This window comes from Clostridium beijerinckii (assembly GCF_036699995.1).
Classification (GTDB): domain Bacteria; phylum Bacillota; class Clostridia; order Clostridiales; family Clostridiaceae; genus Clostridium; species Clostridium helianthi.
In genome coordinates this window covers 841,200-898,870 of the sequence record NZ_CP144906.1, presented here as the reverse complement: position 1 = coordinate 898,870, position 57,671 = coordinate 841,200, and the positions used below count along the sequence as shown (strand labels likewise).

45 protein-coding genes (2 of these 45 cut by a window edge) are annotated in these 57,671 nt (G+C 29.9%); 10 read left to right on the top strand and 35 right to left on the bottom strand.

All coding sequences use genetic code 11. The features are described 5' to 3' along the window. Nucleotides 1-482: the 3' portion of a deoxyribose-phosphate aldolase gene (gene deoC / locus PZA12_RS04365; protein WP_103698451.1), read on the top strand. It extends 223 nt beyond the left edge of the window; the window shows 482 of its 705 coding nt (coding positions 224-705); its start codon lies beyond the left edge, outside the window; the stop codon is at nucleotides 480-482. A gap of 245 nt (nucleotides 483-727) precedes the next feature. On the opposite strand, the gene PZA12_RS04360 is transcribed toward deoC, so the two are convergent. From PZA12_RS04360 to PZA12_RS04335, 6 genes are all read right to left on the bottom strand, one after another. Then, nucleotides 728-2,422 carry a WD40/YVTN/BNR-like repeat-containing protein gene (locus PZA12_RS04360; protein ID WP_103698450.1) on the bottom strand — a complete coding sequence of 565 codons (1,695 nt, stop codon included), beginning with the start codon at nucleotides 2,420-2,422 and terminating at the stop codon, nucleotides 728-730. Nucleotides 2,423-2,647: 225 nt separating this feature from the next. Next, complete coding sequence (locus tag PZA12_RS04355) at nucleotides 2,648-5,083, bottom strand: histidine kinase N-terminal 7TM domain-containing diguanylate cyclase (protein WP_103698449.1); 2,436 nt, start codon at nucleotides 5,081-5,083, stop codon at nucleotides 2,648-2,650. A gap of 328 nt (nucleotides 5,084-5,411) precedes the next feature. Then, on the bottom strand, nucleotides 5,412-6,545 hold the full coding sequence (gene fliB / locus PZA12_RS04350) for a flagellin lysine-N-methylase (RefSeq protein ID WP_103698448.1): 1,134 nt from the start codon (nucleotides 6,543-6,545) through the stop codon (nucleotides 5,412-5,414). 289 nt (nucleotides 6,546-6,834) lie between these two features. Next, nucleotides 6,835-8,046, bottom strand: a complete 1,212-nt coding sequence (locus PZA12_RS04345) for a hypothetical protein (RefSeq protein WP_103698447.1) — start codon at nucleotides 8,044-8,046, stop codon at nucleotides 6,835-6,837. A gap of 525 nt (nucleotides 8,047-8,571) precedes the next feature. After that, entirely contained in the window at nucleotides 8,572-9,081 is a 510-nt protein-coding gene (locus tag PZA12_RS04340) for a QueT transporter family protein (protein ID WP_077840041.1), read from the bottom strand. Between the two features lie 511 nt (nucleotides 9,082-9,592). Next, nucleotides 9,593-10,171, bottom strand: a complete 579-nt coding sequence (locus tag PZA12_RS04335; RefSeq protein ID WP_011968085.1) for a TetR/AcrR family transcriptional regulator — start codon at nucleotides 10,169-10,171, stop codon at nucleotides 9,593-9,595. Nucleotides 10,172-10,557: 386 nt separating this feature from the next. Between PZA12_RS04335 and PZA12_RS04330 the strand changes: the two genes are divergently transcribed. Together PZA12_RS04330 and PZA12_RS04325 are read left to right on the top strand one after the other, a co-directional pair. Continuing rightward, nucleotides 10,558-11,193 carry a flavodoxin family protein gene (locus PZA12_RS04330; RefSeq protein WP_011968084.1) on the top strand — a complete coding sequence of 212 codons (636 nt, stop codon included), beginning with the start codon at nucleotides 10,558-10,560 and terminating at the stop codon, nucleotides 11,191-11,193. Between the two features lie 124 nt (nucleotides 11,194-11,317). After that, nucleotides 11,318-12,535: an MFS transporter gene (locus PZA12_RS04325; protein WP_103698446.1), complete on the top strand. Its 1,218-nt coding sequence runs from the start codon at nucleotides 11,318-11,320 to the stop codon at nucleotides 12,533-12,535. A 239-nt stretch (nucleotides 12,536-12,774) separates the two neighbouring features. Here the strand turns inward: PZA12_RS04325 and PZA12_RS04320 are convergent, their stop codons facing one another. The 7 genes from PZA12_RS04320 to PZA12_RS04290 form a co-directional block, all read right to left on the bottom strand. Then, nucleotides 12,775-13,809 carry a U32 family peptidase gene (locus PZA12_RS04320; protein ID WP_103698445.1) on the bottom strand — a complete coding sequence of 345 codons (1,035 nt, stop codon included), beginning with the start codon at nucleotides 13,807-13,809 and terminating at the stop codon, nucleotides 12,775-12,777. Between the two features lie 99 nt (nucleotides 13,810-13,908). Continuing rightward, entirely contained in the window at nucleotides 13,909-15,249 is a 1,341-nt protein-coding gene (locus PZA12_RS04315; protein WP_103698444.1) for a hypothetical protein, read from the bottom strand. Nucleotides 15,250-15,686: 437 nt separating this feature from the next. Further along, a complete protein-coding gene (locus tag PZA12_RS04310; protein WP_103698443.1) occupies nucleotides 15,687-17,327 on the bottom strand; it encodes a glycoside hydrolase family 13 protein in 1,641 nt (546 codons plus the stop codon). A gap of 53 nt (nucleotides 17,328-17,380) precedes the next feature. Further along, nucleotides 17,381-18,205, bottom strand: coding sequence for a carbohydrate ABC transporter permease (locus PZA12_RS04305; RefSeq protein WP_023976566.1), 825 nt, complete (start codon nucleotides 18,203-18,205; stop codon nucleotides 17,381-17,383). Next, nucleotides 18,202-19,065: a carbohydrate ABC transporter permease gene (locus PZA12_RS04300; protein ID WP_015395047.1), complete on the bottom strand. Its 864-nt coding sequence runs from the start codon at nucleotides 19,063-19,065 to the stop codon at nucleotides 18,202-18,204. Before PZA12_RS04300 ends, PZA12_RS04305 begins: the two co-directional genes overlap by 4 nt. Before the next feature lie 173 nt (nucleotides 19,066-19,238). After that, nucleotides 19,239-20,489 carry an ABC transporter substrate-binding protein gene (locus PZA12_RS04295; protein WP_103698442.1) on the bottom strand — a complete coding sequence of 417 codons (1,251 nt, stop codon included), beginning with the start codon at nucleotides 20,487-20,489 and terminating at the stop codon, nucleotides 19,239-19,241. A 477-nt stretch (nucleotides 20,490-20,966) separates the two neighbouring features. Next, the gene (locus tag PZA12_RS04290; protein WP_103698441.1) at nucleotides 20,967-21,992 is read right to left on the bottom strand and encodes a LacI family DNA-binding transcriptional regulator; all 1,026 of its coding nucleotides are present in this window, start codon (nucleotides 21,990-21,992) and stop codon (nucleotides 20,967-20,969) included. Between the two features lie 450 nt (nucleotides 21,993-22,442). Here PZA12_RS04290 and PZA12_RS04285 point away from each other — a divergent pair, with 450 nt between their 5' ends. Continuing rightward, nucleotides 22,443-23,885, top strand: coding sequence for a DUF4317 domain-containing protein (locus tag PZA12_RS04285; RefSeq protein ID WP_103698440.1), 1,443 nt, complete (start codon nucleotides 22,443-22,445; stop codon nucleotides 23,883-23,885). A 187-nt stretch (nucleotides 23,886-24,072) separates the two neighbouring features. On the opposite strand, the gene PZA12_RS04280 is transcribed toward PZA12_RS04285, so the two are convergent. The 3 genes from PZA12_RS04280 to PZA12_RS04270 form a co-directional block, all read right to left on the bottom strand. Next, the gene (locus PZA12_RS04280; protein ID WP_103698460.1) at nucleotides 24,073-25,554 is read right to left on the bottom strand and encodes an aldehyde dehydrogenase family protein; all 1,482 of its coding nucleotides are present in this window, start codon (nucleotides 25,552-25,554) and stop codon (nucleotides 24,073-24,075) included. A gap of 297 nt (nucleotides 25,555-25,851) precedes the next feature. Next, on the bottom strand, nucleotides 25,852-26,628 hold the full coding sequence (locus PZA12_RS04275; protein WP_103698459.1) for a class I SAM-dependent methyltransferase: 777 nt from the start codon (nucleotides 26,626-26,628) through the stop codon (nucleotides 25,852-25,854). Nucleotides 26,629-26,899: 271 nt separating this feature from the next. Beyond that, on the bottom strand, nucleotides 26,900-28,351 hold the full coding sequence (locus tag PZA12_RS04270) for an aldehyde dehydrogenase family protein (protein WP_103698439.1): 1,452 nt from the start codon (nucleotides 28,349-28,351) through the stop codon (nucleotides 26,900-26,902). 97 nt (nucleotides 28,352-28,448) lie between these two features. On the opposite strand from PZA12_RS04270, the gene PZA12_RS04265 reads away from it, so the two are divergent. After that, nucleotides 28,449-28,853: a MerR family transcriptional regulator gene (locus tag PZA12_RS04265; RefSeq protein ID WP_011968071.1), complete on the top strand. Its 405-nt coding sequence runs from the start codon at nucleotides 28,449-28,451 to the stop codon at nucleotides 28,851-28,853. A 116-nt stretch (nucleotides 28,854-28,969) separates the two neighbouring features. Here PZA12_RS04265 and PZA12_RS04260 read toward each other — a convergent pair whose 3' ends face one another. Both PZA12_RS04260 and PZA12_RS04255 read right to left on the bottom strand, forming a co-directional pair. Then, entirely contained in the window at nucleotides 28,970-29,554 is a 585-nt protein-coding gene (locus tag PZA12_RS04260; RefSeq protein ID WP_103698438.1) for a nitroreductase family protein, read from the bottom strand. A 153-nt stretch (nucleotides 29,555-29,707) separates the two neighbouring features. Continuing rightward, nucleotides 29,708-31,159 (bottom strand): MFS transporter, encoded by a 1,452-nt coding sequence (locus PZA12_RS04255; protein WP_103698437.1) that lies wholly within the window; start codon nucleotides 31,157-31,159, stop codon nucleotides 29,708-29,710. Between the two features lie 184 nt (nucleotides 31,160-31,343). Here PZA12_RS04255 and PZA12_RS04250 point away from each other — a divergent pair, with 184 nt between their 5' ends. Next, entirely contained in the window at nucleotides 31,344-32,216 is an 873-nt protein-coding gene (locus tag PZA12_RS04250; protein WP_103698436.1) for a LysR family transcriptional regulator, read from the top strand. A gap of 105 nt (nucleotides 32,217-32,321) precedes the next feature. Here the strand turns inward: PZA12_RS04250 and PZA12_RS04245 are convergent, their stop codons facing one another. From PZA12_RS04245 to PZA12_RS04235, 3 genes are all read right to left on the bottom strand, one after another. After that, a complete protein-coding gene (locus PZA12_RS04245) occupies nucleotides 32,322-33,101 on the bottom strand; it encodes a phage replisome organizer N-terminal domain-containing protein (protein ID WP_103698435.1) in 780 nt (259 codons plus the stop codon). 303 nt (nucleotides 33,102-33,404) lie between these two features. Then, nucleotides 33,405-34,292 carry a bifunctional helix-turn-helix transcriptional regulator/GNAT family N-acetyltransferase gene (locus tag PZA12_RS04240; RefSeq protein ID WP_078116044.1) on the bottom strand — a complete coding sequence of 296 codons (888 nt, stop codon included), beginning with the start codon at nucleotides 34,290-34,292 and terminating at the stop codon, nucleotides 33,405-33,407. Nucleotides 34,293-34,503: 211 nt separating this feature from the next. Next, on the bottom strand, nucleotides 34,504-35,322 hold the full coding sequence (locus tag PZA12_RS04235) for a helix-turn-helix domain-containing protein (RefSeq protein WP_103698434.1): 819 nt from the start codon (nucleotides 35,320-35,322) through the stop codon (nucleotides 34,504-34,506). Nucleotides 35,323-35,544: 222 nt separating this feature from the next. Between PZA12_RS04235 and PZA12_RS04230 the strand changes: the two genes are divergently transcribed. Beyond that, a complete protein-coding gene (locus PZA12_RS04230) occupies nucleotides 35,545-36,786 on the top strand; it encodes an MFS transporter (RefSeq protein ID WP_103698433.1) in 1,242 nt (413 codons plus the stop codon). 340 nt (nucleotides 36,787-37,126) lie between these two features. Further along, nucleotides 37,127-37,921 (top strand): nitroreductase family protein, encoded by a 795-nt coding sequence (locus tag PZA12_RS04225; RefSeq protein ID WP_103698432.1) that lies wholly within the window; start codon nucleotides 37,127-37,129, stop codon nucleotides 37,919-37,921. A 234-nt stretch (nucleotides 37,922-38,155) separates the two neighbouring features. On the opposite strand, the gene PZA12_RS04220 is transcribed toward PZA12_RS04225, so the two are convergent. The 11 genes from PZA12_RS04220 to PZA12_RS04170 form a co-directional block, all read right to left on the bottom strand. Beyond that, complete coding sequence (locus PZA12_RS04220) at nucleotides 38,156-38,968, bottom strand: hypothetical protein (RefSeq protein ID WP_103698431.1); 813 nt, start codon at nucleotides 38,966-38,968, stop codon at nucleotides 38,156-38,158. A gap of 217 nt (nucleotides 38,969-39,185) precedes the next feature. Beyond that, nucleotides 39,186-40,436 carry a hypothetical protein gene (locus tag PZA12_RS04215; RefSeq protein ID WP_103698430.1) on the bottom strand — a complete coding sequence of 417 codons (1,251 nt, stop codon included), beginning with the start codon at nucleotides 40,434-40,436 and terminating at the stop codon, nucleotides 39,186-39,188. Then, on the bottom strand, nucleotides 40,430-41,893 hold the full coding sequence (locus PZA12_RS04210; RefSeq protein WP_103698429.1) for a sensor histidine kinase: 1,464 nt from the start codon (nucleotides 41,891-41,893) through the stop codon (nucleotides 40,430-40,432). Before PZA12_RS04210 ends, PZA12_RS04215 begins: the two co-directional genes overlap by 7 nt. Nucleotides 41,894-41,903: 10 nt before the next feature. Then, nucleotides 41,904-42,602 (bottom strand): response regulator transcription factor, encoded by a 699-nt coding sequence (locus tag PZA12_RS04205; RefSeq protein ID WP_103698428.1) that lies wholly within the window; start codon nucleotides 42,600-42,602, stop codon nucleotides 41,904-41,906. A gap of 264 nt (nucleotides 42,603-42,866) precedes the next feature. Then, nucleotides 42,867-43,241 carry a DUF956 family protein gene (locus PZA12_RS04200; RefSeq protein ID WP_103698427.1) on the bottom strand — a complete coding sequence of 125 codons (375 nt, stop codon included), beginning with the start codon at nucleotides 43,239-43,241 and terminating at the stop codon, nucleotides 42,867-42,869. A 153-nt stretch (nucleotides 43,242-43,394) separates the two neighbouring features. After that, nucleotides 43,395-44,306 carry a PTS system mannose/fructose/sorbose family transporter subunit IID gene (locus PZA12_RS04195; RefSeq protein ID WP_078116039.1) on the bottom strand — a complete coding sequence of 304 codons (912 nt, stop codon included), beginning with the start codon at nucleotides 44,304-44,306 and terminating at the stop codon, nucleotides 43,395-43,397. Nucleotides 44,307-44,325: 19 nt separating this feature from the next. Further along, nucleotides 44,326-45,132, bottom strand: a complete 807-nt coding sequence (locus PZA12_RS04190; RefSeq protein WP_077837865.1) for a PTS mannose/fructose/sorbose transporter subunit IIC — start codon at nucleotides 45,130-45,132, stop codon at nucleotides 44,326-44,328. Nucleotides 45,133-45,167: 35 nt separating this feature from the next. Next, on the bottom strand, nucleotides 45,168-46,145 hold the full coding sequence (locus PZA12_RS04185) for a mannose/fructose/sorbose PTS transporter subunit IIA (protein ID WP_077837864.1): 978 nt from the start codon (nucleotides 46,143-46,145) through the stop codon (nucleotides 45,168-45,170). 928 nt (nucleotides 46,146-47,073) lie between these two features. Next, nucleotides 47,074-49,419: an ATP-binding protein gene (locus PZA12_RS04180; RefSeq protein ID WP_103698426.1), complete on the bottom strand. Its 2,346-nt coding sequence runs from the start codon at nucleotides 49,417-49,419 to the stop codon at nucleotides 47,074-47,076. Between the two features lie 4 nt (nucleotides 49,420-49,423). Beyond that, on the bottom strand, nucleotides 49,424-50,467 hold the full coding sequence (locus PZA12_RS04175) for a uroporphyrinogen decarboxylase family protein (RefSeq protein WP_103698425.1): 1,044 nt from the start codon (nucleotides 50,465-50,467) through the stop codon (nucleotides 49,424-49,426). After that, the gene (locus tag PZA12_RS04170) at nucleotides 50,467-51,099 is read right to left on the bottom strand and encodes a cobalamin B12-binding domain-containing protein (protein ID WP_103698424.1); all 633 of its coding nucleotides are present in this window, start codon (nucleotides 51,097-51,099) and stop codon (nucleotides 50,467-50,469) included. Before PZA12_RS04170 ends, PZA12_RS04175 begins: the two co-directional genes overlap by 1 nt. A 410-nt stretch (nucleotides 51,100-51,509) precedes the next feature. Here PZA12_RS04170 and PZA12_RS04165 point away from each other — a divergent pair, with 410 nt between their 5' ends. Beyond that, entirely contained in the window at nucleotides 51,510-52,688 is a 1,179-nt protein-coding gene (locus PZA12_RS04165) for an MFS transporter (protein ID WP_023975745.1), read from the top strand. A gap of 386 nt (nucleotides 52,689-53,074) precedes the next feature. Next, on the top strand, nucleotides 53,075-53,518 hold the full coding sequence (locus PZA12_RS04160) for a MarR family winged helix-turn-helix transcriptional regulator (protein WP_077868108.1): 444 nt from the start codon (nucleotides 53,075-53,077) through the stop codon (nucleotides 53,516-53,518). Between the two features lie 155 nt (nucleotides 53,519-53,673). Here the strand turns inward: PZA12_RS04160 and PZA12_RS04155 are convergent, their stop codons facing one another. The 3 genes from PZA12_RS04155 to PZA12_RS04145 all read right to left on the bottom strand — a co-directional run. Further along, the gene (locus tag PZA12_RS04155; protein ID WP_103698423.1) at nucleotides 53,674-56,079 is read right to left on the bottom strand and encodes a glycyl radical protein; all 2,406 of its coding nucleotides are present in this window, start codon (nucleotides 56,077-56,079) and stop codon (nucleotides 53,674-53,676) included. Nucleotides 56,080-56,369: 290 nt separating this feature from the next. Next, nucleotides 56,370-57,122, bottom strand: a complete 753-nt coding sequence (locus PZA12_RS04150; protein WP_103698422.1) for a DeoR/GlpR family DNA-binding transcription regulator — start codon at nucleotides 57,120-57,122, stop codon at nucleotides 56,370-56,372. Nucleotides 57,123-57,650: 528 nt separating this feature from the next. Beyond that, on the bottom strand, nucleotides 57,651-57,671 hold the final stretch of the coding sequence (locus PZA12_RS04145) for a DDE-type integrase/transposase/recombinase (RefSeq protein ID WP_168983577.1). 1,413 nt of this gene lie beyond the right edge of the window; only the last 21 of its 1,434 coding nucleotides appear in the window; the start codon falls outside the window, past its right edge; its stop codon occupies nucleotides 57,651-57,653.

Below are 57,671 nucleotides of genomic sequence, written 5' to 3'. Positions count from 1 at the left end.
TTCCTTTTGGTACATCAGCAACATCCTCAAAAATTTTACAAGCAGAAGAATGCTGCAAGCAAGGAATTGATGAGCTTGATATAGTTGCAAATTGTGGCTGGACACGAAGTAATTTGTGGCACTCAGTTGAGGCTGATATAAAAGCTGTCGTTGATGTGTGTCATGATTATGATATTCTTGTAAATGCAATTTTTGAAACTGATGCTCTAACATTAGATCAAATAAAAAAATCTACAGAAGTCGCTATTTCAGCTGGTGTTGATTTTATTAAGACATCAACTAATTTCCTAACAGGATTTGCTAGCAAAGGTGCTACCCCTGAAACCATAAAAATAATAATGGATACTGCGAAGGATCGCTGTAAAATTAAGGCCTCAGGTGCCATAAAGACAAGAGAGCACTTTCTAAAATTGATTGATATGGGAATTGATAGAATTGGGATAGGATATAAATCTACTCCTGTTGTCTTAGGTCTTTCATAATGAAAATAATAAATAGCTCAGTTATCATTGAAACTAAAGCCATAACTCATTATAGAAATATATATAAAATAGGAATGTAATGAATAATTTATATACATATTAATCCATCACATTCCTATTTTATATCTTAAAACCAAATTATCTGGATTTCTAGTTGTCATTAATTATAGGGATTTTTACATTTATTTTTACCAAACTCACTATGCTAAAATTTGGATTACCATATTGGAAAGAAAAACTAAAAATCATTTACTATCAACTTCTTTTACATATTCCCATGTTAACCCTTCATCTTTTGATTCATACAAAGCCTTGCATCCTCCATTATAATCTCCATCAGATCCTTGACCTATTAAAACATTAAGGATTCCATCTTGCTCATAAGGCATATCTGGCAAATCAAAAGGATTATATTTTTCCCCATTATCTAGTGTTACTTTTCTCTCTGGAAAACTTACTTTTTTATAAGATACACCGCCATCCTCGGTACGATACAATTCTCCATTACTGCCACCACTATGAGACAAACATAAAAAACCAAGTTTATCATTCAAAAAACTTATTCCAGCTGCCACTCCTGTTTTCCCTGCAAAAGGATCTTCATTTACAATTTTCCATGTATTTCCCCCATTAATTGTGCTCTTCAAAGAATACGATCTGCTTCCAGCTGCAGCCCCAGTCACTTCTAACCTATAACCAACTTGATCAGACATATAAAATTCATCCTGATTATTTGATTTTTGAGAACTACTTTTATCTTTGTCTTCTTTTAAAGGCGTATGCGCCTTAATGTTATTTAAATCTTCTGTTAGAATATATCTAGCTGGAGTATATATTTTTTCTTTACTAGGTACGAATACTGAAACAGCATAGCCTATTATCTCTGAAGATGCATTTGAAGCTGCTTTTGTGCCCCCTTCTGGATTAATATAAGTAATTCCATCAGTATTATATCCAAAACTTCGATTACCGTAATAAAGAATCCCATATTTATTTTCATTCCATTTGCTCACTGTATCCTTAAGTGGGATAGCTTTCATTGTACTTAGCAATGGCTCTAACAATTTATCTTCATTATAATCAGCATTTACATGTCCATTTAAATATATTGTTATTTTATCTGATTTGTCGCTATTATAACTTATTAAATAACTTTCTAACTTACCCTTATTATCTTTTCCATAAAGATATGTATCAAACAACGTAATTGTTCCATCCGAATTAAAATTTAGATTAAAGTTACTTGAAACATACAATTTATCTGGCATATGAATTTCTTTATTAATGTCTGTGAAAATACCTTCTATTCCATTTTCATATATATTGTTATGTTCGAACTTCACTTTCTTTTTGTTTTTCAAATCACTTAAAAACCATGAAAGTTTTCCATTATAGCTTATTGTATCATTATATATTTTTGCTCCGTAAAATAATGTTGCAGCAGCTATAACTATCATAGCTATATAGATCCATATAGTTTTATAATTTGATTTAAAAATCTTTCCATCATTCAAGCTCTTCTTTATTATGCCTATTTCTTCATCTGTTCTATCTATCATACTTAAAACTAATATGTCTCTATTTCTAAGTGTTATAACAGCATATTTTCTATTTATTCTGAATGACTTTATATCTTGAAAATCTACCTCTAGTTCGTCTTCTTGTAAAACTTTTATATTACTTTCATTAAATTTATATTTTTCTATAATCTGTTGTGGCACACTTATAGGGTTTCTTATACTTCTTATTATTACATATATAAGCCACGCTAAAAGTAATGTTATACATCCAAGAAATATAATAGTGTTATTATGAAATCTTCCAAACCTAGAAATCGTATATAACTCATAAAGCGAAACACAATATATAAATACAAATATTGGGTTAGATATCATTGATAAAAATATTCTTCTTCTTATAATCTGCCTGTATTTTTTCATTTTAACCTCCTTGCTTTTTTATTAGTATATATAAATTATACAGCAAATTCCCAATTATTTGTATTGTTCTACTTTTTATATCTAATTTACAACTTAAATGATCAATATAAAATCTAATTATTATTTAGATTTTTATGAGCGCTATCACTCATTCCCATATTAATCAAAATATAAAAAATTAAAAATGACCAATGATTCACATTTAAAAATCATTGATCATTTTTATTATACACCTATTAATAATGCTCTTTTACTTTTTAGTTTGCGCTTATACTCATACATACGTCTATCAGCGCTCTTTATTAATTCATTAAATTCCATTCCTTCTCTTGGGAAGTTAGCAATACCATAGCTATAACTACAAACAATTTTGTTTCCTTCAAATACTAGTGGACAGTCTCTAAACTTTCTAATCAGTTCTTCCAGCTTATTAGTTAAACTTACTAAATCTGAATTCAAAAAGATTCCTACAAATTCATCTCCACCAAATCTTCCTATAATATCTCCCTCTCCAGCCAAAGCATTTAAGCCTTTTGAAAATTCCTTAATTAATTCGTCCCCAGCCAAGTGGCCATAGTTATCATTAACAAGCTTTAAATCATTTAAGTCAAAAACTACAAGGAAAAATTCTTCTATATTCTTATCTTCATTATAAATTTCACTGTGAATTAATTGTTCAAACCACGTTCTGTTACATACATTAGTTAATTTATCATATCTAGATAAATATAAAGTTCTCTCATGAAGTTTATGATTAGTAATTGCAACAGAAACTTGATTTCTCATGTATTCCATTAATTCCAAATCTCCTTCATTAAAACAATTATTGTAAATACTATCAATATTCAAAAATCCATATAATTCACCATCTATAATAATAGGTGAACTGATAATAGATTTTATTTTTATTCCCTCTGCCGTATCTAGCATTTTTATATTTTCTATTTTATGAATATCATTGAAAATAGTTGTTTTATCTATATTATTTCTCTCATTAGCCCATGCAAAGTGCTCTTCATACTTTAATTCGAATGCTTTAATATCCTCCAAGCTATAGCCTTTAGCCACAGCTATTTTTAAACTTTTATCTTTATCTAGAAGCAATACTGACCCACAACTTCTGCTGTCTATGCAATTAATAACTTCATTCAATATTAATTGTAGTAAATTATTAATATTTGATATCTCGTTAATTGAGTACCCTATTTTCAGCATAGACTCTTTTAATTTTAATAATTTACTTATCTTTTCCTTGCTCTTTTTTTGTTCAGTAGTGTCTATTATAACACCAACTAATCCTTTAACTTTATCATCTTCATTTACAACAACTGATTTATTAAAGATTACATCATGATATGTGCCATCTTTATGTGTAAGTCGTTCTTCATAAGCTTGAGATTGCTTTTCACTCATTATATTCTTATCTGAATTACTATAAACTTCAGCTAGTTCCTTTTCGAAAATATTATAAACGGTACTTCCCAAGAATTCTTCTTTACTCATTCCCAAAAATTCTGTAAATGCTACATTACAATGATTATATACTCCAAATTCATCCTTAGAATATATGGGATTAGGAATAGCATCAATAAGTGTTTGAAGAAATTTTGCATTATCATATACTTTTTTTCTTTGCACTTCAATCTCAGTAATATCAGTTAAAATTAGTATTTTACCAATTATCTTACCATTATTTTCAGATATATTATTAATATTTATCTTATAATATTTTAGCTGTTCTTCATAACTTATGCTCATCAATCTTTCATTACTGAAACCATTCTTTATAACATTTAATAATGTTTCGTGTTTCCTAAATACTTCATCAATCTTGTGTTCTCCTTGACCTATTTCTCTTAACTCTAGAATAATATTTTTGGCTGAATCATTAAAATTTACTATATTATTTTCAGAATCCAATATTATAACACCTTCTAGCATACTGGAAAATACTTTGTTTAACGCTATTGGTGTAAGCTCTAAAAATTTAAATCTTAATATGGCAAAACTATAAATTATTCCTGAAAAAGCAAGCGTAAATGGAGATAAATCAAGAGTAAATGGTAAAAGCTTCGATATATAAATGATATCCGATCCCCACGGAATTACCCATGCAACTATTATAAGCAAAATTTGTTTTCTAATAATTGATGCTGATTTTAAATATGCTGATACAAAAAATATTAACCCTGCAATCATTAGAATGTATGTATAAGCAATATGTATCCAATACCATGGCCCTTCTATTATGCCTACTATTGGAAAAACTCCAGTATCATTCATATATAGTTCTTTATAGAATAGATGATGAAAATCATTCGTACAATTCAGAATAAATGTAATTGAAGGTATTATATATAGTAATGATAGAGTATTCCTTTTAAACTTCTCTTTATACCCTGTAAAGTTAAGTGCAAGCATTAACCAACATACAGCTATAAATGGAATACCTAAGTATTCTATTTTAATCCAGAATTTCACTCCTTCGATGCTTGTACATAATATTTCAAATCCATATCCTAGTGCATAAATTGATACAGGAATCAAAGACATTGAAACATATAATTTATCTTTTTTCCATGAAAAATATCCTATATAAATTAATGTTAACGCAGATAATAATAGTATCAAGCAAAAAAAAATGTTTAACTTCAAAAACATCACCTCATACACTCCATTATACTAAATATATCTTGCAATATTCTACAGTTTTATATTTAAAATAAAACATAATGCCACCTAATTCTAAAATTATGGCATATATATCATTATAAACGTGTTACCAAATTGACACTGGATTATTATGTCTCCTAAAATAATCCAGTGTCAGAATTTCACAAATTCAGTAAAGACTTTGAATCTTATACTAATTTAGACTTTTTGTGATTATAAGTTTAATTATAAAGCATATTAAAGATAAATCCAATGTTCTATATAAATAAGAATGATATCAGTATAAGAAATACTTATTTTTATATTTTTTGTAATATTAAACTAAAGTTATAAAACACAAATATCCAATCTCTAAAATATCATCTCCAAAACCATCCCTAATGAATTCTATCATAGCATCAGTATTATTACCTATTATTCTTGAAAAAGCTACAGTGTAATTCTTTATGTCTTCCTCATCTATTTTATTGCCCATGCAATATTTTAAGAATAAGGAATACCTTAACAATAAATACTCTAATATAATCATTTGGAATGAAATAATCATCTCTTCTATATCATCACTGATACAATTGCTAAAAATTTTAGATATAATGCAATTTTCAATAAAGCTGCTATATCGCTCGAATAAACTTTTATAATCATTCCATTTAGATGAAAGTTTTTTAATTTTAGCATTTTCCGCGAAATTAGCAATATCTTTTAAAAGAATATTGAAAACAGAAACGTCTTTATAATTCTCTATGATATCTAAAAATAGATTATTGACTTCCTCAACGGAGTCATTTGTGTTTATCTTTATTTCCTTATACATGTCAATAATCTCTTTTACATAATTCCTATCCTTATACTTTTCTAATTCTTTTAATAAAACATCTTCTCCAAGATTCTCATTTTCTAAAATAGTCGATAGCATTTGAAAGCTAATAATAAGCTTATCTTCTAGTAAGAATTTTTCTTGCTGTATTATGTTTATGACGGTTTCTCTAACTTTAATTTCTAACGCATTACTTTCTAAATTATTATGACTTTCTGAAGTCATATTTATTTTGCCAGTCTCACTACCTATAAGCTCTAATACTTCTGGACATGAACACGATAATGAAAACTCTCTTCTATCCTTAAAAACATTTTCTATTCTAGGAAACATTTGGCATGTTAAAGATAAATAATTTTCCCCATGATCTTTTACTATATTGCATAATCCATGGCTGTCTAAAAGTGGGCATGCTTCATTTGTTTTCTTATTTATAAAATACTCATCTTTACCTTCACATCTTTTTGCTTTTACATTGCTTAAAATATTATTAGCTTTATCATTTTTCCAATTATTATATGTATTGTCATCTACACTAATATCCCATCCTTCACAACATGTGAATTTACACTTATCAGCTGTGCACCTAAACTTATCGTAGTTTGAAATTTTTAAGGTATCTATTTTATTCATATATATCTCCAATTTTTTATAATATTAACTTAACATTAACCATTATAGTTTAATTCTTTATTCTTAGTATACTATTTATATAAAATATTCACATTTATTTCTCACTTTAAACTATTTCTCTTAAATATAACGCTTTTATAAATAAGATGATCTTACTTTACCATGATATAAAACTCTAAAAATATAATATAAAAAATCCCCTTCACTATTATATCCTCATGTATAATAGTGAAGAGGTTAATTTTTTAATGATTGCTGTTATATTACTTCTGACAAAGTACATTTCACACTAATTTCCTGAATTTGCAGTTGTCCCACCTGCCGATGACTTTGTATCCACATTTTTAGTAGTTCCATCTGTAGATGTTTTCTGATCTGTATTACCATTTGCTCCACTTGTTGATGCTTTTGCATCTGTATTTTCACTTGATGTGCCTGATGGAGGCTTTAAGTTTGTGCTTCCATTTGTTCCACCACTTGTTGATACTTTTGTATCTGTATTACTTTGACTATTTGCATCTGTTGATGTTTTCATATCTGAATTTCCCGATGCTCCACCTGCTTGTGTCTTTGTATCTGGAGTTCCAGTATCTCCATTTTGTGGTGTCTTTGCGCCTGAATCTTTATTTGCTTCATTACCTGAAACTTTTACTGGAGAATTTTTATTTTTTCCACTTGTCGGCGTTTTTTCATTTGCATTTTTAGTCTGTTCACCTTCTGACTGCGATTCACTCGTTGATTCCTTCTGAACTTCAGTTTTTTCATCTGAAGTTTTTGCATTAGTAGACATCTCTTGAAAATATAATGCTCCTAATGCTCCAATGCTTATAATTAAAATGATTGATATAATAGCTATTAGGGCTTTTCTATTGTTATATGAATTTTTATCTCTACCAAATCTCTTACTATTTTCTTTACCAGATATTTTCTTAGCAGTTTGTCCCTTATTTACTGTAGATCTGCGCCCTCTATTAGAAGTTAAAGCATCATCCTTCGTTATATTACAAAGTAAATTTTTTATATTTTTAGGCATGTTAAGTAACGAGGATATTATTCCTCCTTGCTCAATTGATTGTATCTCTTTAAAATTTTCAGGTGATCTAATTGTAACCACAGGCTTTTTATATTCTCCATATTTACTTTCCACATATAATGTAGCTGAAAATTCATCATCTTTACTTAAGAAAGGTATATATACATCTAAAATATTATCTTCTATTGAAGAATCAAATTTCAAACCTTTCGTTATTTGAGCGTCCCCAATTTTCAAATCATTTTGTAACCCTTGTATATTTAAGGTTAACTTATGAATTGTTTTATTTGATATGTTTCTCACAGTAAGAACATATGCACATAATTTTTTGTTGTTTAATTCTAGTGGTACACCCTCTCCTATATTGCATAATATTTTAGGAGCCAGATTTTTATAATACTCTAACAGTAATCCAGATATAAATGATATTATTATAGTTATAATTGCAGTTTCGATAACACTTATCATAGTAATTTTCGCTTCCTTGTTTTTTAAAAATTGTGTAATTAAATTATAGAGTAGGGGGATATTCATGTCAAACTTGAAAATTAATTATAATTTCTCCAATAATTCATATATAGCAGTAAAGATTAATCTATAAATCCATTTAAATTACTATTCATAAATATTCTACATATGCTATATTTATGTTTATTATTGACTCTTTGTTATTAATAAAGTGCTTTTACTTTCAATAATAGATCTATTTTAACAATTGTAATGCACTTTTTTCTAATATAATAATTAAAAGTCCAATAATATGAGCTGCTCCATTTATAGATACAGTTCTTTTATTTTAACTGCTTACTATCATGAAAACACATCATATTACTGGATCTATTTATCCTAAATATTTATTTATCTTCTCTAATATCTATGCTATTTGTTTTAGTAGTCCGTTTTCAAAATTACTGTTTGTAAAAAAAGATATTGCAATAAAAACTCTACTGCAATATCTTTTGATATATACTATTTTGTAAAAAATATTCATTCTTAATTCTTACAAAATAAAGGAAAACTGCTATATTTATTTTGTAAAAGCCTAACAATTGGTACACCAACTATTGTAACAACAACAAACTCACCAATTGCAACTTCTCCGATTGATAATACAAGTGGAAGTTGATAAATATAGTTAAGCATCCATCCAATTATTACTCCATTAAAAATGGTAGGCCAAAGCGATGCTATTACTAATGATGTTTTCTTATTCTTTACAAACCTTTCTGTAATTGAGACAGCATAAACACTAATAAATGTTGCTAAAGTACCAAATATTATATCTGCTAAACCATTAGGTCCAAGAATATTTGCTATAAAACATCCAAGAGTAAGACCTACAATATAAAACGGATCAAAAAATGCCAGTAATACCATTATCTCTGAGACTCTAAATTGTATAGGACCATAGCTTATTGGTGCCAGAACAAGCGTTATAACTGCGTAAAGTGCGGCTATGATAGCTGTTTTAACTAGCCTTTTCACTGTATTATTATTATTCATATAAACTCCTCCATTTTACTAATAATATTTTTAAAGGTAACCTGCTTAATCAACCTTTCCCATAATTTCCGTACCCTCAAAGAACAAAATCTCCACAAATTTTGCTTCAATATATATTCCTAGAAAATAAAAAAATCGCAGGAAAAATCCTACGATAAATATACTCAACAAAAATAAAAGATTCCATTAACACAAATTAATTTAATCTTTACTATTATCAATTATTTAACCGTAGTTTTATTTTAAGTCAGGAGGCTTTCGAACTGACTATATGTTATTTTTTACTCTTATGATTATATCAAATAGATGAACTCACCACAAGCTATGCATTAGCTTTACACTATATATTCTATATTAATTTATTAGATTTATTCTAAGTAAATTAATATAAACTTTCAATAAAATCTATATTTTATATTTCTATGATTTTAATAAAAAACATAATATGTCCGACTAAAGTATCAATAATTTCTGTATTATTAGAATTTTCTTAATCAAATTACCGTCAATGTTAACTTTTAGTTATACCATTAAAGGCGCAAGTGACCATATTCCTTATAAAATTCTCATCTACTATATCACCTGTTATTAATAATCTGTAAAATAATGGACCAAAAACTAAATCCATAACTAATTCTATATCTAAATCCTCTTTTAGTTCTCCCCTTGAAATACCACGTTCTAGAATATATCTTGAATCAAGTCTACGAGGCTTAAAGTATACTGTTCGGTATGTTTCAGCTAATTTTTGATCAGATTGTCCTTCTGCTATTATCTCATTAATTACCTTCCCCTCACGACTAGTTAGAAAATTTGCTAAGTTATTTACTTGAATTATTATATCATCCATAGTTGATCCTGTATCCGGAACTGGGAGTCTCACAACAGCTGCGTCAAAAAAAGCATCCATAACAACAGCCGCCTTATTGGACCACCATTTATAAATAGTAGCTTTACTAACTCCAGCTTTTTCAGCAATCTTTTCAATTGTAACAGATCCAAAACCACTTTCAAGCAATAAATCATAGGCAGCGGAAAGAATTGCATTTTTAGTTTTCTCGCTACGAGGACGTCCTAACTTTTTCTCCATATGTAGTTACCTCCATTGTAATTAACTTATAGCCTATACTTAGTAAACTATACGTCTATTATACTATATATATTATACTTATCAATTCTAACTTATCTCTTTTAAACATTTGACTTAATTGTTAGTGATATTATTCCTCTTGTACCCTTTTAATAGACTTAAAAATAAAATTTTTATTTTAAAAAAAACTATTTACAATACTGAACGTTTAGTATAATATATATTTATAAACTAAACGTTCAGTTTTATCAACCATCTTATTATATTATTAAGAATTTTTAAGATATATGTCGGGAATTATATTTATTAATATTCAATTAAAAACAAATAAGTAATAGATCTTATAAATTTCATCAAATTATATGTATTATGAGGAGGAAAAATAAATGAAAGTTGTAGCATTTAACGGAAGTCCAAATAAAGAAGGTAATACTTATCATGGAATAAAATTGGTTACTGACGAACTAGAAAAGGAAGGAATCGAAACAGAAATAATTCATGTGGGCAACAAGTCTATAAGAGGTTGTATTGCTTGCGGATATTGCACCAAAAATAAAAATGGTAAATGTGCCATTGCTACTGATCCAGTTAACGAGTGGATTGAAAAAATGAAAGATGCTGATGGCATAATCTTAGGGTCACCAGTACACTATTCAGCAATTGCCGGAACAATGAAATCATTTTTAGATAGGGCTTTTCGTGTAGCCGAAGCTACTGATAGTATGTTGAGACTTAAAGTAGGCATTGCAGTAGTCGCAGTAAGACGTGCAGGTGGAATTCCAACCTTCGATCAATTGAACAATTATATTAATCATTCTGAAATGATTATTCCTACTTCAAACTATTGGAATGTAATTAACGGAAGAGCCCCAGGTGAAGTAATGCAAGATGAAGAAGGACAACAAATTATGAGAATCCTAGGCAAGAACATGGCCTGGCTTATGAAGCTTATCGAAAACGGTCAAGGAGTTATAAAAACTCCTGAAAGAGAAGAAAAGATTTTTACTAATTTTATTCGATAAACTTTTATCAAATCTAACCCTCATATAATTGTAGCATTAATATTTATAAGAAATTTTTATTACTTGTAAATTAAACCTTTGCTCAATTATATGTATTATATAATTTTAAGGAAGTGATTTATAAATGTATCAATCAACTAATGCTGTATTAACAACAAATTCATCAATAGATAATACCAATACTAGACCTATATTAACTAAATTACTAATCTTAGTCATGTCAATAGCTTGTGGACTTACAGTCGCAAATCTATATTACATTCAACCTCTTTTAGGAGACATAGCAAAAACTTTTCATGTTGACCAATTAAGTATAGGTTTTGCAGCTATGCTCACACAAATAGGTTATGCAATCGGAATGATATTTATATTGCCTTTAGGAGATATAAAAGAGAAGAGAAACCTAATAGTAATAATGCTTTTATTCTCAGTAATTTCACTTATGAGCATGTTTTTCTCTTCAAATATATATATTCTTACGATCTCTTCTTTTGCCGTTGGGTTTACTTCTATAATCCCTCAACTTATTATTCCTTTGGCAGCACAGCTCTCAAATCCGCAACAAAGAGGACAAACTATTGGCACAATAATGAGCGGTTTATTAATTGGAATATTACTTTCTCGTACAGTTAGTGGCATCTTAGGAAGCTACCTTGGCTGGAGAATAGTTTATCTTATCGCAGCAATTATGATGTTTGCTCTCATGCTTATTCTTAGAAAATTGATACCATTATGCAACCCTATTTCCGACATTAAATATTCTGAGTTATTAAAATCGATGATACACTTAATAAAAACAGAACCAATCTTAAGAGAATCCTCTCTCAATGGTGCATTAATGTTTTCAGCTTTCAGTGCCTTTTGGACATCCCTTATATTTTTACTTGAAAGTTCTCATTACAATATGGGAGCTGAAGCAGCTGGCTTACTTGGATTAGTAGGTGTTAGCGGTGCTCTTGCTGCTCCACTGGTTGGAAAAGTAGCTGATAAAAGAGGTTCAAGATTTGCTATAGGTATATGTATAGTGGTGGTTATAGTTTCCTATTTATTATTTTTCCTATTCGGATTCAAAATTTGGGGATTAGTTTTAGGGATAATCCTTCTAGATTTAGGAGTACAATCTTGTAATGTATCTAATCAGGCAAGAGTACATTCTTTAAATGAAGAAACACGTAATAGACTTAATACTATTTATATGGTTAGCTTTTTTCTTGGCGGGGCGTTTGGATCGTTTTTAGGTTCCTATAGCTATTCTCACTTTGGATGGTATGGGGTATGTACTTTTGGTATAATAACTCAAATACTTGCGCTTATTATACACAAGATTAGCAAAAAAGCATAAAGTTCTATTTTGCATATTTAAATTTTATTGATTAGACTTTTCCTTTTATTCACCTGAGAAATAATCCTGCATTAATATATATGTTGCAATTCACAATGCACATTTCTCAATTCACAATTACGGATAAAATTATTGCAATGCTTTTAGAATTATTATGAAGAATTATTTATCAAATATATATATTAATATTATGTGATAACTTATAAAAGGACTTACCTTTATATGGTGAGTCCTACTTTTTAATAATAACATTGTCCGCTGCATTTGCCATCAAGTAACTTATTTTTTATATATTCTTCATAAGTTTCACTTATTTCAGTATTATCTAATATAGCTATGGCCTTTTTTAGGCTTTTTATATTCTTTTCCATATTCTCAATAGAATTTCCTCTTCCGACTACCTTTAAATGAGTAATGCCAGCTTTCTTTAACTTTTTTAACGAACATAATCCACATCCAGTTTCTCCAATAAAATATGAAACTTCCATTCCATCTTCGCTTTCACTTCCATATTCATTTTCTGGATCAGATTGATTTTCTATATAGAATTCTTCCTTATCCTTGTCATCTATCTCTTTGTAATAAGACTCAATTCTCTTATCAACTTCGCAAAAACTACTCTCATTTTTATCTATTCTTAATAGTTCATATGGGACTTTACACAAATGTATCATTTCATCACAATGTAGGGAGCTGCAAAAAGCACCAGTATAATGGCATCTTTCATTTAAAATAAATGCTTCATATTCAAGATTTTCTACTTCGTTGCTTCTTATACATGATTTCATATCTTCGATTGTATTTTTCCTATGAAATATGTATCGTGATATATTTAGTTTATTGAAAAATCCCATAGAAAGCCGGTTTAGCTCAGCGCATTCTCCACTTAAATGTATTGAGCACTTTATATTCCTTTCCTTTAAATATAATATAAGCGCAATATCTGCTACAATAAAATCATTAAAGCCAATATTTATCAAATCTTTTATTATGTTAGCTATCATTTCATATTGTTCTTCAAGATAGTATAAATAATTAAAAGTTATATTTACTTGTACTTTATAAAAATCAACCATTTTCTTTAGTATTTTCATGTCCTCAAGTGAACTTATTTGAATGTTATAATAAAGTACTTCTCTCCTATTTAAAGGAAATAAACTTCCATATTTTTTGTTCCATTCATAAGGAACATATCCACAGAACACTTCATCTGCTCCAGCCTTTACTAGTTTTATATAATCATCAATACATCCCATTCCTGCTACTATCTTCATTATGTTTTCCTCCTTTCATAGATAGACCTTATATACGTATGTGAAATAGTTACCTATCACCGTTAAACTCTACATAAGTATAAGCTCATATTTCGATATCTATAGAAAATTTAAAACAATTCTATCGATTCCGCTATTTATGTAATACTCTAATTCTTTTGGATTTTTAAGCAAAGTATCATCAAATGTGAATAGCGAATTATATCTTCCAACCATTTTTAAATGCTTTGGATAAGAAAATACATAATCGCTACAATACTTTGGGCAGTCAGTAACAAGTTTCTGATTTCCTCTATCCATAGTTGTACACATTGCATGTAGTGGACAATATTGAGATGTATTTGTTTGATAGAAAGGAATATGCATACTATGGTGCCCATCTGCAACAGAAATTTTATAACCACAATTTTCATATTCATATCGTTCTATTTTACATTCTTTCAAAAACTTCGTAAAAATTGAACTATTAAGACTGTTTGTTGCTATAAGATCTTTATTTTCTAAGTATCCTTTCTTGTAAATATATCTTGGATCTTTTTTTCTCTTATTTAATAAAACGCCTAGTGACAACTTGAAAATATCTATCTTATCTTTAAGTAATTTTAGCATTCCAAAATCATTTACAACAATTTCTATCTTAGTATTATTTTCATTACACCAATTATATACTGCCTCTATTATATCTTTTGTTTTTTCTATATAACACTCTCTCATATATGTAAAACATAATGTTATCTCGAGGCTCTCTTCTTTTGCTTTCTGCATCATACCTTTTAACAATTTCATTTCTGGAAATAAGTTATGACAAAATTCATTTCCAATATAAATCCTGTTAATATCTTTCTTAAATAGCTCATGACTCCCCATAAAATTTTCATTTAAGTAATCCATCTTAAATGTTTGGATATCATTATCCATAAACTTTTTATATAATATATCGTTATCTAAAGAAACAGCTATCTCCACTGAATCAATAATATCTTCATCCCAATCCCCATAATTTACGTTTAACAGCCACTCTTCTTTCTGTTCTAAATAGTCCTTATAAAACTCCTCATCTAGCTTTGCCGGATAATTAACCATTTCCTTTGAAAATTCATTGCCATCACCAAAAGCTTTTAACATAATATAATTTGAATACTTTTTAAAAGCACTTCTTACATTATGTGAGTATTTTTGTGTTTCAATGCTGAAAATATATATTAAACTAAAATCTTCTTTTCTTTTTTCCACTATATTATAATCTTGTATTATAACTTCTTCATATCTGTTTTCATCAAACTTATGAAATGCAACTTTTATACTGCTTATCTTTCCTATTTCGTCAGCCACACGCACTGTCAATTTTTTAGGAGATATTTTTATTATACGTACTTCTCTGTCATCTAATAAACATGTTATGAGTCCTGCTGGCAATAATTCAACTTCTTCTTTTTCCAAAATGATACCTCCTAAACTTTTTCATATACATCTTTAAAAACACTTCATATACCTTATTTTATCTGATCCCACTTAATTCATCAATTTAACTATATGTATTTCAATTGAGTTTCTAGATTCTAATCTTAATTGGACATTAGCTTTCTAGAGTTCTAGATTTAGATTTATTACTGGAATATAGATTCTTAACATTATATCTTTAATGTTATCATAATTGTAATTATTTCAACACAAACAATAACCCCTCGACTATTTAATTAACCGAGGGGTAAATTCCTATTTAATTTAAATTAACTTTCAAAATTTCATAGCTATACGCTCTATAGATCTAAAAACTAAAATTTAGTACTTTCAGCGAAATTTTCATATTCTTGCGGAACAACAATATTTCTACTTTCGATTGATTATCCCATAGCTCTAAATTTAATGTTGTTCATCTATAATACAAACTTATAAATTCTAGATTCATATGGCTTAAGCTCTATACTATCAATCCAATCATCTTCATTAACATTATAATTTGAAATTAAAAGTTCTTTAGATTTAAATTCAAATTTTCTTTCAAGTACAAACTCTGTCTCATTTCCTGTAAAGTTACATATAACTAGTAACATTTCATTTTCTAAAGTTCTTGTATATGCAAATATTTCTTTGTTTTCTTCTAACATCAATTCATATTTTCCGTATACAACTACTGGATTTGATTTTCTTATTTTTATTAGTTTTTTATAATAATTGAATATAGAATTTTCATCTTTTAATTGCGATTCAGCATTTATTTCTTTGTAATTAGGATTTACTTTTAGCCAAGGCTGTCCACTTGTGAACCCTGCATTTTGACTATCATCCCATTGCATTGGAGTACGGGCATTATCTCTACCTTTTGTATATATAGATAACATTATCTCCTCATGAGTATAACCTTGTTTTTTTCTTTCATTATACATGTTTAAAGTTTCTATGTCCTTATAATCCTCTAATGATTCAAATCTTACATTTGTCATACCAAGCTCTTCACCTTGATATATATATGGAGTCCCCTTCATTCCATGTAATAATGTAGCAAGCATTTTCGCACTTTCTACCCTATATTCTTTATCATTCCCCCACCTTGAAACTATTCTTGGCACGTCATGATTATTCCAGAATAAACTATTCCAGCCTGTGCCTTCTAGCTCTACTTGCCATCTAGATAATGCCTTCTTTAAATCTAATAATTCTAACGGCTTTAAATCCCATTTTTCTTTACCTGGCTGTTGATCTAATAAAATGTGCTCAAATTGAAATATCATGCTAAGTTCACTATCATCTGGATTTGAATATTTCTTAGCTATTTCTGTAGTACATCCCCAAGTCTCTCCAACTGTTAGTAAATCTTTGCCGCCGAATGTCTTCTTATTCATTTCTCTAATATATTCATGGAGTTTTGGACCATTATGCGTAACTTTTTTATCTGGAATCTTTCCTATAAGTTCAATTACATCCATTCTAAATCCGCCAATACCTTTATCAATCCAGAAGTTCATCATTTTATAAATTCTATTGCGCACCTCTTCATTTTCCCAGTTCAAATCTGGCTGTTTTTTACTAAATAAATGTAAGTAATACTGCCCTGTAGTTTCATCATATTGCCATGCACTACCACTAAATGTTGATCTTAAATCATTTGGTTCTTCTCCATTTACTGGATCTCTCCATATATAATAATCTCTATAAGGATTATCTTTTGATTTCTTAGCTTCGATGAACCATTTATGTTCGTCTGAAGTATGGTTTACAACTAAATCCATAAGAATTTTTATTCCTCTTTTATTTCCTTCCTTAATAAGATCATCCATATCTTCCATTGTTCCAAATTCATCCATTATGTCTTCATAATCGCTTATATCATATCCATTATCATCGTTTGGTGATTTATATACTGGAGATAACCATATTACATCTATCCCCAATTCTTTCAAGTAATCTAACTTCTCTATTATTCCTCTTAAATCTCCAATTCCATCTCCATTAGAATCATTAAAACTCCTAGGATATACCTGATAAACGACACTTTCTTTCCACCATTTTTTATCCATGACTTATTCTCCTTTTAATATTACTTATTTTATTTCGTTTAAATGCATTTTTATTATTTAACAGCTCCAGTTACAATGCCATTTCTTATCCATTTTTGCGCAAAGATGTATACTATAAACATTGGTAATAATGCTAGCAAGTATGACGCAAAAGCCAGATTATAATTTGTAGTAAATTGAGACTGGAATACGTATTGAACTAAAGGCAATGTAGCCATCTCTGGCTTACCTAAGATGATAAGTGGCAACATGAAATCATTCCATGTCCACAAACAAGTAGTAATTGCAACCGTAGCATTAATAGGTTTTAGTAAAGGGAAAATTATTCTCCAAAATACTTGGAATGTAGAAGCACCATCTATTGTTGCTGCTTCTTCAAGTGAAACTGGAATTGATTTAATATAACCTGAATATAAAAATATATTAAAAGGTAATCCAAATACAACGTATAAGCATATTATTCCAATTATATTATCCATATTTAGCATATTTACTTGCTTTACAAGAGGAAGCATAATTATTGGAAATGGTACAAACATAGCACTCAAAAAGTAATAGTATAATGCATTAAAAAACTTTTTCTTTCTATTTCTAGCTATGGCATATGAAACCAAAGAATTTGAAAGTATTGTAAGAATTAATACCGAAATTGTTATTGTTAAACTGTTTTTTAGAGCATCAAAGAAATTTGTCATTTCAATGGCTTCAGTAAAATTTTCAAAACGTAATGACTTTGGAAATGATAAAGCACTTGGTACCATATCTTGTGGAGATTTTACAGCTATTAATATGGTTAGATACAATGGAAATATTATAGCCACCAAAGCTCCTGCTATCATAAGCGTAGTTACTATCCAATTGGTTTTGTTTCTCCTCATAGTACTTTTTCCTCCCTCTTTTCAAGGACTCTAAGCTGAAATAATGATATTGCTACAATTACGATGAAGTAAATAACAGCATTTGCAGATTGATAAGCAAAACTTCCTTGGTTAAATCCTCCGTTATAAATTACATAAGATATTGACTGAGTAACAGTTCCAGGTCCTCCTCCTGTCATAGCTACAACCTGATCAAATACCATTAAAAATCCTTTCATACATAAAACCATGTTAATTGTGAAAAAGGGTGCTATTAATGGAAATGTTATGCTTTTAAATCTTTGCCATGAACTAGCGCCATCAATATCACAGGCTTCGTAAACATCAGTATCAATTGTCTGAAGTCCAGATAAATATATTATTGTATTAAAGGCTATTGATTGCCATGCTGCTACAAACACTATTCCAAGCCATGCAAGCTTTTCATCACCTAATATGTTTTTACTAAGCATAGAAATGTTCATAGTCTCTCCAATGTTTGGTATAACATGAGCAAATACAAAATTAAATATAAATGCCACTATTAAAGTTCCTAATATATTAGGAATAAAATATATTGACTTTAAAGTATTTTGAAATTTGATTTTTGAGTTTAAACCTACAGCAATTAAAAGACTTAATATGTTTACTATAATTGTAGTTATAATTGCAAATTTGAAAGTAAAAATGTACGCATGCATAACATTACTATCTTGAAATACTGCAATATAGTTTTTTAATCCAACAAAACTCCAGTCACCATATCCTTTTGAATTGGTAAAACTATAAAATACACCTTCTAAAAGAGATAATGTATGAAATATAAAGAATAACAAAACTGCTGGTATAGTCATAATATAAAAAGCTTTTTTCTTTTTCAAAACCTTCAGCCCCCTATTATTTTTTCATTTGACAAATAAATATTATTAACATATAACATAGGTTGTCCTAAAATTAGTCTATTTTCCTAAAAATATTATTTTTCATGTTTATCAATAAATATCAAGCTACAGCCATCTTTTAGGACATCCTTATGCCTTTTATTTTGTCTTATTTATTGCTTGCTATTAGCTTTATCATATTCAGTATCAAGTTGTTTTAAAAATTCTGCCTTATCTTTTTTACTATAGAACCCTTGAACTAAACTTGCTGCATCAAATGAGCTTGGATAGTAGTGATCAGGGAAAACGCCAATTTTTCCATTTTTAAAGCTTTCTTGTACATCTGTTACACTTTGATCATCTTGTGTCACATCTTTAACTGCAGAAAATGCAAATTGATCTTTTATATATTTTTGAGCATTCTCCTTTTGAGTCATAAATTCTATGAATTTTTTTGCTTCATCAGAGTGTTTTGACTTACTTGTTATTCCAAAAAACACATCTATACCAGATATTATATTATTTTTAGATGGATCATTACTTGCAGGTAATGGGAACATTCCTATATTTATATTAGGATTTGCTTTTTTTATTTCACTAATAGCCCAGTTTCCTTGTAAATACATTGCTGATTTACCTTGTGCAAAGGCTGCATTACCATCATTGTATGATACTCCTAAAATATCTTCTTGCCCAAGAGTTCCTATAGTCTCCATTTTGTCCACTATTTCTCCATGTGTAGCTTCAAAAGTTGTTTTTCCTGCTTTTTTATCAGCTAAGAAATTACTAGGCTCCAAGTCACTAGCTATAACATTCCAGAAACACATTCCAGTCCACGCATCTTTAAGTGTCAAATAAAGTGGTAATTGGCCTGCATCTTTAATCTTTTTCGATACAGCCATAAATTCATCCCATGTTTTAGGAATTTGCAATCCTAGCTTTGAAAATATATCTTTATTGTATAGAACGCCATCAGCATTAGTAGCATATGGAACTCCATATATTTTTCCATTATCATTACTTGCTATGCCATGAAGCATATCTAAATATGGTTTTTGTATGTTTTCAAGAATGCCATCATTAGTAAGATCAACAAGGGCATTTGCATCTACTAGTGCACCATAGTTTACATCTGCACCTAACGATACTAGATCAGGCATATCATTTTTAGCAAGTCTTGTTTTTAAAACAGTACCAGCATTTGCAGGTGAATTAATTGAAATTTCAATATTAGGATTCTTTTCTTGAAATTCATTTGCTAATGATTGTAATATTGTTTTATTTTCTGCCTTAGTCGAAAATAACTCTAATTTTACTTTTCCATTTTCTGTGCTGCCTCCCTTAGAACCACATCCTGCTAATAATGAAGTTCCAATTACTGCACTAATAGTAATTGACATTAGTAATTTTAATTTTTTATTCATTTCTCTTCCCCCTACTTTATAATTTCAGTATACGATTACATAGATTTAATATTATATTAACTATACTATTTTAGGTGTATCAGCCTTAAAAAGTACATTTTAATATCTTTTTTTACTTACTAATACTTAATCGTTTACGTAAACTATAAAAATTTACGTAATATTTTTCTCAACTCTTATATGAAATTATATTACAAAGCTTTGAACTTATAATGTATATAGAAACTTGTAATATAGCTTCATATTATTTTATAAATAATCACTAAAATCTTATATTCCTATAATAATTTATATATATTACAATTCACAATGTACATTTCACAATTCACAATTACGGCTAAAATTCTTGCAATATTTTTAGAATTATGATGAAGAATTATTTTTTGCAATATATATATTACTATTAATTTCCTACATTTCAGTCACAATTGAGCACTTAGTATACTAGAACTTTAAATAAACATTTATTAATGCAACTTATATATTTTTAATTTTTTTAACTGTTTCTCTTTCTATAATTTCAAATGGCATTATTATGCTTTCAACTTTTTCGTTGTTAGATATTCTTTTTATTAACATTTCAACAGACTTTTTCCCCATATCGTATAAAGGTTGTGCTACTGTTGTTAAAGGTGGGTATGACATCTCAGCTATATTTGTGTTATCATAACCTACTATAGATAGATCATCTGGTACTTTTAAACCATTCTTATGTGCTACTGATAATGCTCCAACAGCACAATCATCAGATGCCGCAAAAACAGCTGTAAATTTCTCACCTGTCTTTAGAAGTTCATTCATCCCTTCAACCCCATCTATAAAGCCAAACCCTTTTTCTTTAATAAGATTTTTCTTTATGGATATGTTATTATCTCTTAATGCTTGTAAAAATCCATTTAAACGTGGCACTCCTGCTATAGGGTCTTCAGTCGGTCCAGATATAATTGCTATCTCTTTATGGCCATTTTCAATTAAATATGATGTTGCTGAATAAGCAGCTTGATAATCATCAACCTTAACATAAGGCAATGAATACTTGTACGATAATCCTGAAACAAGAACTGTTGGAATATGTGAGTCTATTATTCTTTTGCATAAAGTATCATCTGGAGGTATGCTGCAAACAATTAATCCATCTACCTGTCTTTCAGATAATACCTGAAGATATTCTGACATTCTCTCCCACTTATCTCCACCATTACAGATTATAACGCTGTAATTATTGCGTTGCGCAAAATCTTCTATTCCATTTAAAATTTCTACATAATATGTAGTGCTTATCTTAGGACGTAACACTCCAATAGTTCGTGTTTCTTTAACCTTGAGATTTCTTGCAATAGCATTTCTTTGATAACCAAGTTCATCCATAGCTTCAATTACTTTTTTTCTAGTCTCTTCTGAATAACCATCTAGATTATTTATTATCCTAGAAACTGTGGCAACAGAAACATTGGATTTCTTAGCGACATCTTTAATTGTGGGTCTTTTAATATTACTAATCATAACATATTCCTCTTTTTCAGTAAACGTTTAAGTAATTAAATCTTATCATAATTGGTTTTAATTGTCTATATATTCGTATAATATTTTTTATATTTTTAATTCCTATATAAAATTAGCTATGTTTATATTATACGTTTACTCAAATATAAACGCTTAAATCTTCTTACAAAATATGGCTTTAAACTTCACTTAATATCTTGCAGAGCTATCCATTCAACACTATACTATATTATGTGAAGTATTTTTGGCATGTGCTAAAGCGTATTCAAAATAGCAGTCAATAGCCAGTCTATTTTATATAGAGTCCAGACTCTTAAAATACAAAATCTATAAGAAATTACGAGTTTCTAAAGAGAATGTTTTAGAGTCCAAGTATAAAATATTCACAGCAAATTTGGACATGTTATTTCATGTATCTAATAAAAACTCGGCGAAATGAGAGGGAGATTTATGAACAAAAAAGATATATTAGAATTAAAAAGACGTTTAAAAAAAGATGACTGTACTTTTACTAAAATGTGTGGTTGTTATGTAGATGGTCAAAAAGATATTGTATTAAAATTTAAAGAAACTTTTTTAAATCTAAGAGAGGAAGAATTCTTTAAATATTTAGAAATTGCCAAGAAAACACTATCTGGAACAGTTGGAAATAACATTCTTGAACTTAACTTTCCTCTTGATGAAGAAGGCATAGGTGGCAGACAGCTTTCCTTAATGGAGCTAAAAAAAAGTAAATTAAAAGATGATTCTATGCTCGATAGCTTTTATAAAATGATTATAAATAGTTATGAATATACTGGTAACTTTCTAATACTCGTTTTTCACGATGCCTATGATGTTATGACAAAAACTACGGATAACTCAAAATTAGATGAATCTGAAGAGGTATATGAATATATATTATGTGCAATCTGTCCAGTATCACTTTCAAAACCAGCTCTTGGATATCTTGAAGATGAAAATCGAATTGGAGCTCGTATTAGAGATTGGGTAGTTGGTCCACCAGACCTTGGATTTGTATTTCCAGCATTTATAGATCGTAGTACTGATATTCATTCTATTATGTATTACACAAAAGATGCAAAAGATCCTCATCCTGAATTTATGGAGGAAGCTTTAGGTTGTAGTTCAAAACAAACAGCTACAGAGCAAAAAGAAACATTCCAAAATATAATTCGTAAAGCTGTTGGAAGTGATGATGAAAAATCAGAGCATTTATTTATGGAAATTCAAGAAACTCTCAATACTATAGTAGATGATCATACTACTGTTAACGGCAAAAATGCTGAACCTATAGTTTTGAGTAATGATAATATTCAAGATATTTTAATCGAAAGTGGAGTTCCTGAAGAGATCACTGCAAAGATTGAAAAATCATATACAGAAGCATTTGGAGATACTCCGCCTGTAGCAGAAAATTTAATTGATAAAAAAGCACTTGCAGCAAATGAACAAAGAAAAAAGGAAGAAAAACTTGAAAAGAAAGTACGAATATTAGAAGAAAGACTTGAAAAGACAAAACTGGATGCTTTAGCAGATTCAGAGAAAGAAGCTGCTTTAGAATCAGAAACTGAATCAGCTTTGAATAAGATCTTAGATTCAGAGCCTAATTCTGCTTTAAAGACAGAATCTGATACCATCTTAGAAGTGGCTTCTGACTCTAATTTAGATGAAAATCTTGATTCAGAAACAGCATCTGATGCAAATAATACTGAAAACTCTGAAATAGAAACTGAGGTTAGTGATGCTCCAAATTATGATATTGTACTTAATGTAAAACCTCAAAAAGTATCTCAAATAAAATCACAAATAATAGACGGAAAGAAATGTATTATAATTCCTATAGATGATGATGAACAAGCTAAAGTAAATGGCGTTAATGCTTTGCTTTAACTGACTGTAAATAATACTTTTCTCATTTAAATAGCCATAAAGATCCTGATTAAGGGTCTTTATGGCTATTATAATCTGTATATAATTCAATAATGAGTTCACATTTAAAATTCAGAAAGTTATATACCTTATTAAACCTAAAATATAGGGGCTTGATTCTAATACATATAATATGATTCAATATTCATTACTTTATATACATTCCACCAGGAGTTTCTGATAAATTAACTATGATATTTTTCTTTTGAGTATACGCTTCTAGTATAACTTTGTGAGTTTCCCTGCCTATACCAGATTCTTTGTATCCACCAAATGTTGCACCTGCTGGGAAAGTATTATAAGTGTTAACCCATATACGTCCAGTCCTTATTCCTTTAGCAACTCTTATAGCACGATTTAAGTTAGTAGTAAATACTCCACCACCTAAACCATATTCACTATCATTTGCCATAGCAATGACTTCTTCTTCTGTCTTAAATTTAATTACAACTCCAACTGGCCCAAATATTTCTTCTCTAGCTACTCTCATATCATTAGTGACATCTGTAAGTAAAGTAGGTTTCATAAAGTATCCATTCTTAGCATCACCCTCGATGAATCTTTCCCCTCCTGTCGCTACTTTTGCTCCTTCTTGTTTACCTATTTCTATATATTTAAGAATTTTTTTAAGTTGAGATTCACTAACTTGCGCTCCCATTTGAGTATTAGGATCTAATGGGTTTCCAACTTTAACTTTTTCAAAAGCAGCAATTGCTTTTTCCATAAATTCATCATAAAAATCTTCTTGTACAAATATTCTAGAACCTGCAGAGCAAACTTGTCCTTGGTTAAATAAAATTCCCAATTGAATACCTTCTAATGCAATGTCCATATTTGCATCACTAAAGAAAATATTAGCTGACTTTCCTCCAAGCTCTAAAGTTGCAGGAATAATACGTTTAGCCGCAGCAAGTCCAATTTGTCTTCCAACTTCTGTAGATCCTGTAAATGCTAATTTATCAAGACATTCATGATTTTGTAAATATTCACCACTCTTTGATCCTTTTCCTGTAATAATGTTAATTACACCACTAGGAACAATACTTTGTATTAGTTTCATAAGCTCTAATACGCTCAATGAAGTAGTACTTGATGGCTTAAATACTGAAACATCTCCAGCTGCTAACACTGGGGCTAACTTCCAAGCCGCCATTAAGAATGGAAAATTCCAAGGGACTATTTGCCCTACAACACCAATTGGCTCACTTAATATTAAATTTAAAGTATTTTCATCTATCATTGTTGCAGAACCCTCATCAGCACGAATAACACCTGCAAAATATCTAAAGTGATCTGCTGCTAATGGAATATCTGCTCCTGTTGTCTCTCTAATTGGTTTTCCATTATCTAAAGTTTCTACTGTAGCTAAGTATTCTGCATTTTCTTTAATAATATCAGCAATTTTATTTAATATATTTGCTCTTTCTACAACAGTAGTTTTGCTCCATGTAACAAAGGCTTGTCTTGCAGAATTAACAGCATCATCTACATCTTTTTCTGTAGCATCTGCAATCTCAGCTAAAAATTCCCCATTAGCTGGATTATAAGTCTTTATTGTAGCTCCATCTGAAGCATCTCTCCATTCTCCATTGATAAATAATCTATATCTATTTTCTAATTTAACATTCATAATAAACACCTTTTTTCCTCATATAATCGATCTTTTATAATTTTATTATAGCACTAAATTAATTGTATTCAATATAAAATAATTATTTAACAATAATAATTATCCATATAATTATTGGTAAATATTTAAATTACATGGTGTTCCTGTATAATATTATAAAATTTTTTTATTTAAAGACAAAAAAGTATAATATAAAACAAACACTTTGTTAAGAATTTATTTTATATTATACCTTTCATATTTGAAAAAGGTGCTATATTTATTTCTTATTAATAATTAAAATTTAACTCTCTTTTCCTATTCCTTTATTAAAATGTCTAATGTATGTGCACTTGCTCCAAGCAACTCTGGTCTTTCACATGTAGAAAAATGATAGTTAATAAAAAGCTTAAATGTCTCTTCATCCATAGCATTTAAAACAGATCTCATGTAATTCGCTGGCCCATCTGCTGAAATTAATTTTATCCTTTTTAGTCTTACTTCTTCATTTAACTTATTGATATCTTCAATCCTTACATAATCATATAAATCTTTTGGTTCAGATATAACATGAAAATCATCAGTAAGCTTTCCATTTTTAATAGATGAACGAATATTATTTTCCTTAAAACCATATGTTATTACGCTATATTCATTCATACAATAAGCTACTAAGATAACTCCTCCAACCTTTGTTACTCTCTTCGCCTCTTGTAAGGCTTTTGCTTTATCCTGAAAATTGTATAAGTGATACATCGGTCCAAATACCAATGTCATATCAAATGTATTTTCTTCAAATCTTGATAAATCTAATGCTGTCCCTTGATATGCTTTTACTGAACTTCCTTTTGATTTTAAAATACCCAGATTATGCTTTACAAGCTCAATTGCTGTGACATCATACCCCTCATTTGCTAGCTCCACAGAGTATCTTCCTGTTCCAGCACCAACATCTAAAATTTTGGAACCATTATTCTTTTCTAGATACTCATGAATATATTTCATAGAAGTTAAGAACTCAACTTGTGCATATTTTCTAGTTAATCTTTTATCCTCACAAAATTTATTATAGTATTTCTCTAATTCCATTGTCATCTCTTTACGTTCCTCACCTATCATTTATTAGAAATTATTAAATATAAATATTAATTTCTTTCCTGATTTCTAACAACTATTATACTATATATTGCAACTATTAAAAATATAGATTTATTCTTTAAACATCTATGAATAAAGGTAATCCCACAAGAATCTAATTTCGAGATTCTTGTGGGGTTATAATGAAATAGAAACACTCTTTTTACAAATACACAACTATTATAAATCTAATTAGTAGTGAAATTACTAATTATGCCATATAAATTCTTTATTTAATATTCTCATTAGAAACTATTATGGTTTTAGGTTCTAGATGTTCTTGAAGTCCGTATATGCCGCATTCTCTACCAATTCCAGATTGTTTAAATCCACCAAATGGTGCTTTCATCTCAAGCATAACATCATTTATATAAATTGTTCCTGCAGCGATTTGAGAAGCAATTTGATTTGCCTTTTCTATGTTAGAAGAACTTATATATGCCCCTAAACCATATACTGTGTCATTTGCAATTTCTACGGCTTCTTCTTCGGTTCTATAAGTCAAAATAGATAAAACTGGGCCAAATATTTCTTCTCTAGCAATAGTCATATCTCTAGTTACATTTGCAAAAACTGTTGGCTTTACAAAATTGCCATTCTCCAATCCTTCAGGATGCCCTTCTCCTCCAACTATCAGTTCAGCACCTTCTTCTATACCAATCTTAATGTAACGTTGAACATTATTATAGTGATTTTCATTTATCATAGGCCCTATAAACGTATCCTCTTCCCATGGATATCCTACCTTGGTATTTTCAACAGCTTTTTTAATAAGCTCTTTAACTTCACTAAGACGATGTTCTGGAACCAATAGTCGGCTTCCAGCAATACACATTTGTCCATTATTTCCAAAGCAACTCATAATTGCACGTGGAATAGCTTTTGTAAAATCAGCGTCATCAAGAATTATATTAGGTGATTTCCCTCCCAATTCAAGAATGACTCTTTTCATGGTATCAACAGCACCATGATGAATAATTTTAGCAGTTTTAGTAGAACCAGTAAAAGAAATCATTGCAACATCTGGATTACGAGTTAATTCAGCACCGACCGAACCTCCTAGGCCATTAACTATATTAATTACACCTGATGGTATTCCTGCTTCATGGAAACATTCAGCCAAAATTTGAGTTTGGATAGCGCAAAATTCACTAGGTTTTATAACTACTGTGCATCCTGTTGAAATAGCTGTAGCTACTTTTATAGCTATCTGGGAATTGTTTGCGTTCCAAGGGGTAATCAAAGCAATTACTCCTACAGGTTCAAGGACAACCTTGGCTTTACCAATATACTTAGTGAACTCAAACTCTTCCATCACTTCCTTAGCCCAAAGAAAACTATTAGCAGTAAGTTGAGTTCTGCCTGCTGCTGCCTTAACTGCCGCACCATATTCTTCTACGCATGCTTGAGTTAACTCATCAGCCCTCGAGATTACAGCATCATATAACCTTTTAAGCATATCACTTCGCTCTTCTAATGTAGTTTTTGAGAATGTTTTAAATGCTTCTTTAGCAGCTGCAATAGCCTTTTGTGTATCAACCTCATTTCCTAAGATTACACGTCCAATTATTTCTTTTGTTGAAGGATTTATAATATCCATTGATTCTGTTCCATTAGGTTTTATAAATTCTCCATTAATGTAAATTTTGTCAATTACTTTAATATTTTCATTATTATTCATTCCCTTGCCTCCAAATTGAATTTCATATTTCTATATGCTATAATCACTTTAATACATTCAAGTAACTTTAAGTCAAGAAATTTTAGGAGATTTTTTTATGGAAAATTTTATTTATGGATCCGACCCCAAATATACAATCAATGAAGTTTCTAAAATAACTAAACTATCCAAGCCTACTATCCGTTATTATGAAGATATCGGATTACTCCAAGGAATAGCTCGAGATAAGAATAATATTCGTTTATTTTCTGATGATCAAATTATGAGATTACGAATGATTCAATGTATGCGAAGTACAGGAATGGGAATTGATCTAATTCGCCATTATATTGATCTATCTAATGAAGATAAAATGGGACTTAAAGAACGTTATTCCATTGTTTTAGAACAAGAGGAAATACTTTTAGCAAAAAAGGAAGAGATTGAAAGACAATTAGCTTTCATTGAACATAAAAAACATACTCTAAAGGAAAAGCATAATAATAAAAAAATCACCCACTAAAATCTAAACTTTAGATTTTAGTGGATGGTATGAAGTTAATGTAAAGTTCAAATTACTAAACCAACTATTAATTGATTTGATGATATTTTATAAGTCAATATAAATATAATTCCCTATTATCTTATAATTGTCACTGTATTTTCCTTCAATATTTTTTTCTCTGGCTTAATACCATCTATATAACCAATACAAATAGACCCACAAACCTTATGTTTTTCTGAAATTCCTAAGCGTGTAAGTAACTTTCTTACATTTTCATCATTGTCAAACCATGTTAATTGATTTATCCAACATGCTCCAAGTTCCAAGTAATTTGCGGCTAAAAGCATATTTTCTATAGCACAAGCACTATCTGCCATTGCATTACTATAGTTAGACTCATTCGATACTATAATCAATGTTGGAGCGTTGTAATAAAAATTGTAGTCATCTTTCTTCGATGCAACTTTACCTGCTTTTTTACTTTTATAGGTATTTTCATCAACTTCAAGCTTTTCAAAAGCTTCTTTAATATATCCATTTAACTCTAAAAGAATTTCTTTATTTTGAACTACAGTAAATTGCCATGTTTGAGAGTTACCTCCACTTGGTGCATGTTTTGCTGAATCTAAGATTGTAAATAGTTCCTCATCTTTTATTTGTTCCTTTTTGTATTTTCTTATACTTCTTCTTGATTTTATATTTTCAATTACATTTTCCATATTAATCCTCCCTTTTAATAATTATATTCTAAGTCTAATTCAAATAAAATGCTAATCTTGGATATTAGAAAAGTGATTAAAACCTTGCAATCAATTTTCTTTGCCTATTTAATGATATCTAAAGATATAAATTAATAAATAACGTACCATAACCTATGCCATATCAACTCTTTCTTTAATATTCTCTCCTCTTTTAGAATATAAAAGAAATAAACTTAACCCTAGTGCAACTACAAAGAAAATTGTAAAAAATCTGAAACCGGAATCTATAGACTTAACTAAATTTCCACTTATATTTACATTAGCAAAGCTTCCCATACCTATAATTGCCTTAGAGACTACATCCGCAGGTATAATAACTTCTATTGTTAATATGGCTAATGTCTGACTTAATGCTTTACCAACATTCATTATAGTATAATGCATCCCTGATGCTGAACCAGATTGTTCTTTAGGCACTGCTGACAATACAGTTTTCGCTAACGACGGCCAAGCTAGGCCATTTGCTATTGATAATAATATTAGTGGTGTAACTATAGCTTTAACTGATAGCTCTCCCCCAAGATTTCCAAGAAAGAATATTCCTATAATAAGAAACACAATTCCAAATGTAAGAGTCTTTAATGATCCGATATTATCTACAAGTTTACCTGCAAACGGACCCAATATAAGCTGTGGTACAGATAGTGAAATCATCAATAGCCCTGACATAGTTGGACTTAAATGTAATGCACTTTGCAAATATATACTCAACAATAAAGGTAATGAAAAATATGCAATACAATAAAATAATGTAATTACAAGTCCAATTGAATAATTTCTGTACAGGAGCAGCTTGAAATTAAATAATGGATTTTCTACGCGTAATTCTGTGATTATAAATGCAACCCATAATAAAATTGTAACTATACATAGCCCTAAAGTTTTATATGATACCCATCCTAATGATTGTCCTTCTGAAAGTACTATCATCGTTAATATTAAACCTAAGCTAAATGTTAATATCCCAATCCAGTCATTTTTTTGATTAATATTAGGTTTAGTCTCTTCCATTACTAAAAATGCTCCAATTATGCAAAGAAGTACAAAAGGTACTGTAATAAAGAATATTGATCTCCAACCAAAGCTGCTAATTAGAGCACCACCAGCTACTGGTCCAATTATTGCTCCAATAACCCATGAAGTAGCATTAATACTCAAGGCTAGCCCAAGCTCATTACTATGAAAAGTCTTAATTATAGTTGGAGTTGCAGTTGCCATTGCTAATGCTGCTCCACCTCCTTGAATTAGCCTATATAAATTTAAAGTCAATCCTGAGTCTGCAATTCCACAAAGTATTGTACCAACTGCAAAAATTATAAGTCCTAACACGAAAATACGCTTTGTTCCAACTGTATCTGCCCATTTTCCAGCAGGCAATATTAAAACTGTACTTGCAATAATGTAACCAGTAATTATCCACAATCCAGTAGTTACTGAAATATTTAATCCTTCCATCATATTAGGCAAACCTATTATTACAATAGTAGAATCTAAATTTGTAATAAATGAAACTAATGTAACAACAAGTAGAATGCTCCATTTGTGTGATTTAGAATTTGTCATATAATCTCCTTATTTATAAATGGAATAAATTTTCGAGTGTAGATAACCCCTTATATGATTAATCCCATCGAAGCCATTTAATTTTGTTTTCTATACATAGTTTACAAGAGATTATATATCATGTAAAATGATTATATAAGATATCAAGATTCACTTTTAGTGATTTATATATTGGAGTGATAAAATGGAAAGTAGTGAATTAAGAATTTTCAGAGCTGTTGCTCAAGCAGGCAGCATAACAAAGGCTGCGCAGGCTCTGGGATATGTTCAATCTAATGTTACAGCTAGAATTCAACAATTAGAGTCTGATTTAAATACACAACTCTTTTATAGACAGCGGGGTATGATTTTAACTCCTACAGGTGAGAAATTACTAGCTTATGCCGAAAAAATCATTTATTTATTGGATGAAGCTGATAAAGCCTTAAATGATTGTTGCGATCCTTCAGGAAGTTTATCAATTGGTGCTGTTCACACAGTATCTGCAATACGTCTTCCTGAAATCTTATCTCAGTATCATAAAGCTTACCCTAAAGTCGATCTATCTCTTATAACAAGTCAATCAGATGAACTTATTTATAAAATAAAACATTTCCAGTTAGATGGTGCTTTTGTCAAAGCTCAATCCTTTAGCGATGAAAATATCGTAAGTGAACTTGTAGTCGAAGAAACCTTAGTACTAATATCAAATCCTAAATATGATAATATAGAAGATCTATATTCAAAACCATTTTTGATGAGTACAGCAGGATGCCCTAATAGAACACAACTTGAAAACTGGCTTAAATCTAAAGGCGTTCATAATATTCGATATATGGAATTTAATAATTTAACTTCTATTATTGAAGGCGTTATTGCTGATCTTGGTGCATCATTTGTACCAAAGTCCACTATTGAAGATTATGAAAAGAAAGGACTTCTAAAATCATTCTCAGTGCCCGATAAATATAACACTACAAAAACATTTTTTATAAGGCGGAAAGATTCTTTAATGACTAACTCACTTTCAAAATTCATTGAAATGACCGAGCTAAATACACCATATAAAAGAACTTAAAATATTAGCTGAATTCCTCATGAAAAATCAAAATTTCGTGGGGAATAGTTATGACTCCAACCCTTGCACGTAAATCAAATATTAAGTCGTATTTTTCTTTTTAAGCTAAAAAGAAAACTCACTAAATACACTTTCGCCTTTACCTAAAGGCTTCCTATCCCCTTCATAAAAACCGAATTCATCATCCTCCTCGTCGGTAACCTGAATATCAGTATTTTTCCTTACATCTTTCTTTGACTTCTTATTTTTATTCATTATTAAAGGTACAGGGATATGGTCTTTCAGTCCGCTATTAATTTTTCCCGTGCTTATTATGTTCTTATTATCGCTGATTCCTGCATTTTTAATTTCTATGTTATTCTTAGTCTCACCGGTATTCTCTATATCACCCGCATTGTTATCTTTCCGCTGTTGCTTTTCAATAATTTCATTGCCAATCTCTTCTTCACCATCATGTTTTTCATCATAGATATTTTCAACACTTTTAGTCTCTTCGCTTTTTAACTTACTATCCTTTTTACTCATTTTTTCTTTATCCTCAGTGATATCTTTTACCTTTGTTTTGATATTTTGATGCTTTGCAAAATTCTTTACTTTATAAATATTTTCTTCAACAACTTCGACCATTTCTAAATCTATAAATGTATCTAATGCCAATTTTACTTGATTTTCATCTCTATTAAATTCTATAGCTAAAGTCTTTAATGTATATGGAATGTTCTTTGACATATATAAGTTGCCATCTAGATTAACTCTCCCAGCTAAAATTACAATTCTAGTCCAAATATAATAAATAACATCTCTTTCTGGCATTCTATCTATTATTTTAAATTTTGTATCCTCATACATATCAACTCTGAATCTTACATATCTTCTCTCTTTCATCTTAATTGCTCCTCCTAAAAATTTTTATTTTTCTATTCTTTTCAATTAAGATATATGTCCCAATTCATAAAATAACATAATATTTATAAATTTTTTTCTATAACTTTAAAAAAACTAAAATAACTCACGAAAATCAAAATGTTAGATTTTCATGAGTTTCACTGCTGAGTTAATCGCTAACTAAGTTTGCCTCATAAATTATGTTCAAACTAGTTTCATATAAAAAGGATAATTTTTATGATTTAGTTAGTAATATTGCCTTTAAAATAATCTTTTGCTACTAAATTAAATTGATGCTTTTCTTTAATTACATCTCTTAATAAAATTATTTTTACTTAATATTATTGGAGTTACAGGTTCACCATAAAAATCTTCTGCCTCTCCAATTACTTTGCATTCAAATTTCATTAACATATTTAGAGTTGCATCTCTTGCTTCAATGTAAATTTCGTCAGTATAAGAATTAAAAATTTCTTTTAATGAAGCTATAGCAAGCTTTTGACCTATTCCTATGCCTCTCAATCTTTTATCAACGGCAAATCTTCCCCAATGCCATTTGTCTTTTTCTTTCCATGCTGATACTACGCCAATAATATCTTCTCCCACTCTTGCGCACCACCAAATTGGTTTTAAATTTTCACTCACTGGAACCAATTCTGCTGGAATACTTTGCTCATTAGTAAATACTTCTGTTGCTAATTTAATTGCTTCTTTTATATAATTTTCAGAAATTCTTTCTATTAATATTCTAGAATCATTCTTCTTGAGATTGTTTTTTAATGCAAGAACGCGAAATAATCTAAATGCTCCTACAATATTTTCTGTATCCTCACTATCACCTAAATTTAAAATATCATTAATAAATTTATTTGCTTCATGGTCTCCACTATTTATAGCCTCAATACCTAATGGAAGAATACAAATATCTTTCATTCTTTTATCAGCTTCAGATTTCTTCAGCTCCAAATAATTTTTAGCCTCCAGATTATTAAGTATCCTGCTTAATGAAGCCTTATCAATACCCAAATTTATTAGCAATTCATTAAAAGGAGTTTTTCCATTTTGTTTTATGTAATTTAATATATGAGCTTGAGCTAGTGTCAATTCAGAATTTAAGCAATTGTGATTAAGCAGCCCTAATTCTCTCACAATTAATCTTACCTCTTTTCTAATTATCTCTTCGTTTCTCATATTCGCCTCCAAATTAATTGATATTATCAACAATTATAACTCACTTCCGTTTTTGTTACAAGTTAACTTTATAAATCAATTTATAATTTACAGAGCTTTTATGACTATTACTGGAAAGAAATAACGTGATACATTATTCTGAATTCTTGTGCTAAAAATATGGCATAATTATGATTCCATTAAGAGCAATAAGCTTAATGATAAATATTATTTATTCTAAGATAAGCTGTTTTAATTTATTTTTCGTGTCATCATCTATAGGCATTTGAATGGTGATACTTGCTCCCTCTATTTCTGTGGACCTAAATGAAATATAACTTAAGTATAAATCCCCTACTAAAGGATGATGCAAAAGTTTTTGACCTTCTGGTGTTCCCATAATACCTTGATTATTCCACCATTTATTAAATAGAGGATCTTTTTCATTTAATTCATTTATAATTGCATTTATTGTATTATCATTCTCATAATAGCCGTAATTTGCTCTCAATTGTTCAACACGCAATTTAGAATGCCCTTCCCAATTATCTAACAGTTCTTTTAGATAATCATCATTAAAAGCTCTCCAAACCGAGTTTCTTTCTTTTTCATTCATTTCTTCATAATTACCATAAACTTTTAGTGCCGCCATATTCCATCCAATCATTGTTAATTTACTATCAGTAACATAAGCTATACTTGGATTTTGATTGTCTAAGAATTTTTGTAATGTATTAGAAATAGTAACAGCTGCAAAGTCTTCTACAGGTAATTTCTTATCTGATAAATTAAATAAATATATTTTTTCTTCATTATTTAATTGCAAAACTCTACTCAAGGAAAGTAACACATCTATTGATGGATTAACATCTTGTCCTTGTTCAATACGCACATACCAGTCAATACTTACTCCAGCTAAATCAGCGACTTCCTCTCTCTTTAATCCTTTCACCCTTCTTTTTTTATCAAATTTGAGTCCAAATTGTTCTGGTCTTAATGTGGATCTTTTCTTTTTTAAAAATAATCCAAGTTCTTTGTTTTTAGATATCATTATTACCGCCCCATCTCTATTCATATAAACTTTATTATTATATATGTTGTAATTCACAATGCACATTTCACAATTGCGGCTAAAATTCTTGCAATATTTTTAGAATTATGATTAAGGTCTGCTAAACATAGTATTATTAATCATATGATAACTTAGGTTCTATTTAAAATAATACTTTCATTATACACTATCTTCATAAGCTATAGAGAGGAAGATGTGAAAATGAATAAAGCTTTAGAAAACAAAAATTTTTCAAACAAATTATTATTAATTTTATCAATTATTTGTGCAATTATAGTAGCTAATTTGTACTACGATCAAGTTTTATTGACCAATATTTCCAATGATTTTTTTATGCCTGCTTCATCATCTGGTAAGCTTGTAACAGCTATACAGATGGGCTATACAATGGGATTGTTGTTCATTGTTCCACTAGGAGACAGGTATAGTAGAAAACTATTAGTCATTTTAAGTATTATTTGTTCAGCTATATTATTATATTTAATGACTTTAGTCTCTACCTTTAATTTAATAGTAATTGTAGGCTTTTTTATGGGGATTTCAAGTGTTTCGGCACAGCTTATAATCCCATTTGTTTCGTCAAATATTTCGTCAGAAAAACGAGGTATAATAGTTGGTCACTTATTAACCGGAGTATTTCTTGGAGTTTTACTCGGTAGAGTTCTAGGTGGAGTTCTAGGCCAATTAATTGGCTGGAGAGGAGTACATGAATTTGCAGCAATAGTTCTATTAATTTTTGCAGTATACTTATTTTATTCTCTCCCAAAGGATAATGTAGAAAAGGAAAGTTCATATAAAAATATCATACTATCTTTACCTCCATTATTAAAAAAAGAAAAAGTATTAAGAGAAACAATAGTTTTTGGTGCTGCTGCCTTTTGTGCCTTTAATATTTTCTGGGTCTCATTGTCCTTTATTTTAGAAAGTTCTCCTTATAATTATGGAAGTGCAATAGTTGGACTCTTCGGCTTTTTAGGTATAGCAGGTGCGTTAGCCGCTGGATTTTCTGGAAAACTTACAAATAGCAAAAAAGTAAGCTTATGGAACCTTTTTGCTTTAGCTATAATGTTTATCTCTTTTTTAATCTTAGGTATAGGCTGGTCTAAACTTATAATTATAATTCTTGTGACCTTTACTTTAGATGTTGGTTCAAGAATGAATATGTCTTTAAACCAAGGACGTATTTATAAACTTAGTCTCCAAAATCACAGTAGATTAAATTCCCTTTACATGGTTGGATATTACTTAGGTGGGTCCCTTGGTTCATGGATAAGTACCTCTGTATATCATTCATTTGGTGTTATTGGAATTACAATTGCAAGTTGCAGTGTACTTTTACTAGCGTGTGTTTATTATTTAATCACTAATAATCTTTTAAATAGAGAAAATAACACTAAATCCTCAAGTGCATTTACCTCTAAAAATCAACCAACTCATCAGTAATTTGTGAAATGCTTCAAAATATAATACAAAAATAACAAGCTGATATTCCTAAAAAAATTATTTAGTAGTAATACTGCCATGACTATTTATCCTATGATAATTTATCATCTATTTAAAAGAATTCTTTAATTGTATAATGGATTAAAAAGAATTTACTTTCATTATATTTATGATTTCTAGTGAAGATATAAACTTAAAATTTTAGAAGCTTTATAAATATGTTCATCTAATAAATTGAATTCTTAAATTGGAAATCTATATATATCTTTAATACAATGATACCTATTAAATAAACCTTATTATTTAGCTGAATATGTTTAAAGTAAAGGAGAAGATAAAAATGAATTTGATAACTGTAAATCAAGATAAATGTATTAAATGTGGTTTGTGCGTAAATGAGTGCCCAGAACGTGTATTAGAACTTAGTGAAAATGGACCTAAAGAAATTTGCGGTGATGAGTGTATTTCCTGTGGTCATTGTGTAGCTATATGCCCAATGAAAGCAATTGATAATATAAAAACACCATTAGCCAATCAAACCAGCTCGAAAAAATTTCCAAAACTAAGTCCTGAGGAAGCAGAAAACTTTCTTCGTTCAAGGCGTTCAATCCGTTCATATAAAGAAACTCCTGTCCAAAGAGAAAAATTAATAGATCTTGTGAATATTGCACATTTTGCTCCTAGTGGACATAATCTTCAAGGAATATCTTATACTATCATTGATGATAGAAAAATACTTGATAAAGCTGTTAAAATTGTCATTGAAGAATTTGAAAAGGATAATGTATCGAGTGAATTTACAAAGCCATACCGTGAAAAAGGAATTGATACAATTTTGCGTGGAGCATCTAGCCTTGTCCTAGCAACTGCTAATTCAAACTTTCCACGAGGAAGAGAAAATTCAATTCTTTCATTAACATATTTGGAGCTATATGCGCCAACACTAGGCTTAGGATCATGTTGGGCGGGGATGTTTGAAAGAATTGCTATGAAAGATAATTCTCCATTACTTAAATTATTTAACATCCCTGAAAATAAGAAAATCACTGGTGCTATTATGGTGGGATATCCTAAATATACTTATCCAAGATTAGTTGATAAAGATCCATTAGAGGTTACTTTTATAAATCAGTAATACTATAAAATTAAAACAAATATTATTATCTAATTAAAATTCATTATAAATAGAGCTACAATAAAAAAACACGACCACTTGTAAGCAGCTATTTAAGCCACATGCAAATGGTCGTAGGTTTCATGGTCATGGTAAAGGAGATACATAACATTTGGAATCCGGCACATATTATGTTTTCATTATAAATTTATTTTTATTAATTAATAATATTTGATAGTCTTTATATAGATTTTCTTATTTACTTTGCTCTATATTAAGCGGCTGTAATTGTACTCCACTTGTATCAAAAATCTTTCCATCATCTTGAATAAGCTTATATTCCATAGTACCCACTCCAGCAAGTTGTCCATTCATATATAATTCTGATTTAACTGGAAGGCCATCTTCATTAAGATAAAGAAGATGCATTTCCTCTCCATTTTTGTCCCCAGATGAAATTTTCTTTAATACTTTCCCGTCTGAAGTAGTCTCTGTACCTTCATCTTTCCAATCTGCTGGATTAGCATATAATGACTTCATAGCAGCAAATGTTTGATTCTTTTGTATAATTTGTACCTCAGAATCCGCCTCTTTTTGAGTTACATCATATTCATTACCTTTTACTGAATTTCCATTATCATCTCTTATTATATTTGCTACGTGTTTTCCACTATTTTCAATATAAGTACTTGTGTACTTTGGGCTATCAGCTACTGCTGCCTTCTTTTTTTCTGCATCTTTTTTCGCGTCATCATTCTTCTGTACTTCACTTTCACTTACAGCACCTGATCTTTTTATATCCTGTCTAAAATCAAAAGTCTTTGGATTCACCCAAGTTTCAGTAATGTCAGATAACCCGTCTTTTTCCGTAGTATATGTTATTTTTGTATATTCTATGTTCCCATTAGACTTCTCTTGATTGTTTGTGACTTCTACACCATTAGACTCTACTGCCAAGTTTTGTGTACTTTCATTTGAAGCCTTTTGATTAATATTAGTTGCAGCATAACTTGAAATTGAAGTAACCATCACTGCAGCAATAGCAGCTACTATCATTGTTTTTTTCATGATAAATAATCTCCTTAATAATTTTATTTAGAATAATCTTAACTCTAAATTTCTTCTTAATATTATCACACATGTGAGTTATCTTTTTTTTAATCTTATCTAATAAGAGTTAAGTTCTATTCCATACTTCTATTATAGCTCCCATATATTTCAGAGATAATGACAGTTATTTCAGATTTGTAAACAAACTGTTTAATCATTATTTCTTATTACAATATCACATATTCTTGAAAGAAAATTCATATATTATGTTATTTACTATACATGACAACCTTCTGCTGTCTCTAGTCCATCTTATTGTAGATATATAGTTACGATCCGTATAAATCACTTCGTCATTACTAATATTATCAGAATTTATATAAGCCATATGTATATCTCTTGTATCACCGTTTTGTACAGTATAGGCTATTTTTTCTCCATCAGGAGATACCTGAATGCTTAATGCTTCTTCCCTAAGAATGTTTTTAAAGTCATTTTCCTTTATATTATATAAAAAAGTCCCAGTTTTTCCGCTTATTTTACCTTGTATCAATAACGTATCTGAAGATAAAGATACCATATTATTAATTATCCCTTGCACATCTGTCTTGGTAAAAGTCCCATCCTCTAGATTCACACTAAATAAGTTAGTCAAATTGTTTTCCTCTGTGTTTCTTGAAAAAATGTATGCATACTTCCCATCTTTAGATACCTTAAGATCAATGCCCCCAGTTAAATTTTCTAAAGCAAAGTTTCTCTTTTCTGATGCCTCGTCAGTAGTTTTACCTATAATCTCATCTACCTTTAACAAATTTTTTCTTTCTACGCTTTTTACACTTTGTATAAATAAATAGTCATCTACCCCTACAAATCCACTGCTATCTGGAAGCCAGCATACAGGAAAAGCTTCATCATAAGTAGATGTTTCTTCTTTAAGTGCAACATCATATAGTTTAGTTCCAATGGTATAGTCATCATTTGCAAAGAGTTCTAATATTTTCTGTCCATCTGGAGATATATCTTGATGAAATTCATTATAATTACTGCTGGTATCACTATACAGATTCATCATTATTTTTTGTTCAAAAGTATAAGCTGCATTCATCTTTCCCATATAGGAGGAATCCATATTATTATTCAAATAAGAAATATTACTATTATTTTTATCAAAGATGCTTAATTCTGGCATTCCCGTTTCTGAATCATATACCATGGCTTCCATTAGATGATTATCAATATAGTCATACTTGTTATAATAAATATTAGGAATCTTTATTTGTTCAACATGACTTATTACAAAGTCCTGAACTCTCTTATTTAAGTTAGAATCCGTAAACAGATCTTTTTCTATTATCACGGGATTTGTTGTGTTACTATTCTTCATGCAAATAAATCCTATCATATAAAAACCAAAGATAAAAATGCATAAAGTTATAAATAATGAGAAAGAATTTCTTAGCTTTTTAAAATCATTAAACTTTAGCATAACTCATGCTCCTCAAATCTTATAATTACTTCGGTGCCTTCATTTATCTTGCTTTTAACCTCAATATTTCCTCCATGTTTTTCAATAATGCTTTTGACTATAGTTAACCCAAGTCCTGCACTGCCTAATTCTCTGGAAATCTTTTTTGATGCTCTATAAAAAGGCTCAAACAGTTTTTCAATATTTTCTTCCGAGATCCCCTCTCCCTCATCCTTAACTCTTATAAGAATGGTATTACTCTCTTTATAAGCACTTACCTCAACTTTAGAATTCACCTTTCCATATTTTATTGAATTATCGATAAGATTAATCAGAACTTCCTTTAATCTTTCTCTGTCACCCTTTAACAAAAGATTATCCATTACACTACAGCAAATATTAATATTATATTTTTTCCCTTTAATCTTCATTTCATCAGTAGTCATTCTTATAAGTTCAGAAATATCAACATTTTCAAAGTGATAACTAAAATTTGTTGAGGAAGTTTTCGAAAGTTCTAATAATTCCACCACCATATTATTTAATCTTTTACTTTCATTAAAGATATAAGCAATTGATTTATCGAATAATTTCTTATTAGTGATCTCATTATCTTGTATAGCCTGTGCATATCCCATGATTACAGTAATCGGAGTCTTAAGCTCATGTGTTACATTATCAAAGAAAATTTTATTCTGAGCTTGCAATTCCTTTAACATGTCTCTATCTCCTCGTATAATTTCTATCTGTTCTTCTATTTTTTTTACCATCATTTTAAATCTTTTTGCCAAATCCCCTATTTCATCATCCGAATTTACATCTATGTTAATGTCAAAATTACCATTTGATATCTCTTCCGTAATCTCTTCAAGTTTTTTAATAGGTTTAGTAATTCTTCTTGATATGATAGCTGCTGCTATGAATACCATACTAAAAATTACTATAACAAGAATATTAATAACATATCTAAATCTTTTAGTACTATTGAAAAGTTGTGTATAATCTTTTGTGTATCTTAGAATTCCAATATAATTTTCATCTACCTCTATGGGATACGATAAGCTAACCTTGGCCTTATCCCCGTAAAAGGTTGTAACATAGCTGATTTTCCCGTTCATTGCATCAGTTAAATCTTTATTATTATCATTCTCTATATTATTTTTCTCTGAATTATGCGATATTTCATTACCATTTAAATTATAGATCTCCGCATTGTCTCCAACGATTGAACTCAATTGCACTGATATATCATTAGCATTTGCTATTATTGAAGCCTCATTAAAATCAATATTATTAATTAAAAAGTATTGTCTTAAATATTGATCCATATTTTTTTTTGCTTCAATCATATCAGCGTAAACTATGTTATTATCATTTTGCTCAGTAAGTTTATAGGAAGCAAAAAGAAGTATAGAAAGACCTATATATATAATAATAGAAAATGAAATTAAAATTTTCGATTGTATTGAATTTTTCATAATAGCTTCCTCATCCTATTAATTTGTATCCAACTCCAAAGACAGTTTCAATCACAGATACACCTTTTGTTTCATCTAATTTTTTCCTTATTCTTTGAATATGAATATCTACAGTTCTGCTGTCTCCAATGAAATCATATCCCCACACTTTATCCAATAATTCCTCTCTAGAAATAACTTTTCCTTTGTTTTTAGCCAAGAATAATAATAAACTATATTCCCTATTAGTAAATTCTATTTTTTCATTATTTTTTAAAATTTCATAACTTTCTTCATATATTTCAATCCCATTACTCAGCTTTATTACACTAGAATTATTAGCTTCTGAGGCCTCAGCTATTAGATCTATCCTTCTGAAAACAGTCTTTATCCTAACAATTACCTCTCTTATATCAAAAGGTTTTGTAATATAGTCATCTGCTCCAAGCTCCATGCCCAATATTTTATCTATAGTATCAGACTTAGCAGTAATCATAATGATAGGTATAATATATTTGCTGGAAATTTTTTTACATACTTCAAATCCACTTATGTCTGGAAGCATTAAATCAAGTAGTATTAAATCAGGTTTAAATCTATCTACAAGCTCAATGCCATCCTGGCCAGTATTAGATACTGTAGTAATAAAATTTTCTTTTTCAAGATATAATGAAATTAAATCTGATATGGAATCTTCATCTTCAATGATCAAAATTCTTTTTTGAGCCATAATTCCTCCTCCTTTTCACCCATTATAACTTAAATTATTCTTAAATATCACTTCGATATATAGATTTTACAAATACGATACAATTATGTTACAAATATTTTCTGCTCAACAAAAAAAACTAGATTAATATTAATACTAATCTAGTCTTATCCTAAAATTCAATCCATTCATTTGAAAATTTTTCACTTTTCTATTTAATACTTTCAACTACTAGCCAAAATCAAATTATTTTTCACCTAATTTAATCACAATTTCTTTAGTCCATCAACTCTTCTTAAATACCGATTTCACCGCTCTTTTTACTACATCAACAAAACTTAATGAATAAACCATATGATTTGGATCAACATAATTTCGAACAGCACGAAGCACTTTCTTTGCTTCTTTAGAAGAAAAAGTATATGTTCCATTTTTCTTCGTTCGAATTGCATATCGTGGAATCCATTTTCCTTTAAATAATACAGATGCAATGACATAGTCAACTTCTTCCCAAGGAATTTGAATAAATTTACGATAATCACGAGAATTATAGAACTCAAAACCTTTGTCACCTATCATAATCTTGCCGTAATCTGCAACGCCAGCAAAAGATGTTGCATCAATTGCTAGATCCACCTTTGTATTGAGTGACTCAACCATCCTATCTACCTCTTTTCTACTTATATACACATTTATTTTTATTATATATTCTTTACATGTTTTTATCAATTATTCCAAAGTCTATTAAAAGTGACACTATTAATATTGTTAACAAAAGCCCAGGCTAAAAAGCCTAGGCTAAGTAAAAAAGTACTACATTAAACCGATTAAGTGGAAAACAATACCAATTATGAATAATCCAAGAATTATGATAATTGGAGATACCTTCCTCTTAAGTAACCACATACAAAGAAGTGTAATTAATAATCCTACGAATCCAGGAATTAATGAATCTAAGTTATTTTGTAGTGTTGTAATCTTAGTATCAGTTAATGACATACCAGATGCTTGTTGTAATAGAGCTTGCTTAACACCCTCTGCTCCAGCAGGAAGTTTGCTCCAATCAATAAATGCACCATCACTTAATTTAACAGATGATACTACTGGTGCAAATTTAACAGATACCCATCTATTAACTAACGATCCTAAGATGAACATACCAAGGATAGATGCTCCTTTTGTAATATCTTGTAGCATATTACCTGATAAATCTTCACTAATACGAGATCCTGCTTTGTAACCAAACTCTTGTGTATACCACATAAATGCCATACGGATAATATTCCAAGCGAAGAAGAATATAATTGGCCCAAGGATGTTACCACCTAGAGCAAGTGAAGCAGCTAATGCTCCTAAAATTGGTCTTACAGTAAACCAGAAAACTGGATCTCCGATACCAGCTAAAGGTCCCATCATACCAATCTTAACACCTTGAATAGTTACATTGTCGATTGGTGCACCATTTGCACGTTCTTCTTCCAAAGCTAATGTTACACCAACAACTGGTGAAGCTACATATGGGTGAGTGTTAAAGAACTCTAAGTGACGTTCTAATGCTGCAGCTCTCTCTTCTTTAGTCTTATATAATTTTCTGATTGCTGGAATCATTGCAAATGCCCAACCACCATTTTGCATTCTTTCATAGTTCCAAGAACCTTGAAGGAAAAATGAACGGAACCAAACAGAAATACGGTCTTTTTTTGTTAATTTTAATTCTTTTGACATTTTCGTTTCCTCTCCCTTCTTAGTATCTATCTATTAGATCCCCTAAAGGATCACCAGTATTTGAACTTCCACCATTACCTGAGCCACCTTGTTTGCTAAGTGCTAAGTAAAGAAGTGCTAAAGCTACACCTATTGCACCAAGTCCGATAAGTGTAATTTGTGAAACAGTTGCTAATACAAAACCAATTGCGAAGAATGGCCATACTTCTTTTGTAGCCATCATGTTGATTACCATTGCATAACCAACAGCTACAACCATTCCACCACCAATTGCTAAACCACCAGTTAACCAAGTAGGCATAGCAGCAAGTAATGAACTAATAGGACCAGCACCGATTGCTAATATTAAAGCTGATGGAATCGCAATACGTACACCTTGTAAACAAATAGCAGCGATTTGCCACATATCAATAGCTCTAAGATTTCCTTCTTTAGCAGCAGCATCCATAAAATGTACGAACGCTGTAGCAAGTGTACGACAAATAATTGTTAATAATAATCCTGCAACTGCTAAAGGAACAGCAATAGCGATTGCTGAAGCAACTCCTGCTTCACCTTGACCTCCAAGAACTAAAATGATTGCAGATGCAACAGCGGCTAATGCTGCATCAGGTGCTACAGCAGCACCAATATTTGCCCAACCTAAGGCTATCATTTGAAGAGTACCACCTAAGATTAAGCATGGTAGTAAATTACCTGTAACCAAGCCAATTAACGTACAAGCAATTATCGGTTGGTGAAATTGGAATTCATCTAAGATACCTTCTACACCAGCTAAAAATGCTATTAAAATGACTAATATAATTTGAACTATATTTAAAGTCATGGTTATTAATCCTCCTTTTTCTCTAAATAACTAGATTATTTTAATTTTTTTAATTCATCTTGTGCTTTTTTAAGTATTTCGTCCATATTTGCTTTTGAATCATTTGGTACTTTACGCACATCAAAAGTAAGTCCAGCTTGTTTAAGCTTATTAAATATATCGATATCTTCTTGATTGAAAGCTAAAACTTTGCTTGGTTGAACCTTACCTGGAGAGTGAGCCATTGAACCAACATTGATTGTCTTTAGCGGTATTCCGCCTTCTACAGCTCTAAGCACATCTTTTGGATTTTCAAAAAGAAGCATTGCACGTTGGCCTCCAAAATGCTTATCATCTTTTGCAAGTTTAATCATATGATCAACTGGAACAACATGAGCCTTAACCCCCGGAGGAGAAGCTTGCGTGATCAAATTCTTACGAAGAGTATCTCTAGCTACATCATCTGACACGACAATAATTCGTGTAGGATTTACAGTTTTTGTCCAAGCAGTTGCTACTTGACCATGAAGTAAACGAGAGTCGATACGAGCTAAAACGTATTCAAACGATCCAGGTGCACCTGCATTAGATTGCCCTGCTCCCGCTCCTGAAGCATTACCAGTATCTGCTGGTTCTAACTCTTCGGGTTTAACTTTAACTCCTTCTTTACCTGCATTTAAGATATAAGCTGCAATTTCATGAGCAGATTCCATTGAAAGACGTGCACCATAAGTTTCAATCAACATTGGTAAATTCAAACCAGCTACAATAGCCCATTTATCTTTATGTTCTTCAAATAGCATATTTGCTTGGTTGAATGGTGTACCACCCCAAAGATCAACTAAGAATAAAACCTCATCTTGGTTGTCAAAGGATGCGATTGCATCTTTCATTTTTGCTCTAAGATCATCAGGTCCTTCGCTAGGCATAAGCGTAACAGCTTTTACGTTTTCTTGTTCTCCGAAAATCATCGCACCAGATTGCATGATGCCTTTAGCAAATTCTCCGTGACTAGCAAGAATAATTCCTACCATTTTTATACCTCCTATTTTTTATTTGTTACAAAAACAAAAGGCATAAGCATTTGGAAATAAAACAATAGTATATATTCGTATATCGTCACAATATTTGTACACTAAATTAAATCATAAAAAAATATGATAATACCCTATAAAAACTGTACAAAATATGTGTTTTAACGAATAAATATTACTTCATTTTACTTCTCTATGCTTATGCCTGATCGAATCAGTAACATGCTAGATATTATTTATTATTATTTCATTATAGTCTACTAAAAGCCCCTCTCTAAGAACCTCTCTCTAGACTACGTTTTCATAATAACACTTTTCTTTTAGTTATGCAATACATTTTTTAAGATTTTTAACTGACTTTCATAAAATAATTTTTATACTATAAATTTCCCACTTTTATAAAAAACATATTCTATTTAAACTCGCTTTATATTAGAAATTCCTTCACCATTTTAAAAACATCAAAAGAACAAAATGAAATAATATCTTCAAAATTAACATACACACTATTCATAAAGGATGAGAGAAGTCTAGGTAATAATTATTTATTTATATTCAAACTGTTTATAATTATTTTTCTTTATGCCAAATAGAAACCTAATTCTAGGAATTCTATAAACTACTTCGGATATAATAATTGTTACCACAAAAGGCAATATCAATACAAATATATAATTGAAAATTATTGGAAGTTTAATAATAATAAATTTATTTTCCACAAAATAAAAACCCACGAAAATCCGAATTCCAAATTTTCGTAGGTTTCATGTTGATGACGAAGAACTACCTTTATAATTCACCATCTTAAAGACATATAAAATCGCCTAACTAATTAGTGAATATAATCCGTACCAATCTTACTTTTCTTCGCATCCCATTGTGCAGTTTATGTATAAGCTTTTAGATCTTTTAATATTTTATAAATACTCTATTTATAACTGTTGCTATACTTAGTAACAACTTCTTTAAGTTTCATAACTTCAATTGGTTTACTAATATAATCATCCATACCTGTATTAATGCATATATCTCTATCTCCTCCCATTGCATATGCTGTCATTGCGATTATAGTAATATGTTTACCAGTTAACTTTTCTTTTTCCCGAATTATTTTTGTAAGTTCGATTCCGCTCATATCTGGCATCTGAATATCCATAAGAATTATATCAAAATCCTCATTTTCAAGCATATTCAATGCTTCTAATCCATTTGAAGCTATTTTTATTTTCCACCCTGCAAGCTTACATAATTGATTCATAAATCTCTGGCTGATAATATCATCTTCAACTTGTAATATACTAGTTTCATGATAAGCCTTGTTATCTATACACACTTTTTGAATATTTGATGATTCCTTACTATCACTAGCAATATCAAACAAACAAGTAAAGTAGAATGTACTTCCTTTACCATACTGACTTTCAACAGATATTTCTCCCCCCATAAGTTCAACGATATTTTTAGAAATAGCAAGCCCCAGACCAGTCCCTTGAAATTTTTTTGAAGCCGATATATCTAACTGCGTAAAATAATTAAATAATCTCGGAATGTCTTCTTCCTTAATTCCAATCCCTGTATCTTTTACAGAAAACATTAGCATCACTTTATTATCTTTATCCTCAACTTTATCTACGGATACTTGAATTTTACCTTTTTCAGTAAACTTAATTGCATTTCCTATTAAATTGCTTAAAACTTGCATTAATCTACCCTTATCTAATATAATTTCATTCGGTAAATTATTGTCAACAATAATCTCAAGCTTCAGTCCTTTATTCTCCGCTAAATATGTAAACAAATTTCTACTTTCATTCATTAAATTAAATATATTTATACGTTCTGGCTTTAGTTCGATCTTGCCTACATCCATTACTGAGAGATCAAGTATATCATTAATAATCTGAAGAAGATGTTTTGAAGAAGTTTCAATCATTTTTACTATGTCAATTTGCTCATCTGTCAACTTTGAAAATTCCAATAAGCTAGTCATTCCCATAATCCCATTCATAGGTGTCCTTATTTCATGACTCATATTTGCCAGAAACTGACTTTTAGCCGAGTTTGCTCTTTCTGCTTCCTCTTTTGCAGCCTTAAGCTTAGTCTCAGTTAACTTATGCCCTTCGATTTCTTCTTCTAACATACAGTTTGTTTCTTCAAGGTTTCCATTAACCTCCAACAGTTGAGAAGTACGTTTATCAACAAGAACCTCAAGCTCGTTATTCAATGAAAGAAGTTCCTCATTTGTATCAATTAATTTCTCATAAATCTTTGAATTAAAAAGCATTATTCCTAGAATTATCATGATTGTTTTTGATAAATCTAAGTATCTTTCCATATAATTAGGAAACATGATATCTTCCACTTCCATATAACCCATTAATTCATTATTAAAAGTTATCTTGAAAATAAATCCTGCTCCTGAGGAAGTAAGAAAATAACATTGCCTAAATTTTGAGTTGTCGATATCATATAGTTCACTTTTATACGACTTCTCTTGATGGAAAATTATTTCTCCTTTTTTATGTTCAATTATAGGAAGAAATGCGAGATGCTCAGCACCAGTCAACATTTCAAATAAAGTAAAAATATTCTTAATCAGTTCTTCACGTTTTAAAAGTGTTGCTTTTTTTTCAAGAAAATCAAATACAAGAGCATAATCAGTGACCTGCTTGTTTTTTAAATTTAAAATGTATTCTAATCTATTAACTTTCCAATTTTTATATGAATTATTTATAGTGCTTGAAAAGCAATCCAAACCTACATCTATAATTTCATATTTCATTCCTATATATTCTGAAAACTCTATTAAATCAAGTAAGATATTGCTATATACGCCACTGTCAATAAGAACCACCTTTTTACAGTATTCTGAAAAAAATTCACGTGCAGTTTCTTGATTAAATCCATATATGTCTATAATAATATGCTTCCATCTTTTTAGCCAACCTGGTGTAGTTAAATAATACCCCATTGAAGAAAGGTAATTTATTAGATCACCTCCGGCCAATAATGAAAGACATGAATTGAAAATACTTTCACCAACAAGATTCTCATCTTTTCCAGATCCCTTCTGAGTTGGTAGCAAAATAACTGAGTCGCTGCAATAACCTGATGCAATAAGGCCATCATATAATTTCTGTCTTTGACGATTGCAATTTATACAATCCATTGAATAGTATTTAAATTCAATCTCTCCATTTTTCAATCCCCCTAGCATACTCTCCACTTCAGCTTTGAAACTTTCACAAATTAAAATACATAGTTTATCGTTCATATAATCACCTCCAATTTAATGGATATCTTCCCCACTTATTTACACTCTCTGATATTTCATAAAGAATATCCTCACTAACCTGATAAGGAATGTCTCCTAAACTGTCGCACAAGATGAAACCACCACCAACTCCAGCTTTTTTTATCGCTTCCTTAACATTATATTCAGCATCAGATCTGGTCCACCTGCACATTTCAATACCATTTAGATTTCCAAGCAATGTAGCTCTTTTGCCGACTTTCTTCTTTATTTCAGCTAGATCGTCAGTATGGCTTACCAGAATAGCTTTAATCCCAGCTTCAAGGATTTCCTCGAGTATTGAGGCAGAACTTGCCGAGGAAGTAGCTATGGCTACATCACTTTTAATAGTGGGTATTGTTCTCTTTGCAGAAAGGAATCCAGTCTTTAAATATATACTTTTAGGAATAACTGAAGATACAGACATAGAATCTATATATGATATAAATGTTGCACCTGCCCTCAATTGCATATTTGCCCATTCAGTGCAAAACCTTTCATTAATTTTTATAAGATGATCCAACAACTCTGGTTTTTCATAAATAAGTTCAATATACTTATCAAAACCCATTTGAAGAATAGGAAGTGAAAAAGGAGATAACACGCCCCCAGCAATAGGGACCGACATCCCCACTTCCTCCTTCAGTATTGATATTGTCTCAAGACAGTTTCTAAGAGTTTTTGAATTTTTAACATCTGGTGGTTGTAATTTTAAAATATCGTCAAAGTTTTTTATTATTGGTTCACCAGCATTTGGAGAACCTGCTTCATTGAAAATAACTTCGCTTCCAAAAGCTGCATACTCATGAGCAGCAGAATAAAATGGATTCAAACAATCATTATTAAATTTTTTAAGAAGTATCATTTGTCCTCTTGCTACATTCTCAGGTTTACTAAAATAGTTTTTAATTGATACATCTAAAAATTTTGCGCAGTAATGTGTACACATTAAAAACAATGGAACCTTGTCTGGTTCATGCTTGCTCATAGTTGTCAACACTCTTTCCATCGAAGTATACCTTTTTTCCATTAAGAATCCTCCTTCATCCATTGTTCTATAATAACAATATTATCGGCTGCGCTTTTCCCCATTTTATCTGCGCCAACTTCTTCCCAAAGAGTGCTATCCATTAAAAAAGGTGCCCCCCCAACCAATATTTTAATTGAAGGATCCTTTTCATGAAGCATTTGAGATATTTTCTTAATTTTTAAAGCAGATGGATACATTAATACTGATATCATAAGTATTTTTATCCTATCTTCAGTGACTCTCTTTATTATCTCCTCTGGTCCACTTATAGAACCGTAGTCTATAAGGTCAAAACCACTTGACCTCACAACAGCACTTACGATTTTCTTTCCAAGAGTGTGATAGTCCTCAAGAGTCACTATTGCAATCGGCTTTGCATTCTTAATTGTGAAATTTTTTTCATCCAAAATAGAAATAGCAATTTCCTCACAAAGCCTGCTGCTCATATATATCTGTGATAAAGCTACTTCTCCTCTTTCCCACTTTTCCCCAATGGAAGTCAATGACTTAACTATATAATCATCGATAAAATCAATCCCATTTTTTTCAGCTAAAAAATGTTGAAGAATTTTATTAACTTCTAACTTATCGTAATTAATTAAAGCCTTTTCAAACGCCTCCCAATTCATCATTTAGCTCCCTTCTTTATTAAGTGAACTTTTTAATTTCACTTAATATTTTCTTGTTACTTTACACCATAGTTTTATGTTAAGAAATATTTATGTCTAAATAATTTAAAATTTTTATATAAATGTTGATGAATTCCCCACTAGTTATGTTAAAGAGTAATTAAATTATTAATAAAACTATTATACTCTTTATTATTATATTTTAACATTATTTGCACATAAATTCCTATTAATTACAACTTAAATTCCTTATACCCACTTTTTGGTACTATTTAAATATCAACTTAAATCTCATTAGTTATAAGTAAAAATTTTATTGAATTCATCAATTAAATTAGTTGCACAAGCAACTAATTTATGTTATTATAATATTAGTTGCAAAGGAAACTATTTTTACAAAGGAGAGATCATTCATGGAAAAAGATATACAAAAAGATAAGGTTCTTTGGACAAAAAACTTCGTTATTATAAACATAATAAACTTATTAATATTTTTTGGATTTCAAATGTTATTACCTACACTTCCGCTCTATGCTAAAAAACTCGGAGGGACAAACTCTATCATTGGATTAGTAACTGGAGCATTTGTAGTATCTTCAGTAATAATTAGGCCAATCTCTGGATTACTTCTTGATAAGTTAGGCCGACAAAAGGTGTTTTTAGTTGGATTATTTATATTTATTATATCAGTATTTTCTTATTCAATAGTTCCATTTATTAGTGCAATTATTATGATACGTTTTATCCATGGCTTTGGCTGGGGTGCAGTAAGTACAGCTTCTAATACAATTGCTTCGGATAATATCCCAAATGATCGTTTTGGAGAAGGAATGGGATATTTTAGTCTGACAAGTAGTTTAGCTATGGCAGTAGCTCCTACAATTGGACTATTTGTGATATCAAAATATAGCTTTCAAGCTCTATTTTTAACATCTACTATACTAGCCGTTCTTGGGGGTATTATTGCTTTTAAATTAGAATATAAAAAAATTGAAAATAAAGAGCAAACTAAAATAAAAGCTTCATTGTATGAAAAAATATCTATAAATCCTTCTATTATAGTATTTTTTGTAACAATAACTTATGGTGCATTAACCAGTTTCTTACCTCTTTATGCTTCACAAAAAGGCATAGAGAACATTGGAATTTTCTTTACAGTCTATGCAATATCCTTATTTATATCTAGACCAATATTCGGTAAAATAATAGATAAATTAGGTTTTGACTATGCAATTATTCCAGGTTTTATATGTGTAATTATATCTATGTTGCTGTTATCTGAGTCTTCAAATATTAGCATGTTTTTAATCGCCGCATTTATTTACGGAATAGGCTTTGGTGCAACTCAATCTACTTTACAGACAATGGCCATGGTTGGAGTTCCACCTTCACGTCTAGGTGCTGCCAATGCTACATTTTTCACTGCATTTGATTGCGGTATAGGATTAGGTGCAGTAATTTTAGGAGTAGTTTCATCAAACGTTGGATATGCTCAAATGTATCTGTGGGCAAGTGGGGCTGCTATTATAGCATTTATTCTTTATTTCATTATTGGCAGAAAGAGAAAACCTCAATTACAAGTAAAAAAGTAGTATTTTACCTTAGGATTAGTACGTAACACAAATTCTCAAAACGTATATTAATCACATACAAAGTTAGCTCTGCGTTTTATCAATGGCAGAGTTTTCTTTTTCCAAATAATATAATCTATATTTTAAAATACCAATTCATAATTTCAAAAAATATATATCCTAGTAAATCATTGAAACTATAATTATTTATATATATAATTTAAGATGGTTTTATCCGATAGCTAGCATCCGTAGCACTCCCTTTTCTTTAAGCGGGAGATAACGGCTGCACGCTTCTGGACAAGGTGCACCTTGAGGGTATAAGTTCAACTAAATTCAGCTGGAGTTAAAACTCTACCTGAAAAGTTTCACTTTATAGGAAACTAATGTAAAGGAGATAAGTAACTATGGAGAACATTAGTAAACTTAATGCAGCAATTTATAGAAATGCTCAGAGCATAATAAATTCAAAGCTTATAGATTTAAATATTAGAAGTGGCCAACATGATTTTTTATATGTGATTTCAAAAAATGAAGGTATAAGTCAGAAAGAGTTAAGTGAGTTTCTGTATGTAGGTAAATCAACTACTGCAAAAGCAGTAAAAAATCTAGTAGAAAATGATTATGTAAAAAGAATTCAAGATGAAAATGATAAGCGTATTTATAGGTTATATTTAACGGATGCAGGAAAAAAAGTTATACCTAAAATAGATGCAACCTTTTTAGAATTAGTTGCTATTTTTTCTAAAAACTTATCTAAGAAAGAAGAAGAACAAACAGTGATTATTCTAAAAAGAATCCTACATACGATTTCTGAAGAAAAAAATAAAATTAATTCTGATATTGATTAATTTATAGATTGTTTAATCTTTTACAAAATATATAAGATTAAGCCGCCAGTAGCAAAAAAACACGACCACCTGCAACCAGCTATTTAAGCCACATGCAAATGGTCGTGGGTTTCATAAATAATATCAATGAACATTTCACTTGGGGAATTATTTTACTATAAAACTTGTTCTGTTCTTTCAATTATATCATCTTGAGTTTGTTTCGATAATACATTAAAGAAAGCACTATATCCTGCTACTCTAACAATTAGGTCTCTATGATCTTCTGGATGTTTTTGCGCATCAAGTAAAGTATCTCTTGATACTACATTGTATTGTACATGAAAACCTTCTAAACGATTAAAGAAAGTTCTAATTAATAAAATTAACTTTTCTCTATCACTTTCCTTAGATAACATTTGTGGCGTTACCTTTTGATTTAATAATACTCCACCAGTAATATCGTGTGTTGGTAATTTTGAAACTGATTTAAATACTGCTGTAGGACCATTTTTATCCATTGCATGAGATGGTGAACACCCTTCAGCTAAAGGCTCTCCAGCTTTTCTTCCATCTGGAGTTGCTAAAGTTCCTGCTCCTTGTGGCACATTAGCTGAAATTGAAGAAGTTCCAGCATAATAGCATCCTCCAATTGGACCTCTGCCATACCTAGTATTCTTATATTTTTTTATCTCATCAATATAGATTTCATAAGCTTCTCTTAATAATAAATCTATATAATCATCGTCATTTCCATACTTAGGAGCATCATTAAGTAATATATCTTGAATTCTTTTACCATCTTCTCCTTCAAAATTATTAAGCAATGCGTCCCAAACTTGTGCTGGGGTAAAACTCTTATCTTCAAATACACATTTTTTAATTGCTGCAAGAGAATCTCCAAGGTTAGCGATACCTACTTGAAGATCACTGATAAAGTCATATACGGCTCCACCTTCTTTTAAGTTTAAACCTCTTTCAATGCAATCATCAGTTAAAGCTGAGCATAATACATCTGCTGTAACTTCTTCTATTGCTAAGTCTGCACAGCTATCTATTATTACGCTGTGTCTTGTAAATTCACGAATTATCTTATCCCAGGCTTTCATAACCTCATCAAAGGTTGTCATATCCTTAAAGCGACCTACCCCCTCGCAAAGCTTAGTTCCTGACTCGGGATCAACTCCATCATTTAAAGCTATTAATAATGATTTAGGGAAATTTAAAAAGCTCATTCCAGTACATCTATAACCCCATTTACCCGGAACCGCTACTTCAACACATCCAATTGCACTATAGTTATAAGCATCTTTTTCATCTATACCTTTTTCTATGAATGATGGAATAATAACTTCATCACTATTAAAGGCTGGCATTCCGAATCCTAATCTTACTACTTCTATGCATTCCTTCATAAAATCATCAGATAACCCTCTATGATAACGTACTGTTAAGTTAGGTTGTGGTAATTTTGTCTGAGCAACACTCTTTAGAATTAAGTAACTTAATGGATTTACTGCATCTTTTTTGTCTACAGTTTGTCCACCAACTGTGACATTTTGATATAATGGACTACCTGCACTAAAACGTGTATGTGACCAGCTTCTTATCTTATTTATTGTAAATGTCTTAAGCCACAAATTTGTTAATAATTCAGTAGCACTATCCTCAGTAATTCTTCCAAGTTTTAAATCTTTTTCATAGAAAGGATTTAAATATTGATCCATTCTTCCATATGAAAGTGAATGTCCATTAGATTCAATTTGCAAAACTAAGTGAATTATCCATAAGGATTGAACAGCTTCCTGGAAAGTTTCTGCTGGATAATATGGAACTTTATTTAATATTCTTAACATTTCAAGCAATTCTTCTTTTCTATTTTCATCAGATTCTTTTTCTGCTAATTCTAATGCTAAATCTGCATAACGTTTTGCAAAAGCTGCTACTGCATCAAGTACAATTAAAATTGCTCTATAAAAATAAGACTTATTTAAATTCCTATAGTCTGTAAGGTCTAGTTCCTTTAATTTCTTTTCTGTTCGCTCTTTATAATTAATTAACCCAAGGTTTAATACAGTTTCATAATTTACCGCTATATGAGCATCCCCAGAAGTAATATTACCCTCTGCTTTTATAATCCCTAGATCATAAAAAATTCTACTTTCAGCAGGCATCCCTGCAAGACCTCTGTCTTTTAAAGTTTTATGCTCCCAAAAAGGTGCTATTTCTCTTAAAACATTCTTACTTTCTTCAGTAATATAAAATACATCACCTGCACGTTTTTCAAATTCATCAAGTTCATCTATAACCCAATCCATTGCATATTCAGGAAAAATAGGAGCTGAGCGATTTGATTCTGCTTGATTTCCCGCGATTATCGAGTTATCTTCAATAAATATAGTCATATTTTTCAGTATATTTTCTAAACATAACGCTCTACGTAATACCATTGGCTTATCAGCGTGTTCTTTGTAACTTTCCGTAGTAAGTCTAGCTCTTTCTACACTAACCATAGATTTTGCATTTAATAATTCTTCTCTAAAATTATGCATTCTATCAGTTAATTCTCCAAAATGATTCATAAATATTCTCCCCTCATTATCAATTTCATATTATAACAAACTTTTTTACTTTCATTTGAAATTGTTTTTATTTTCTTTCATAACTAAATTATATATCAACAATATCATTTGTCAATATTACTATTTCATTTGAAACTTATGTAATTATTTTCGAAATAAATAACAAAATCCTTTTTATTTGAGATAATAAAAAAATACATAGATTATAATGTTTACTCACTAAAGTAAACACTATACCTATGCATCTTATAAATTCCTATATTATGATTGTTCTATTCTTATAAATCATATTAATTTACACTTACCGTTTGAACATCCACTTTTTCCTTCTTTAAACTTTCTAAAACATCTTCAGGAATATTAGTATCTGTAAATAAGTAGCTTATCTCTTCTGCTTTAAATTGAGATACCACTCCACGCTCAGAAAACTTTGATGATTCTGTTAATATTATAATTTTATTAGAACTTTCAGCCATGGCTTTTACCGTTTCTGTACGCATTAAGTTTTTTCCTGTAAACCCTATTTTAGAATTATAACCATCAGTTCCGATAAACAATTTATCTACAAAAAAATCTTTCACACATTTTCTTGTTAGAGGGCCTACTGATACCTGGGATTCCGGCTGGTAATCTCCTCCAAGCAACACTACTTTCGCATTTCCTTCTCTAATATAGTTTGCAATAAATGTAGAATTAGTTATTACTGTTATATCCTTTTTATTATATGCAAGTTCTTCAGCAAGTAAGGCACAAGATGAGCCTGATTCAATCATAACTGTTTCACCATCATTTACAAGTTTACTTGCCAATTGTGCTATTTTTCTTTTTATATCATAATTAAAAGCTAATCTGCTATTGATATCATCACTTGAAGTCATAACAGCATAACCATGTTCACGCTTCAATAATCCTTTTTCTTCTAATGCACCAAGATCTTTACGTATAGTCACTTGAGATACATTTAAAAGCTCTGATAATTTACTGACTTCTATACGCTTGTTTTCATTGACAATTTCAAGAAGCTTTGTATACCTATTTATCATAGAAACTCCTCCTTCTCTTAGGTAGATTCGAAAACTAACTAGTCGACATACCTAAATCCACTGGTAATTATATCATAAACTACTTACAAAATGAACTATTTATATTTCGAATAAAAGCAATTCTGTTTATTATTGATTATATACTACTTCAAATAATATTAAACATCAAATTATTATTCTTATGAAACTCACTTTTATTTCAAATAAAACTTTTTATTTACACTTATATTTTTTCATGTTAACATTGAATCATCAATTGAAACTTAAATTATTGCGGTTCAATCTTAATACTAATCTTGCTTTTACTAGGTAGTGTAAAAAATATATGAAAAATCAATCCAACTACCATTTAATGTTAAATTATGTTTGCTAGTTGCCCTTGACACACCTAAAGATAAATGGTCTTAGGCAGTTAAGGACGGGTGAATGATAATTTTGAACATGACTAATAGACCCGCCTATTGAGATATTTTACCATTTATCTTTGTGGGCGTGTCAAGGGTGCGTTTCACCAACTGCTTTAGATCATTAGGCAGTTATTGTACAGTT

Bases quoted from the DNA above. Each gene is read 5' to 3' on its own strand.
- PZA12_RS04360 (WP_103698450.1), bottom strand. From the start codon at position 2,422: ATGAAAAAATACAGGCAGATTATAAGAAGAAGAATATTTTTATCAATG.
- PZA12_RS04355 (WP_103698449.1), bottom strand. From the start codon at position 5,083: ATGTTTTTGAAGTTAAACATTTTTTTTTGCTTGATACTATTATTATCT.
- fliB (WP_103698448.1), bottom strand. From the start codon at position 6,545: ATGAATAAAATAGATACCTTAAAAATTTCAAACTACGATAAGTTTAGG.
- PZA12_RS04345 (WP_103698447.1), bottom strand. From the start codon at position 8,046: ATGATAAGTGTTATCGAAACTGCAATTATAACTATAATAATATCATTT.
- PZA12_RS04340 (WP_077840041.1), bottom strand. From the start codon at position 9,081: ATGAATAATAATAATACAGTGAAAAGGCTAGTTAAAACAGCTATCATA.
- PZA12_RS04335 (WP_011968085.1), bottom strand. From the start codon at position 10,171: ATGGAGAAAAAGTTAGGACGTCCTCGTAGCGAGAAAACTAAAAATGCA.
- PZA12_RS04330 (WP_011968084.1), top strand. From the start codon at position 10,558: ATGAAAGTTGTAGCATTTAACGGAAGTCCAAATAAAGAAGGTAATACT.
- PZA12_RS04325 (WP_103698446.1), top strand. From the start codon at position 11,318: ATGTATCAATCAACTAATGCTGTATTAACAACAAATTCATCAATAGAT.
- PZA12_RS04320 (WP_103698445.1), bottom strand. From the start codon at position 13,809: ATGAAGATAGTAGCAGGAATGGGATGTATTGATGATTATATAAAACTA.
- PZA12_RS04310 (WP_103698443.1), bottom strand. From the start codon at position 17,327: ATGGATAAAAAATGGTGGAAAGAAAGTGTCGTTTATCAGGTATATCCT.
- PZA12_RS04305 (WP_023976566.1), bottom strand. From the start codon at position 18,205: ATGAGGAGAAACAAAACCAATTGGATAGTAACTACGCTTATGATAGCA.
- PZA12_RS04295 (WP_103698442.1), bottom strand. From the start codon at position 20,489: ATGAATAAAAAATTAAAATTACTAATGTCAATTACTATTAGTGCAGTA.
- PZA12_RS04290 (WP_103698441.1), bottom strand. From the start codon at position 21,992: ATGATTAGTAATATTAAAAGACCCACAATTAAAGATGTCGCTAAGAAA.
- PZA12_RS04285 (WP_103698440.1), top strand. From the start codon at position 22,443: ATGAACAAAAAAGATATATTAGAATTAAAAAGACGTTTAAAAAAAGAT.
- PZA12_RS04280 (WP_103698460.1), bottom strand. From the start codon at position 25,554: ATGAATGTTAAATTAGAAAATAGATATAGATTATTTATCAATGGAGAA.
- PZA12_RS04275 (WP_103698459.1), bottom strand. From the start codon at position 26,628: ATGACAATGGAATTAGAGAAATACTATAATAAATTTTGTGAGGATAAA.
- PZA12_RS04270 (WP_103698439.1), bottom strand. From the start codon at position 28,351: ATGAATAATAATGAAAATATTAAAGTAATTGACAAAATTTACATTAAT.
- PZA12_RS04265 (WP_011968071.1), top strand. From the start codon at position 28,449: ATGGAAAATTTTATTTATGGATCCGACCCCAAATATACAATCAATGAA.
- PZA12_RS04260 (WP_103698438.1), bottom strand. From the start codon at position 29,554: ATGGAAAATGTAATTGAAAATATAAAATCAAGAAGAAGTATAAGAAAA.
- PZA12_RS04255 (WP_103698437.1), bottom strand. From the start codon at position 31,159: ATGACAAATTCTAAATCACACAAATGGAGCATTCTACTTGTTGTTACA.
- PZA12_RS04250 (WP_103698436.1), top strand. From the start codon at position 31,344: ATGGAAAGTAGTGAATTAAGAATTTTCAGAGCTGTTGCTCAAGCAGGC.
- PZA12_RS04245 (WP_103698435.1), bottom strand. From the start codon at position 33,101: ATGAAAGAGAGAAGATATGTAAGATTCAGAGTTGATATGTATGAGGAT.
- PZA12_RS04240 (WP_078116044.1), bottom strand. From the start codon at position 34,292: ATGAGAAACGAAGAGATAATTAGAAAAGAGGTAAGATTAATTGTGAGA.
- PZA12_RS04235 (WP_103698434.1), bottom strand. From the start codon at position 35,322: ATGATATCTAAAAACAAAGAACTTGGATTATTTTTAAAAAAGAAAAGA.
- PZA12_RS04230 (WP_103698433.1), top strand. From the start codon at position 35,545: ATGAATAAAGCTTTAGAAAACAAAAATTTTTCAAACAAATTATTATTA.
- PZA12_RS04225 (WP_103698432.1), top strand. From the start codon at position 37,127: ATGAATTTGATAACTGTAAATCAAGATAAATGTATTAAATGTGGTTTG.
- PZA12_RS04220 (WP_103698431.1), bottom strand. From the start codon at position 38,968: ATGAAAAAAACAATGATAGTAGCTGCTATTGCTGCAGTGATGGTTACT.
- PZA12_RS04215 (WP_103698430.1), bottom strand. From the start codon at position 40,436: ATGCTAAAGTTTAATGATTTTAAAAAGCTAAGAAATTCTTTCTCATTA.
- PZA12_RS04210 (WP_103698429.1), bottom strand. From the start codon at position 41,893: ATGAAAAATTCAATACAATCGAAAATTTTAATTTCATTTTCTATTATT.
- PZA12_RS04205 (WP_103698428.1), bottom strand. From the start codon at position 42,602: ATGGCTCAAAAAAGAATTTTGATCATTGAAGATGAAGATTCCATATCA.
- PZA12_RS04200 (WP_103698427.1), bottom strand. From the start codon at position 43,241: ATGGTTGAGTCACTCAATACAAAGGTGGATCTAGCAATTGATGCAACA.
- PZA12_RS04195 (WP_078116039.1), bottom strand. From the start codon at position 44,306: ATGTCAAAAGAATTAAAATTAACAAAAAAAGACCGTATTTCTGTTTGG.
- PZA12_RS04190 (WP_077837865.1), bottom strand. From the start codon at position 45,132: ATGACTTTAAATATAGTTCAAATTATATTAGTCATTTTAATAGCATTT.
- PZA12_RS04185 (WP_077837864.1), bottom strand. From the start codon at position 46,145: ATGGTAGGAATTATTCTTGCTAGTCACGGAGAATTTGCTAAAGGCATC.
- PZA12_RS04180 (WP_103698426.1), bottom strand. From the start codon at position 49,419: ATGAACGATAAACTATGTATTTTAATTTGTGAAAGTTTCAAAGCTGAA.
- PZA12_RS04175 (WP_103698425.1), bottom strand. From the start codon at position 50,467: ATGGAAAAAAGGTATACTTCGATGGAAAGAGTGTTGACAACTATGAGC.
- PZA12_RS04170 (WP_103698424.1), bottom strand. From the start codon at position 51,099: ATGATGAATTGGGAGGCGTTTGAAAAGGCTTTAATTAATTACGATAAG.
- PZA12_RS04165 (WP_023975745.1), top strand. From the start codon at position 51,510: ATGGAAAAAGATATACAAAAAGATAAGGTTCTTTGGACAAAAAACTTC.
- PZA12_RS04160 (WP_077868108.1), top strand. From the start codon at position 53,075: ATGGAGAACATTAGTAAACTTAATGCAGCAATTTATAGAAATGCTCAG.
- PZA12_RS04155 (WP_103698423.1), bottom strand. From the start codon at position 56,079: ATGAATCATTTTGGAGAATTAACTGATAGAATGCATAATTTTAGAGAA.
- PZA12_RS04150 (WP_103698422.1), bottom strand. From the start codon at position 57,122: ATGATAAATAGGTATACAAAGCTTCTTGAAATTGTCAATGAAAACAAG.